Origin of the sequence: Nocardia sp. NPDC005998 (assembly GCF_040614395.1) — a bacterium.
Lineage (GTDB): Bacteria > Actinomycetota > Actinomycetes > Mycobacteriales > Mycobacteriaceae > Nocardia.
In genome coordinates this window covers 1-57,112 of the sequence record NZ_JBEXUI010000002.1, presented here as the reverse complement: position 1 = coordinate 57,112, position 57,112 = coordinate 1, and the positions used below count along the sequence as shown (strand labels likewise).

Genomic DNA, 57,112 nt, shown 5'->3' with positions numbered 1-57,112 from the left:
GTAGGAAGACATTTCATCGAAACCCACCGATGTCCACATCGCCGCCGCGAAGGCGATCAGCACCGCGGTCGCGAGGCGTGCGGTGGATTTCGCCGCGATGCCGAGGATCATCCCGATGGCGATCAGGGTTTCCAGCGCCGTCGCGACGGCGGCGAGGGTTGGTACCGACCAATCCAGTGCGCGGGGTACCAAGGTCCGGGTGTAGTCGACGAACGCCGAATAGCTGCCCCAGGAAACGTCTTTCGTGCCCGGCGCGCCGAGTAGTCCGAACCGGTCCGCGACCGATCCGGCGAACAAGGCGCCCAACAGGATTCGCACCGCGGTATCGATGGCCACGAATCGGGCCGCGCTCACGGTCAGCACCGCGACGCTCACCAGAACGCCGGCGGTGATCGATCCAACGGATCCGTCCGCGAATATCAGCCAGCCGGATTCGATCACCAGGGCCAGGGCCGAGAGCCCGACGACAGCCTGTCCAGTCATGTGCACCATCCAAAGTAGTAAGGTCCCTGACTAAAGGTACGAAGGAGTCGAAGAATGGTCAAGAGCCTGACTAATCCGCTGGCCGATCGACCGCCGCCACTCGGGAATCTGCTCAGCGCCGCGGCGAGAACGCTTGCGGCCGAACTGGATGCGGGTTTGGCCGCGGCCGGATTCACCGACCTGCGCGCCGCGCACACGCCGGTATTCCAGGTGATCGATCCCGAGGGCACCCGGCTGATCGACCTGGCGACGCGGGCGGGCATGACCAAACAGGCGATGGGCGAACTCGTGCGGCACCTGGAATCGCGCGGTTATGTCGAGGTGGCTCCCGACCCGACCGATCGGCGCGCACGGCTGGTGCGCCTGACTCCGCTGGGCCGGTCCGTGCTGGCGGCCGGACTCGATGTGGTCGCGCGATTCGACGCACATCTCGACGCGATAATCGGTGCGGCCGAAGTGGTTCGGCTGCGCGATGTGCTGATGAAGATCATCGGCGGTGCGGGTCTGACCTTCAGTGCGGGCGCGACAGAGGTGATTCGCACCGAATGAGCGCTGGACTCACACCTGACTCGGCGATTGCGGTACCGGCGTCGAAACCGGCTGCTCGACGGCGCGGGCGCGCGCGGTGCCGAGTATCGAGCCGAGGATGACCAGCGGGAATCCGATGCCCATGCCGATGGTCAGCGGCTCGTCCAGCAGGGTCACCCCGAGCAGGATGGCGACTGCCGGATTGATATAGGTGATGACGGTGGCGCGGGCCGGGCCGACCTCGCTGATCAGCGCGAAGAAGACCAGGAACGCCGCGGCCGTGCAGATGACGGCGAGGCCGAGCACCGACCACGACGCGTCGGCGGTGAAGTGTGCCGGCCAGCGCCATGCCGCGAACGGTGCGTAGATCACCGCCGCGAGGATCAGTGATCCGGTGACCACCCCGAGCGGCGGCAGGTCGGCGAGTGCGCGATTGATAATGATCGGGCCGACGGCATATCCGATGGTGGTCAGCCCGATCGCGCCGATGGCCGCGGGCTGGGTCAGGTCGATATCGAAGCCGACCAGCGCCGCCACCCCGGCGAAGCCGACGATCAGGCCGACGGTGCGGCGCGCGTCGAAGCGGTCGTGCCCGAGTTTGGTCACGATGACCACCGCGATCAGCGGTACCGCGGCGATCAGCAGGCCGACCGTCGAACTGTTCAATGTGGTCTCGGCGAAGCCGATGAGCAGCCACGGGCCGGTGATCTCGACCAGGGTGTACAGCAGCAGCGGACGCCAGCGGCGGAATACCGGTGCCAGCGCCTTGGTGTAGAGCGCAATCGGCAGCAGGATCAGCGCGCCGAGGAAGGTCCGGCCGAACGCCACCGCGATCGGGTCGAAATCCTCGACGGCGATCCGGATCATGGCGTAGGGCACGCCCCAGATGACGCCCATTGCCAAGAACAACACCCAGCCACGCCTGGTCATCGTGGGACCTCCGATCCATTTCTCGCACCGGAGCATATATGGGTTCATCCCATGATTCGAGGGCAAGTGTTGCCGGTCGAGCCAATGGAACCGGGGGCTCGACGGCAGCCCGCGGCATCGGGTTCAATCAGCCAGCCGCGCAACAGTTTCGGCCGTCCGACGACAGGTTGTCGTAACGAGGCTGGTCCGGTTCTCGATCAACTGGTCGGGCCGATGGGTATTCGGGTCCGGGCCCGAACGAAGGAATGGGTGTTGAACCGTCCAACGAAACGCGTGGTGCTGGCGGCGATTGCGGTATTGCTCGGTCTCGGTGCGATTCCCGCGCATGCGGAGCCGAATACGGGCTCCGGAACGGGATCGACGCAGCCCGCCATTGTGCTGCCGTCATCGGTGCAGTCGCCGGATGGTTCGTTCATCGAGAAGGTCGAGGCCAAGGACGCCCGCAACGTTCGGCTCTACATCCATTCCGCCGCGATGAATTCGACGATCCCGGTCGATGTGCTGCGACCGACCGATACCTCGGTGCCGCGCCCGACGCTCTATCTGCTGAACGGTGCTGGCGGCGGGCAGGACGATGCGTCGTGGAAGCGCAATACCGACGCAATGGAGTTCCTGTCGGACAAGAACGTCAATGTGGTCAATGTCATCGGCGGGCACTGGAGCTTCTACGCGGATTGGATCGCGCCGGATCCGGTGCTCGGCACCAATAAATGGGTGACCTTCTTCACCGAGGAGCTGCCGTCGTTGATCGATACCGCGCTCGGCACGAATGGTGTCAATGCCATTGCGGGACTGTCGATGGCGGGCACCTCGGTGCTCAATTTCGCAATTGCCAAGCCCGGCCTCTACCGGAGCGTCGCGGTCTACAGCGGGATCGCCCAGACCAGTGACCCGATCGGTCAGCGCATGGTCAAAGTGACCGTGGAGACCTACGGCGGTGGCGATACGCGAAACATGTGGGGTCCGTCCGATAGTCCGCTCTGGGCCGCGAACGATCCCATTCGCAATGCCGAAAAGCTGCGTGGACCAAACCTTTTCGTTTCCACCGGAAATGGCATCCCCGGTGTCTACGACCAGCCGGGCGGTAAATTCCGGCTGGAGAAGCCCGAGGACAATGCGCAGACGGTCGCGGTCGGCGCGGCGATCGAGGCCGGGGTCAACTGGTCGACGCACAATTTGCAGAACCGGCTCGACCAGCTCGGGATCCCCGCCACCTTCGTCTACCGGGACAGCGGCACCCATTCCTGGGGCTACTGGCAGGAGGATCTGCACACCTCATGGCCGGTTCTGGCGCAGGGACTGTACTCCGCTCCGTAGTTGGTTCGAGCCGGTTAACGGAATGTTCGCTTGGCGGGCATTCGACCGGCTGTCAGGCTGGAGCAATGTCTCAGTCTGAACAGCCGGATGCGACCGAACGCTCAATCGCCGCTGTGACGCCGCACTACCGCCTGCTCGAACTCGACGACGAGGCGGCCCTCGCGAGTGCCGAGGACCGGTTGCAGGGCGAGTTCGCGACCATGTTCGACTTCGAAACGGTGCACCGCTACCTCTACGACTCCTATGACGATTTTGTCGCTCGCTCCACGGTGAAGTTATATCTGCCGACGCTGGCCGAACGCTTCGGCCGGCAGCGGCTGTCCGCGCTGGCGAAGGTGCAGGGCAAGGTCGCCGAATCCAAGCCGACCGTGTTGTTCCTGTGCACCGATAATGCCGGACGTTCGCAGCTGGCACTGGGCATGTTCACCCAGCTGGCGCAGGGTCGAGCGATCGCCTGGTCCGGCGGTTCCGAATCGGGCGCGGCCCTGAACCCGGCCGCGGTCGAGGCGATGGCCGAAGTCGGCATCGATATCGCCGACGAATACCCCAAGCCCTGGACCGACGAAATCATCCGCGCCGCCGACGTCATTGTCAGCATGGGCTGCGGCGACATCTGCCCGCGCGTCCCCGGTCCCCGCTACGACGAATGGATCATCGAAGACCCGGCAGGCCTCGGTATCGACGAGGTCCGCCCCATTCGTGACGATATCGCCGCCCGCGTCGAGAACCTCCTCGCCGACCTGGGCCTCCCCCTGGTCGACCGCCTGCGCGGTTAGCGAATCCGCCGCGGTGTCAGCGCGGTGTCAGCGGCGGTCGGCACTGTTGCGCCCATGCCACGAAGGACGCGGCAGGCAACGATCACCGAGAGGTTCGACATGGAAACCAACACCGCCGAAATCCTGCACCGTCAACTGGTACTGCCGGTCCGAGCGGTCCGTGCGGGCCTCGGCGTATCCGGCGGCGATCTCAGCACTGTCGCGGGCCGCACCGATAAGGTCGTCCCCGCCCTAACTGCGGCCGCCGACCGCGTCACCGCGGCCCACCGCCGACTCGACCGATCCGCCACCGAACTGGAGCGCAAGGCCGCGGCGAAAAACTACACCCCGACCGCTCTCGCCGCCCGGCGCGAGGCCATCGCCGACGCCCGCGCCGCCGTCGATGGCCTCCACACGGACCTCAACCGAGCCATCCGATCCCTCGACCGCTGAAACCCACTGCGGCGCAGCGACATTCGACATCGACGGTTCGGTCCGCATCGATATCACCGCGGCAAATCCGCCCTCGGCACCGCCGTCGCGAATCTCACCGACGGCGGTACCGAGGCAAGAGCGTCATCCGGATCGGATAGGTGGCCCGCTCGCCAGTCTTCTGGCGAGCGAGAGCGGTCACCCGAGCCGAACTCCGTCCATCCGATCCCTTTGACCGCTGAAACCCGCTGCGCCGCAGCGACATTCGCCATCGCTGGTTCGGTCCGCATCGATATCACCGAGGCAAGAGCGTCATCCAGATCGGATAGGCGGCCCGCACGCCAGTCTTCTGGCGAGCGAGACGGGCCACCCGAGCCGAACGCCGCGGCCCGTATCGAAAACCGGCGGTGACTGCTAGCGCGTAGCGGTGGTGGTCGGTGTCGCGGATTGCGTTGTCGTGGTGGTGGTGGTGGTGGTGGTGGTGGTGGTCGGTTCGGTGGTGGTCGGCTTTGTCGTCTGGGCGGGGGTGGTGACCGAGGTCGGAGCCGGTGGTGTTGTCGTCACCTGCGGGGTGGTCGGCGCATTCGACGTCGTGGTGGGCGGCGTCGTGGTCGTCGGCTGTGCGCTGGCCGCGGGGGACTTCGCGGGCGAGGTGCTGGTGGTGGTCGTCGGCGACGTGGTCGTGGTCTTGGTCGGTTCGCTGGTCTTGGTCGTGGAGCTCGCCGCCTGGTATGCGGCGGCGAGATCCGCTGGCGTCGGCTTTGCGCTGGTATCGACCGTCTTACCCGCCTGCGCCTGCTGCGCCAGATGGGTGAGCCAGGCGGCCGCGTACTCGGCGGAGGTCAGCGGCTTGCCGTCGGCGGCGTCGCGCCAGTAGTCGAAGTGGTGACCGGTCGCGTTCGGCCCGAGTGTGAGCTGATACGGGTCGCTCATGATCACGGGGATGGTGTTCTGGTTCGTCACGATGAGACCGACGATCTCGTTGAACACCTTCTGCGGCAGATAGGCCAGTGGCGACATGTCGTTGGTCGCGATCGCCGTCGCCTGCGTGGTGGGCTTGGGTGTCTGACCCGGCTTGTACTCGGGATCGGAAACCCGCAGCAGCACCTGGAGGAAGGTTTCGTTGCTCTGCATCCAGTTCGGCTGCGACTGAATATCGGCGAAGGCCGCCAGCGCGATCCGGCCGAGGACAACCGCGACGTCCTGCCCGGTCGCCGGGGTGAGCCCATCACGTTCGAGTGCGTCGACATTCAACTGGCGACCCACATTGACCACCAACTGCAGCAGCGAAATATTCTGCGGTGCCGAGCAGGTGAGATCGCCATCGGAGCAGAACGAGGCGATCTTGCCGTTCAGCGCCCCGAAGTCGCCGCTGGTGCCGGGCAGTGCACCCTGACCCGCAACCGCTTTGGTGCCGCTCTGATATTTCTGGTCGAAGCCGTCGGGATTGCTGTACGGATCCTTCGCACCCGGGAACGGCCCGTCGCCCGCCGAGCGTCCGGCATCGGCGAGGATGACGACACCGACGACATCGGCCGGATCGACGACTCCGTAGGCACCGTTCTGGTCGGGCGTCTGATGTCCGACCGTCATGGCGACGCGGCGCACGACATCGGCGCCCTCGCTGTAGCCGACGATGGAGAACTTGGTGTCCGGGCAGGCCTGGCTGATCTCCCGCATCACCTGTTCGGTATTCGCGACACCGGCATTGACGGCGTCCTCGTAGGTGGCCATATTCGCCGGATACGCGATGTATACCGCGGCATATGAGCCGGGATCGACATTATCGGCGGGTGCGTTGACGACGGGGTCGACCCACTGACTGTGATAGTCATCCGACAGCGCGGCGGGCAATTCCTCGCCATTGGCGCCGACCAGCAGCTTCGTGGTGCCTTCGACCGGAGTGTCACGGCGTCCGGCCACCGAAATGGTCACCATGTCGTGGCACTCCGTCACCGAGGCCCTGAGCTGTGTATCCGCAGTTTGCGACGTCGATGTCAGCGCGAAGGAGGCGGCGACGATCGCCACCACCCCGAGCGTGGCGGGCGCAACAACGGCCGAGGCCAGCCGATGGCGCGCGATGAACTCCCGAAGAGCCATGTCCAGTTCCCCAATCCAAAATCCGACAAATGGGCGGACAGGCCCCCCGACAGGCCATATGTCACGAGGTGTGTCGGTGACCGGGACGTATTCGTTACCGCGGCGCCGCCGAGGCGAAAGAACTGTTGTAGGAATCGAACAGATTTCCGATCGGTGTTGCGGTTGCGTTGCCGACGCGATCGATCCACTGATCGGTGGTGCTGACGGCGGCGAACTGGGAGTGCATCACGACATTGAGGACGCGGTGGATCTGCCGCGTCGGCCTGACCAGCGGCATTCGTCAGCGGTACGGTGCCGGTCGCGTCGCTGAGATGTTCGGTGGCGAATCCGGCGTGGTGCGCGTGCGTGATCAGCGCGTTATTGCAGTGATGGGTCAGGTACCCGACGACGGCGATGGTGTCGACGCCGCGTTCCCGCAGCCACGATTCGAGGTCGTGCTCGGCGAAGACGCTCGGCACGGTCTTTTCCAGGGCGAGATCGTAATGCCGCTCGGCCACCGAGCGGTGCAGCTGCCATCCCGCGGTGCCGCGATCGAAGATCGGCGCGCCGGTGGGTGCGGTGTGCTGGACCACCACGATCGGCATCCCGTTGGGCCGATGTCTTCGCCCGCCGCTTCCCGGACGTGCGGCTGAATCAAGAGGCGCTCTACGTCGACGACGGCGATATCGTCACCTCCGCCGGCACCACCGCGGCCATCGACACCTGCCTACATCTGCTGCGCCGCCAGCACGGCGCCGAACTTGCCAACCGCGTCGCCCGCCGCATCGTCGCCCCACCACACCGTGCCGGCGGACAAGCGCAATTCATCGAACATCCCCTGCCGCCAACGGATTCGGGCAATCCGCTCGCCGAAACCCTGCAATGGACGATCGAAAACCTCGGCGAACACCTGACCGTCGATCGCCTCGCCGCCCACGCCCTGATGAGCCGCCGCACCTTTACCCGCACCTTCCGAAAGGTCATCGGCACCAGCGTCGCCCAATGGATCGCTACCCAACGCCTGGCCATGGCCCAACGCCTCCTCGAGACCACCGACCTCACCATCGACCACATAGCCACCCTCTGCGGCTACGGCAGCCCCGTAACCATGCGAGACCAATTCTGGAAATCCCTGACCACCACCCCCTCCACCTACCGCCGAACCTTCCAACCACCCCCCGGGTCCATTGGCCGCTGAAGTCACCGGATAGCCGATCCGCGGATCAGATAGCGGAACATGTTGCACCGCAATTGGATTCACTCGCTGAGGCGAGGCGGCTTCGCGATGGTGCGCTGGGCCTGTTTGCGCACTACGGGAGCTCGGTCGTGGACGAGCGGTTCGATCAGGTGCCGCACACCAGTGGCTTTCATCTGGACCAACGCCTTGATCGCTTTTCCGCGGGCGGGTCCGTCGAGTACTTCAACGCAATATCGTGAGATTCAGGTGTCTTGACCTTCCCGAGGTACTCGACCAGCGGGATCATGGCGGTCCCCTCCGGCAATTCGTAGCGGCCTAGTCGATGCCCCGGACCCGCTGGTCGTGGATGGCGTCGTGTGGGTCATGCTCTATCGCCGGAGGGAACCGGCGCTTGGTTCGGCGGAATCGGGCTGGCCGGTTCTGGTGTGGCGATCCGGCGCGGCAGCAGGAACGGCGTGCCGAGGAGCAGAATCCCGGCCAGCGCAATTGCTGTGCGCGGGCTGGTGAGTTGTGCGAGTAGGCCCCACAGCACGGTGATTGCGGCGATGCTGGTGCTGGTGGTGATCGACCAGGCGGTGAGTACCCGGGCGTGGCGGTCGGTGGCGGTGGTGTTCAATCGGTGGGCGGCGAAGACGGCGTTGAAAATGCTGGCGCAGATGATCAGGCCGAGTTCGGTGACCATCACGATCACGAGCCCAGTGAGGCCGGGCCGGATGAACGCCAGCCCGAGGGGCCAGCAGGCGCGTAGCGCGCCGAAGACGCGCAGCACCGTCTGTTCGCCGAGGCGGGCAGCGATGCGGCGGGCGAGTCGTGACCCGATCAGGCCACCGATGCACGGAACGGCGAACGCGAGCCCGTACTCCCAGACCGGGAATCCCAAGTGGGACAGCATCAGCACCGATAACAGCGGCTCCGTGGCCATGATCAGCCCGTTGACCAGCATGGCGTTGAAGAAGAATCGACGCAGCGTGTCGTGGGTGAGGATGTAGCGCCACCCCTCGGCGATATCGCTCCACCGGCGCGTTCGCGTGTGCTGCGGCTTCGGCGGCTGCTCGGGTTCGGTGATCGCGCTGATGCCGAGCGCCGAGAGGAGGTAGCTCACCGCATCGATGACAACGGTGGTCACCGGACCCAAGAGCCCGATTGCGGCGCCACCCAAGGGTGGTCCGATGACCGTGGCCGACCAGGTGGTCGACTCGAAACGACTGGTGGCCACCAGCAGTCCGTCGGCGGGGACGATGGTCTTGAGGTAGGCGCCGCTGGCGGCCGTGAACGCGATCTTCGCTGTCGCGGCGACCATGGAGACCAGCAAGAGCTGCGCAAACGACAACACACCGAGCCAATAGGCGAGCGGTACCGATGCCAATGCCGCGAAGCGGATCACGTCCATGGCGATCATGACCGGCCGCTTTGCGCGGAACTCCATCCACGGCCCGAGCGGGACCGCCAGCAGCGCCCCGAGCGCCAGCCCGGACGACGACAAGGCCGCCACTTCTGCCGCGCTCGCGTTCAGAACCGTAATGGCAACGACCGAGAATGCCCCGAACCCGAGCCCGGTTCCGTAGGCGCTGACCGCGTAGGCGGCCCACAACCATCCGAACGCCCGGCCCAGTCTCGTCCTCTGCCCGATATTCGGCACTCGCTCACTCCGCTTCACACCTCGTGGGACAACGCTCTGTTGCCACCGGGATTGAAGCCGGTTGAAGGACGCCGACACCAACAACGGATCGAGCGGCGTGCCACAACTCATCGTTGTGCGATTAGGTTCTCCCTCATGGATCTCGATGCGGTTCGTACCTTCGTCGCTGTCGCCGAGACGGGCCAGTTCCAAGCCGCTGCCGACGATTTGCGCATCACCCAGCAGGGGGCCTCGAAACGAGTAGCGAGCCTGGAGCGAGAGCTCGGCGTACAGCTCTTCGCGCGGACCGCCAGGGGCGTCCGGCTCACCGTCGACGGACAAGCACTGCTACCCCATGCCCGCGAACTGCTCCGCGCCGCCGAACGCGCCACCGCGGCCGTGACACCGGGACGCAGGGCGCTGCGGATCGACGTCGTCAGCCGCAGGATCGCACCGTCCAATGTCCTGCACGCCTTCTACCAGCAGCACCCCGATATCGAGCTCGATGTCGTCGCCCTGCCCAACGCCGACGCCGCAGCGGCGCTTGCCGAGATCAGCGCCGGTACCCTCGACGCCACCTTCAGATCCCTACGCGACTCCGCCCGCAAAGTCCCGACCGGACTCCGCTCATCGCGTGTCATCGACGACCGACACGAACTTATGGTCGGCCCGAAACACCCGTTGGCGAACGCCAAATCCGTGACGCTGGCCGAACTCACCGACCACCCCATCTGGATGCCGGGCATGTCCGATCCGGAGCCGATCGGCTACTACCGCGATCTCGCGGCCGCGTTCGGACTCACCATCGACACGATCGGCCCGATGTTCGGCATCGAAGCGCTCCTCGCCGAACTCGCCGACTCGCCCCAACTCGCCACCTTCGCCGGCGAAGGCTCCCGATACCTCTGGCCGGAAAGCTACGACCTGCGCCGAATCCCCGTCGTCAACCCGACCCCGGTCTACCCACTCTCGGTGATCTGGCGAGCAGACAATCCACACCCCGTCCTCGCAAACTTCCTCGACTACCTCCAGGCCAGATACCGAACGACATCCAGCGATGACATATGGACACCGGACTGGGCACGGTAAGACCCCAGGCCACCCGGAGCAGGAAAGCTGCTCTGTATTCGATGCCACATGGCCGGGAGAACTCTCAGCTGTCGAGCAACTCCGGGGCGAAAACGTCCTCGATCCTCCACCGTCGAGACGACAAGCCTTGTTCGAAGTGGTAGCGCAGGTAGGCGTCGAGGGCGGTGCGGTTGGCTGAGATGCCGTAGGGCCACCAGTTGTCGCCGAACTGTTCGCCGTTGCGTTCGACCAGTGCGTTCATCCACGGCACCATGGTTTGGACCTCGTACAGTCTGCGGTTGCGGCGATAGTATTCAGCGGCAGCGTCTTTCGCCTGGGAGAAGACCCGATAGACGTCCTGCGCGAGACCGGGGCGCTCGTGCAGCAGATCCCTGCGGACGACGATGGTGTGCATGATCGGGAAGATCGCGGTTCGCTGGTGATAGTCGCGTTCCAGTGGCTCGAAGTCGGGGAACAGCCGGGCGACGTTCGGAGATCCGTCGAGCACGCACTGCGGAACATTCGCCGAGAACAGGGCATCGATCTCGCCCGCATCCAGCATCGCGCTCAATGTCGTTCCCTCGGGCGCGGCGGTCACCTCGAGATCGGCCGGATGCGGGTGCGGGATGAAATCAAAAGGGGGTGTGGGAGATTCGAGGCCGCCGATCACCCAGCGGTTCTGTTCGGGCTCGAATCCGTACTCGTCGGTGAGGATCCCTTTGGCCCACACGCCGGAATCCTGGCCATACGTGCCGAATTCCCCGATGGTCCGTCCGGTGAGAGCGGCAGGGTGGGTGATGCCACTGTGGGTGTTGACGAAGATGCACGAGTGCCGGAACACCCGGTTCGGGAAGATCGGCAGCGCCACGTACGGCAATCCTGTTTCGAGCAGGCGCAGGTAGAACGTGAGCCCGAGTTCGGCGATGTCGAACTCGTTTCCGCGGATCAGCCGTTCGAAGATCTCCGGCAGGGTGGCCGCGGTTTCCATTGTGACAGTGCTGCCGTCCACGCTGGCGCTCTCGTCGAAAAGCGCCCGGGTGGTGTCGTATCGGAAGCATCCGATGCTGAGAGTGTGGTTGGTCATGAGCGTGGATCTCCTTGTCGGCCCTACGCTTTCAACAGTTCTCCGGGACCGGGCCGGCTGTCCAAGACCATCTCCGCATCCGCCATACCGCGTAGGTATCGTGTTGCGGTGGACCTTCGTTTGCTCCGGTACTTCGTAGCGGTGGCGGAGGAGCGCAATATCGGCCGGGCGGCGAACCGCCTACACATGACACAGCCGCCGCTGAGCCGGGCCATCCGGGAGCTAGAGGACGAATTCGGCGTCATCCTGCTCGAGCGCACCCCGAAGGGCGTCGTCCTGACTCCGGCCGGAGCAACGATGTACGACGAGGCGAGTGCGCTGCTGAAGCGAGCCGACCGGATCCGCGACCGGGTGACCGCCAGCGCAGGGTCAGCGACCCTCACCATCGGGACGCTGGCGGATACCGCCGCGCACGTCGACGGTCGGCTGGTGGCATTGTTCCGGGCACGTCATCCGCACGTCGACGTTCGCGTTCACGAAGCCGATCTCGGTGAACCGACGGCCGGGCTGCACGCCGGGCTCGTCGACGTGGCGCTCACTCGAACCCCCTTCGACGACAACGGAATCAGCATGCGCATCCTGCGCTCGGTGCCTGTCGGCGTCGTGCTGCGTGCGGACGACCCGCTCGCCCATCGCACTGCGGTGTCGCCGGTCGACCTGGTCGGCCGCCGATGGGTCCGGTTGCCATCCGGCGCAGATCCGGCATGGACCGCCTACTGGACCTGCGGCGCACACGACGACGCAGCACCGGCGATGCGGACGATCCAGGAATGCCTGCAAGCGGTCATATGGAACGGAACATCGGCGCTCGCCCCGATCGACCAGCCGCTGCCCTCCGGCCTCGTCATCGTCCCCTTCCCCGACCGCCCGCCGAGCCATCTCGTCATCGCGTGGCTGAAAACCGCTCACAGCCCGCTGATCCGCAGCTTCGTCCAGATCGCCGAGCGCAGCTACAGTTCCCGCCACGAAAGCGGCGTCTGAGCGCGACGTCCTGGGCGCCAGCAGCGGCGTAAGGGCCTGCTGGTCAAAGCGATCACGCGCGTCCCCCGCACGGCCGGTGGGTACCAGCTTGCAGATCTGTCAGCCGCGCGCCATATCCACGAACCGACTCAAATGCAGTTGGTGCGCAACGGTAATCGTGGCAGTCGGACCATTACGGTGTTTGCCCACGATAAGGTCGGCCTCACCACCGCGCGGGTCGTCCCGCTCGAACGCATCGGGTCGATGCAACAGGATGACCATGTCCGCATCCTGTTCCAGTGAGTTGTGTACCGAAATCCCTTGTGCCACAAAGTTATGCGTTCCCGGCACGGTGCCATCGTAGACGTCCTGTTCGCCCAGGCCGGTGATTTCGACGACCTTGTCCCAGAAGACGTCGTTGGTGGCCAGCATTTCGATGTCGGCATCGTCGAGGACGGCGGCGACGCGGGCGAGACGGGCGCGACTGGGGGAGCGCTTCCACATGGTGGAACCACAGAAGCGGGAGCCCATGGCGGCCGAGAACTCTCGGTGAGTCATGTGCTTGGTTGCCAGCAGAGTGCGGACTTGGGCCCAGACTTCCTTGGGGACGGTGTCGACATTCGTATTGCGCACCATCGGTTCCAGTTCGGCGAGGGCTGATTGCGCGGCCTGTCCGCGTGCGCCGTGAACACTGATGTCGCGTAGGAAGATCGTCTGATTATCCGCCCCATCGATGGTGAGGTGCCAGCAGTCGCGATAACCCGCCTTGCGGACATTCTTGATTCGTCCATGTACGCCGAGTCGTAGCAGTAGCTGTGCCACGTCATCGACCAGGCGGCGGCTCGTGGAGGCGTAGTAGACGCGAGCCTGGCCTCCCTTGGCATCCCAACGCACCGAGCCGTCGGTGGCCCACAAATGCTTCAGGAACAGTGCGATCTGATCGTTCGGCAGCGAGAACACCTGCTGCGGAACGAATTTTTCGTAGCTGCGCAATCCGAAGAGTCCCAGCTCGTCGAGCCAGGCGGCAATTGGATTGCGCTTGCCGTGGGTGAGTCGATAGGGCGCGGGCAGTCGCAGGGTTGTCACGCGGGCAGCCGCGTACTCGTCCCGTACCGCCGTCACGCCGAAGTGCCGGGCCGCGGTGGTTACCGCGTCGAGGTTCTCCTCGTCGATGCTGGCGTAGCGGATCGGCTGGCGCTTGACGCATGAGCCGTCACCGATCATGTGCGCCAACAGGATTATCTCGGAGTCCGCCATCCGCTCGGTGTGCACTGGTTCAGGCACCATACGCGGAGTGGCGAGGCGGTCGCCTACGGCCAGCTTTTCCAGTGGGATCCAACCATCGACCGTCAGGAACGGGTGGTTGCCAGTGGCCTCGACTTCTCGCCCCGAAGCCAGCCGCAGCCGGAACACTTCCTTGCGCCCGCTGGGAAAGACCTTCACCATCGGCCGCGCAACCATCCGCATGCGATCGTCCAGCGACCAGACCAGCGGTTGCTCCCCGCTTGTGAGCAACTCGCCGAGGGTGGTCTCACCACCGCTGTCCGCACGCAGGATGCGCGTCGAAGCCGGGAGGCAGCCCGATTCGCGCAGGTCGGACACCATGGGACGCTTATCTGTTCGCTGTTCGGGACCGCGGTTCAGCTGGCTGATCGCGATGACCGGAACTTCCAACTCCTTGGCCAGCAGCTTCAAATTTCGCGAGAAATCCGAGACTTCCTGCTGACGAGATTCGACCTTTTTTCCCGAAGTCATCAGCTGGAGGTAGTCCACCACAACGAGTTTCAGGTCGTGGCGCTGCTTCAGACGGCGCGCTTTGGCGCGGATCTCCATCATCGTCAGGTTCGGCGAATCGTCCACGAACAGTGGCGCCTCACTGATCTCGCTCATACGGCGAGCGAGTTTGGTCCAGTCGTCATCGCTCATCCGGCCCGAACGCATATCGCCCAGCTTGATCTTCGCCTCAGCCGAGAGCAGCCGCATCACGATTTCCGTGCGACTCATCTCGAGCGAGAAGATAACGCTGGCCAGACCGTGCTTGATCGAGCAGCTGCGCATGAAGTCCATGCCGAGGGTCGAGTTGTGCGTGGGCACCATCGACGCTCCGGCCAGGTACAGGTGATCCGCATTGCCCACTTCAACGCACCGCACCGGGACGGTGTCGATCTTGCGGACATCCACAATGTGGCGCGGAGCGGACCGTCGGGTGCCCGGAACGACATGGTTGAGGTCGCCGTCGATGTCACGCAGGGTGTGCACGATTTCGCTGGTGGTGCGCACGGCTCGGTTGCCGTTGTGCAGGCCGGATTCGGTGAGCCATTGGTGCTGCTCGTCGGCGACGATTACGGTGCCGTCGGAGAATTCGACCTCGTAGCACGGCCGGTCGGTCATGACCTCGGTGGCGGCCAGGACGCGGGTGGGGCGGCCTTGGGCGTCGAGGAGTTCGTCGCCGACGCGGACCTCGCCCATGGTGGTCCAGCCGGTGGGGGTGGGCAGGGGGGTGTCGAGGGCCAAGGCCTTGCCGACGCCGGGGCGGGCGGCGACGATGATCATTTGGCCGGGGTGTAGGCCGTTGGTGAGTTCGTCCAGTTCGGTGAAGCCGGTGGGGACGCCGAGGGAGATGCCGCCGCGGGAGGCGATGGAGTCGATTTCGTCCATCGTGGGCTGGAGCAGTTCCTCGAGGGGGAGGAAGTCTTCGGTGGTGCGGCGTTCGGTGACCTCGTAGACCTCGGCCTGGGCGCGGTCTACGACCTCGGCGATGTCCTGGCCGTCGGCACCCGCGTAGCCGTATTGCACGATGCGGGTGCCCGCTTCGACGAGGCGGCGCAGGATCGCCTTCTCCGCAACGATTTCGGCGTAGTAACCGGCGTTGGCAGCAGTGGGGACCGTCTGGGTGAGGGTGACGAGATAGGGCGGACCGCCGATGCGCTTGAGTTCGCCGCGGCGGTCGAGACCGGCGGCGACGGTGACCGGGTCGGCCGGTTCGCCGCGGCCGTAGAGATCGAGGATGGTGTCGTAGACCGCTTGGTGCGCCGGGCGGTAGAAATCGCCGGGGCGCAGCACCTCGACGACGTCGGCGATCGCATCCTTGCTCAGCAGCATGCCGCCCAATACGGACTGCTCGGCCGCCATATCGTGTGGCGGCTGCCTGCCGAAGTCCTCGCCGGGCGGTTCGGGCGGGTAGTCCGTATGCCCGCGGTCATCGGTGGTAGTCACCAGACTCGACCGTCCTCTCTCGCCGCTAGCGACATACATCAAAGGCCGCTCGGAAACGGCGACCGCGTGCACATCGCTCGAAACCGCCGCCTACCGGCTGACCCTATTGATCACTCGTTGTACTCCCGGGTACCGACACATCGGGACGTCGAACCATGGTGTGCGAGTTCCCCGTTGACAGGCTCACCCGCGGTTCCAGCAAACCGGTGTGACAGCTCCCGGATCATGACGATCCGGAGGTTCGTTCATGACAATGCGACGAACCTAGGCGACCCGATGGGGACTCGCCAAACCGGACTGTGCACACGCCTGTGGATAAGTTGGGGACTGTTTACCCAACGATGTGCACCCCCTGTGTACTACTTGGGGAAAACCCAGGTCACGCCGCTCAAACATGCAGATAGATATCGATTTCCAAATCTGTCCACGTGTGGATGAATGAAGTGTCGGCGTGTCGGTCCAGTTGAACAGCCGGGCGTGTTGGGTAAACAGAGTGTGTACTACGGGTATGTCCCGGATCACGTAGCGGCCGGTTGGTTTTCTCGACGATCCACAAGTCGAATAACAGGTGGTAGAGCCGATAGCCGAATTTGCCGAGGATGGTCCAGATCACCGTTCCGGCCTCTCGCAAATATTCGGCTATCTGCAGGATTACGCCCATGGCTCAGGCCGCGACCACACTCTGGCCCGAGGCGGCGCAGTCGAAGGCCACCCTTGTGTCGAAACACAAGAGTGGCCTTCGAATGAACTCAGTTCGCGGCGACCTGCAGGTCGAACTTCGCGACCACATCGGGGTGCAGATGCACCGCGACGTTGTGCTTGCCAACCGTCTTGATGTGCGACTTCGGCAGTTCGATGCTGCGCTTGTCGACGATCGGGCCACCGGCCGACTTGATGGCGGCGGCGATGTCGGACTGGGTCACCGAGCCGAACAGCTTGCCGGTGCCCGCGGTCTTGACCGACAGCGAAACCGACTCCAGGCCCTCGATGGCCTGCTTCAGCTCGTTGGCGTGGTCCAGGTCGCGCACCTTGCGCGCGTCCTGCGCCCGACGGATGCCCTCGACCTGCTTCTGAGCGCCACGGGTGGCGACAATGGCCAGGCCGCGCGGCAGCAGGTAGTTGCGGCCGTAGCCGTCCTTGACCTCCACGGTGTCACCGGGGGCACCGAGGTTGTCCACATCAGCAGTCAGAATCAACTTCATTGCGATGTCTCCCTTCTCAGCGAGCCGTCGACACGTACGGCAGCAGGGCTACCTCACGCGAGTTCTTGACGGCAACGGCGACGTCGCGCTGGTGCTGCACGCAGTTGCCGGTGACCCGGCGAGCGCGGATCTTGCCGCGATCACTGACGTACTTCCGCAGCAGGGCGGTGTCCTTGTAATCGATATTGACGGTGCCGGACTTGGCTTCTTTGCAGAAGGTGCAAGCCTTCTTCTTCAGCACCTTTTCGCGCGCGGGCGCTTTAGGCATGGTTACTCCGTAATAAATGATGGGCCGATCGTTTCGAGCGATCTGCGAGCAGTCGCTACCGAAAGCAATTCAGGCCGAGGTGAGCCGTTCTCAGAACGGCGGTTCGTCGTCTACGCGGCCGCCCCCGAAGGAGCCCGCCGCGGGTGCGCTGCCCCACGGGTCGTCGTCGGCGCCGCCGGAACGGCTGCCGCCACCACCACCGGCAGGAGCGAAATTGCCGCCGCCGCCGCCGGAACCGAAGCCGCCGCCCCCGCCGCCGCGGCTGGCCTTGGCGACCTTCGCGGTGGCGTAACGCAGCGAGGGACCGACCTCGTCGACCTCGAGCTCGACGACCGTGCGCTTCTCACCCTCGCGGGTTTCGTAGGAGCGCTGCTTCAGCCGTCCGCTCACGATCACGCGGGCGCCTCGGGTCAGGCTTTCAGCGACATTCTCCGCAGCTTCACGCCAGATGTTGCAGCGCAGGAACAGCGCTTCGCCGTCTTTCCATTCGTTCGAATTACGGTCGAACACGCGGGGAGTCGATGCGACGGTGAAATTCGCCACCGCAGCGCCCGCGGGCGTGAATCGAAGTTCGGGGTCGGCCGTCAGATTTCCGATGACGGTGATGACCGTGTCGCCTGCCATGTGGTTCCTCCTGCTCGGTATGCAGTCCGCAGTGCACCTGTTGCGCTAGAGCCTAGAGATAGGCACCGACGCAATCGAGGGTCACTTGCCGTGGCGCAGAACCTTGGTGCGCAGCACCGACTCGTTGAGACCCAGCTGGCGGTCGAGCTCGCTCACGGTGGCGGGCTCGGCGGTCAGATCGACCACCGCGTAGATGCCTTCGGCCTGCTTGGCGATCTCGTAGGCGAGACGGCGGCGGCCCCAGATGTCGACCTTGTCGACCTTGCCGCCATCGGTCTTGACGACGCTCAACATGTTGTCCAGCGACGGACCAACAGTGCGCTCGTCCAGGCTCGGGTCGAGGATAACCATCACTTCGTAATGACGCACGGACCAATCACCTCCTGTGGACTAGGAAACGGCCACGGACGGTCCGTGGCAGGAGGGTCGTTGCGTCAGCAACCCGACAAGGCTACATGAACCCCCGTTAACCAGCGAAAGCTCCCCCGCCTCCCCGGGCCTTTTGCCGGTCGTTGGAGCCTCGATAGTCGCGTCGCGGGCCGGAGGCCGGTCGTTGGGGCGAGTTCTGGGCGTACCCGATGAGTTACCCATGTGCGTACGAGATCAGATGTTGCGATGGCAACCGTGGGGGACGCGGGCGTGGTCTGCCCCGGCCACCTACTCTGGTCGTCATGTCGACCCGACCGGCCGCCAGCGACGTGATCGCGGGGCGCGTACAGCGCACCACAGTGCTGGCCGCAGCGGTGGTGCTGCTGTGCGGGTTGACGCTGGCGCTGGCCTATCTGAACAAGGCGCGTTGCGCGGGTGCGCCGTTCGGCGAGGATGGCCGCAGTGCGATCTTCGATGTGGTCAAGGATTCGGATGTCTGCTATTCCGATATCCAATTCCTTTGGCTGGGGCGCGATATCGACCAGCACGTCTTTCCCTATATTGACGGCGGAATCACCGATGACGGCATGCTGACCGGCGGCGCGGTCGAATATCCGGTGCTCAGCGGTGTATTGATGTGGCTCGGCGCGGTCGGCGCCGATAACGACGCGGAATTCCTGCTGCACTCGGCATTGTTGTTGGCGCCGTTCGCCTTGTTGACCGCCTGGCTGCTGGTCCGGCTGGCCGGTCGGGCGGCGCTGTTGTGGGCGGCGGGGCCGCCATTGGTGCTCTATGCATTCCACAACTGGGAACTACCCGTGGTCTGTATGGCCGTCGCCGCGGTGTACGTGGTGACCGCGCTGACTCGATATTCGTTGCGTACCAGGGGAATTCTGGCCGCCGTATTGCTCGGCATCGGATTCTGCCTCAAGCTGTATCCGGGTATTTTCGTACTGCCGCTGCTGGTGTATGTGTTGACGGGCGGCCAGCGCGATATGGATGGTCCAACGCCGTCCCGGCTGGATGTGCGCGGTGCGCTGATGACCGCGGGTGCCGCCATCGGCACGGTGGTCCTGGTGAATCTGCCTTTCGCGCTCGCGGGTTATGAGGGCTGGCGCGCATCGATCACCTTCCAGCAATTGCGGCAGGCCGATATCACCACAAATTCCATTTGGTACTGGGGACTTCGGCAGATGTTCGGTCAGGACGCCGATAGTGAGACCGCATTTCAGCATGCGGTGTCGATCGCCTCGCCGACGCTGGTGTTCACCTCGTTCGCGCTGGCGATGTGGTTGGGCTGGAAGCGATTCACCTCGACCGGCACCTTCCCGTGGATCGGGGTCAGCGGCGCGATGCTGTGCGGATTCCTGCTGTTCCACAAGGTGCATTCGCCGCAGTACACGCTGTGGCTGGTGCCGTTCCTGGTGCTGCTCGAGGTGCCGTGGCCGGTGATCGGGGCCTATCTGGTCGCCGATGCGACGATCGGGATCGGGGTGTTCCGGTACTTCTATTCGATCGGATCCGGTAGCTCGGTGGATTTGATGGAGAACGTAGTGCAGTTCGGCGTGTGGGGGCGTGCCGTACTCCTTGTGGTGTTCTTCTTCATATTCGTGCGGGCGGTGCCGCGCGGAACCCGGGTCGCGCCGCCGCCGATACCGCGGTTGGAAACCGGCGGCCTGGTACCCGTGGCCTAGTACCGGATTCCACCCACGGGTGGTACTGCGCCCGCCGCGATCCGCGCACCGTTGTGGGCATGACCTCGCAGAACACAGTGACCGCGGTGCTCGTGCTCGCCGTACTCGGCTGGATCATCTACCGGCAGAACCAGTGGCGGCTGTTCGATCCGGTTCGGATGTGGCGATTGCCGGTGATCCTCGGGCTCATCGGAGTGCTCGGTGCCTGCACATCGACCGATCTCGGTGCGCTGCGGACGCTGGATATCGCGCTGCTGGTATTCGAGGGGGTGTTATCGCTCGCGATCGGCGCCGTGATGGGTGTGATGTCGCGATTCCGGCGCGATGAGGTGGGTGCGCTGCTGGTCCGGACCGGTGCCGCGGCGTCGGCGCTGTGGCTGGTCTCGATCGCGGTGCGCGTTGGCGTCGACGTGATCGCCGTCGGGTACGGCGCGACCTCGTTGACATCATCGGGGCTGATTCTGCTGCTGCTCGGCCTGAACCGGGCCGGTCGGATCGCCGTTATCTCCGCTCGGGCCGAGAAGTCGACCGTTGCGTCGCCAATGAGTCGGGCACACTGAGGCAATGTTCGGCAGCGGGATCGCGGGATCGACACCCACGCTTCTGAGCAGGCTGCTCCGCCTGGTCGGGGCGGGCGCCCTGGCCGCGTTCCTGCCCACCTATCACCTCGCTGATCTGGGTGTGCCCGTATTACTCGCGGTCGGGCTCGCGGGTATCGGCATGTTGACCTGGGCGCTGGCCCCCGCCGACCGGCATCGGCTCAACCGGATCGCACTGGCGCTGATGGTGGTATTCGGCGGGCTCACCGTCGCGCAGTACGGCGGCAGTTCGGTGGCCATGCTCGCCGCGGTCTACGGCGGGTTCGCCGTGGTTCAGCATTCGACGCTGTTCGGTGCGCTGCTCACCGCGACGGCGGCACTGGCGGTGAGCATTTCGTATCCGGTGGCCCAGGCACCGGCGGGGGTATTCGCGGCAATGCTGGCGGCCATCGCGGTGGTGGCGCTGATGGGGGTGAACCGCAGGCAGTTTCGGGTGAGCGCCGAACAGAATCGACTGCTGGTCGAACAGAGCCGGGCGATTCGCGCCGAACGTGATCGGGCCGCCGCACTGGCCGAACGCGGCCGGATCGCCCGCGAGGTGCACGACGTATTAGCTCATACGCTCGGCGGACTCGTCCTGCAACTCGACGCCGCGGATGCGTTGCTGGAAGCGGGCGAGACCGAACAAGCCGGTGCTCGGGTACGGTCCTCGCGGGCGCTGGCCGCCTCCGGTCTGGCGGACGCGCGGCAGGTCGTCGGCGCACTGCGCGCCGAACGATTGGCGCTGCCAACCGAACTCGAACGGCTGGCGCGCGAACACCGGGACGCGGGCGGACAACTCCGACTCCACTGCGAGGGCAACACCGACCACCTCGACGAACAGGTGAGCACAGCGCTACTGCGCGCCGCACAGGAATCCTTGACCAATGCCCGCAAACACGCACCCGGTACGGAGGTCGAACTACGACTGCGCATCGAAGCCGACCAGGTCGAGCTGACCGCATCCAATCCCCTGCCCCGCCGAACCAGGCTGCTGTCGGCGAATGCGCGGTCGACAATGCAGGACGCGAGTGTGGCCATGCAGAGCGCGGCGACCCAGGGGGCAGTGGTGCAGGGCGTGGAGATGCAGGCCGTGGTGGTACAGGACGCGGCGGCGCCGGACGTGGGAGCGCAGGGCATGACGACCCGGGACGTGGTGATGCAGGGTGGGTCGGCACAGAATGTGGCGCCGCATGGCATGGCGACGCAGAGTGCGGCGATGCACAGCGTGGAGGTGCAGACCGGGGTGACACAGGGCACGGCGGCGCCGGACGCGGGAGCGCAGGGCATGACGACTCAGGATGTGGTGATGCAGGGCGTGGAGGTGCAGACCGTCGCGGCACAGGACGCGGCGGCGCGGGACGCAGGACCACGGGGAATGACGGCTCAGGACGCGGTGATGCAGGGTGGGTCGGCACAGAATGTGGCGACGCAGGGTGAAGCGACCCCGGGTGCAGTGGCGCAGGGCGTGGAGATGCAGGCGGTGGTGGCGCACGACGCGGCGGCGCCGGACGCGGGAGCGTGGGGCATGACGACTCAGGGTGCGGTGATGCAGGGTGGGTCGGCACAGAATGTGGCGACGCAGGGTGAAGCGACCCCGGGTGCGGTGACCCAGGGCGTGGAGATGCAGGCCGTGGTGGCGCACGACGCGGCGGCGCCGGACGCGGGAGCGTGGGGAATGACGGCTCAGGGTGCGGTGATGCAGGGTGGGTCGGCACAGAATGTGGCGACACAGGGCTTGGCGATACACAGTGCAGCGACCAAGGGGGTGGAGGCCCAGGGTGCGGCGGCGCAGACGGTGGCAACCCTGGACGCGGTGATGCAGGGTGAAGCGACCTCGGGTGCGGTGATGCAGGGGGCGACGGCTCACAGCTCAGGGGCTGGGGATTTGGTGGGGATGGGGGTGGGGGCCGGGTTGCTCGGGATGCGGGAGAGGATCGGGGGGCTGGGTGGGACGGTTGTGGCGGGAAAGGTGGGTGGGCGATGGGTGGTGCGAATGATGGTGCCGCGGAGGTGATCACGGTGGTTGTCGCCGATGACCAGACCATCGTGCGCGAAGGGTTGACCACGGTATTGTCGCTGCTGCCGGATATCGAGGTGGTGGGGGAGGCGCGCGATGGTGCCGAGGCGGTCGAATTGGTTGCGCGGTGTGCGCCCGATGTCGTGCTGATGGATCTGCGGATGCCGGTGCTGGACGGTGTGGCCGCGACGGCCGCGATTGCGGCGGACCATCCGGGTACCGCGGTGCTGGTCTTGACCACCTACGCCGATGACGAATCGATCGCGGGTGCGCTGCGCGCGGGTGCGCGCGGCTATCTGACCAAGGACGCGGGCCGACGCGAGATCGCCACGGCGGTACGGTCCGTCGCTGGTGGCCAGTCGACCTTCGCCGCCGAGGTCGGGCAGCGGCTCGTCGCTGCGCTCGCGGCGCAAACCGTCGGGCCGTCGTCGCCTCGGCGCAGTGGTCCGGAAATCGGCCTCAGCGCTCGTGAACTCGAAGTGCTCACCTTGATGGCCAAGGGCCACAACAACTCCGAGATCGCCAAGGAGTTGTTCATCGGCATCAGCACCGTCAAGACCCATATCGGTTCGCTGTTCGCGAAGCTCCAGGTCCGCGACCGCGCCAAGGCCATCGCCTACGCGCACCGCATCGGCCTCGGCGGCTGAGCGCATCGGGTCAGTCGGCGTGCCGGGCGCGGAACGCGGCGCTTTTGGCGCGATTGCCGCAAAGGGTCATATCGCACCAGCGGCGCGACTTTCCGCGTGAGGTGTCGAGGTACAGGCGGGTGCATTCGAGGCGCCCGCATTCCTTGACCAGACCGCGTTCGGGGCCGCCGAGCATTTCGACGGCGGAGCGGGCGATCGCGGCCAGTGCCGCGTCCGGATCGCCGTGCCGGGCGATCGTCGCATCGTCGCGCAACGTGACCTGGGGGAGTGCGCCGCGGGCGAACTCGTTGACGGTATCGCGGTCCGCATCGGCGAACGGTTCGTCGCGGGCGGCGGCCAGGGCCAGTCGGTAGCCCGCTTCGCGCAGGCGCACGGCACGGTCGAGTATCGCCGCATCGCAGTGCGGTGCGGTGTCGAGGAGGTCGGCGGCGAGCAGCCAGGTATCGAGATCCGCTGGCGTGCTGAGGAAGTCGTCGAAGGTCGAGGCACGGGCCTTGACCGTGCCTGCGAAATCCAAGGCGAGGTTACCGCTCACGAAGGCGAACACCCTCTCATAGTAACCACCTTGACAGGTTACGTGCGCAGGTGCGAGGTTAGTAACCGTCTTAGATGGTTATCCGGCCTGTCATGGTCGATCGAGGAGTGCACGTGAAGACGCAGCTCTTGGACCCGTTGTTCCGAGCGACCGGCAAGCCATCGCTCGCGGCGGGCATGCAACCACTGTTCGTCGTGCTGTGGAGCAGCGCATTCATCGCGGGAGTGGTCGGCGTCGGTGCCGCCCCGCCGATGATGGTGCTGTTCGCGCGGTTCGCCGTCGCCGCGGTGCTACTCGCGGTGTACGCCACCGTGATTCGGGCCAGCTGGCCGAGCGGTGGTCAGGTCAAACATGTCGTCATTGCGGGACTGCTGATGCAGATCGTGCAGTTCGGCGCCTTCTACACCGCGATGAGCCTGCACGTCTCGGCCGCGATCATCGCCCTGGTGCAGGGCCTGAATCCGGTGGTCATCGCATTGCTGGCCGGATTCATCGGCGAGACCGTCACCGCGCGCCAGTGGTTCGGCTTCGGTATCGGCGGTATCGGCGTCGGGCTGGCGGTGCTCGATCAATCGAGCATGTCGCTGGTCGGTCTGCTGCTGTGCGTGGTTGGCTTGCTCGGCCTCAGCGTCGGCACGATCTACCAGAAACGCTTCGTCCCGCAGGTCGATTCGCGCGCGGCGACCGCGATCCATATGGCCGCGAGCGCACCGGTTGCGGGCGTATTCGCTTGGGCGACCGGACAATTGCATATCTGGGATGCGACGCGATTCGCCGAGTCGCTCACCTGGATGGTGCTGGTGAATTCGATGGTCGCATTCCTGTTGTTGAATGCGATGCTGAAGCGTTGGGAGGCAACGCGGGTCGGCCGTTTGTTCTTCGCGACTCCGGCGGTCACCGCCATCCTGGCCTGGCTGTTCATCGATCAGCCGCTGCGTCCCTTGGCCGCCGCCGGACTCGGCGTCGGACTGATCGGCATGGTGTTCGCATCGCGACGCCCCACGCCCGTGGTCGCGCGACCCCAGCCCGTGCCGGCGCGGTGAACCACGGAGTTCAGCCCACCGGGGTGGGCTCTCGTTCGCTGTCGACTTCGTCGGCGTCTTCGCGCCGGTTCTTGATGATGCTGGTGATGAATGCCGCGCCGATGAACGCCACACCGACGAGACCGGTGAAGAGGTCGTTGATGTGCACACCGATCGAGACGAACAGGATGATCGCCAGCGCGCCGATCGCCCAGTGCGCACCGTGCTCCAGGAACACGTACTCCGACAGCGTGCCCTTGCGCACCAGGTACACCGTGATCGAGCGGACGAACATGGCGCCGATCAGACCGAGGCCGAGCGCGATGATGATCGGGTCGGAGGTGATGGCGAAGGCGCCGATGACACCGTCGAAGGAGAACGACGCGTCCAGCACCTCCAGGTACAGGAACAGGAAGAACGCGGCCTTGCCCGCGGCCTTGACCAGCTGCGACGGACCGCCGTCGGCGCCTTCTTCGAATTCTTCGGTGTGGAACAGCGAACCGAGCCCGTCGACCACGATGTAGGTGATCATGCCGAGCAGTCCGGCGATCAGCACCGTGGCGCGCTGCTCGTCGGTGGCGATGAACTCCGCGGTCAGCATCAATCCGGCGCTGGCGACCACCACCGAGAGCATGTCCAGCTTGCCGAGCTGGGCCAGCGGCTTCTCCAGCCAGGACAGCCAGGTGATCTCGCGCTCTTCGAAGATGAAGTTCAGGAACAGCAGCAGCAGGAACATGCCGCCGAATGCGGCGATCTGTGGGTGCGCGTCGGTCAGCAGCTTCTCATAGCTCGGGCTGCCGTCCGGAAATACCAGTGCGTCATCGGCGGGCGGGTTCAGTGCCAGGTCGAAGGCCTTCACCGGGTGCAGGCCCGCGGTGATCCACACGATCGCCAGCGGGAAGACCAGCCGCATACCGAATACCGCGATCACCACGCCGATGGTGAGGAAGATCTTCTGCCAGAACTCGTTCATGCGTTCCAGCACAGTGGCGTTGATGACGGCGTTGTCGAACGACAGTGAGACCTCGAGCACACCGAGGATCGCGGCCAGCGCCAGCGCGGTCGGCCCGCCGTAGAGGAATGCGACGATGAGCGATATCACCGTGACGCCGATGGACATCCCGAAAATTCGCAGAACCACGCGGAGACCCTTTCCGTGCGGCGGTCGAATGTTTGTCCGAGCGCGCCTGTAGCTGATGTAACCCGAGGGCCGTGCAACCCGCGGTGGCGATGATGGTTCCAGCGTGGACGCGGAACCGTCGATTGTCCAACGGTGCGCTGCGGCAAATCGTTCCGTGGACACGCGGACAGGGGGCCCGTTGCCGAGCCCCCTGTTACAGCTGGTGTCTTAGACGTTCACGCCGTAGTCGCGGGCGATACCGGCCAGACCCGAGGCGTAGCCCTGCCCGATGGCGCGGAACTTCCATTCGGCACCATTGCGGTACAGCTCACCGAAGACCATGGCGGTCTCGGTCGAGGCATCCTCGGACAGGTCGTAGCGGGCCAGTTCGGCGCCGTTGGCCTGGTCGACCACGCGGATGTAGGCGTTGCGCACCTGGCCGAACGACTGCTGGCGGGTGTCCGCGTCGTAGATCGAGACCGGGAAGAAGATGCTCTCGATGGTCGGCGGGGTGTTGGCCAGGTCGACCTTGATGACCTCGTCATCGCCTTCGCCCTCGCCGGTCAGGTTGTCGCCCGTGTGCTCGATGGAGCCTTCGGGCGACTTGAGGTTGTTGAAGAAGACGAAGTGCTTGTCGGACACAACCTTCTTGTCCGCACCGGTCGCGATCGCACTGGCATCCAGGTCGAAGTCGGTTCCGGTGGTCGTACGAATATCCCACCCGAGCCCGACGGAGACAGCGGTAAGGTTCGGCGCCGCTTTGGTCAGCGAGACATTGCCGCCCTTGGACAGACTGACACCCATTCGGGGATCCCTTTCAATAGACGTCTGTGGTTCCCAGCATGTCCGAATCGCCGGGTACGCCATACGACAGTAGTAGGTTTCCCCGGACTTGCGTAGGAACTGAGCTAAGCACGGCGGAGTGGTACACCGCCTAACATCGGGGCGTGACAGGCCGCAGGCGTGGATGGTTCCGGTCGTCCGGGAACACCGAATGGATTTCGCAAGCCCGGTCGACGCTGGCGGCCGCGTTTCTCGATATGGATCAGCGCCAGAGTGCGGCCGACGCCGCGGTGCACGCCAGTGCGCAGGTGTTCCCGGAGCGCCGGATGAGCGCGCAATGGGAACCCGTGCGCAGCCGGTGCTATGACGCCGCGGGCGCATATCTGGCATTCACCGAGGAATTGGACAATGCCGAGCGCGACGGCACTACCATGCCGCAGGGGCAGTTGCGGGTGGACACCCTGGTCCGGCAGCTGACCGATGCGGCCCGCGCGGTCGATGAGTTCTATCGCGGCAATCAATCGCAACTCGAGCACGCGGTCGCGGTGCTCGGCACGGTGCCGCAATTCGCTCAGCAGGTGAAGGTCGCGGCGGCGGGTGTCCGCGGGCAGGCGGCCGAATCCGAATACGCCGACTACCCCTCGGTGCGGCAATGTGCGGCGGCGGTGGATGAGTCGCTGCTCACACTGGAGGCCCTCGGCTCCGAGGTACCGGCGGCGACCGTCCGCGAGGCCGCCAGCCGCCTGGAATCGGCGACGAAGGCGCTGGCAGAAGCGTTGGCGCAGGCGCCATCCCGGGCTGGGGCCGCGGCCAATGCGATCACCTCGGTCGGCACCAGAATCGCCGCCGTGCGCACCCGCGGTGAACGGTTGGCGCCTGCCTACTCGGAGCTGCTCCGCGAGTTCAATGCTGCGAGTTCGGCGGATCTGGCTAACAATGGGCAGGACAGTCAACGGGCCATCGATGCCGCCGACGCTGCCCTGGTCCGGGCACGTGCGGCGGCGGCCGAGAACAATCCGGAGTTTGCACTTGAGCTGACCACATCTGCACGGGGCTACCTCGCCGAGGCCGAACAGAAGGTCGACGCCGTCACAAAGCGGCTGACACTGCTGCGCGAGGTCCGTGCGAATCCGCAAGAAAAGGCCAAGGCCGTACGATTTCGGCTGCGGGACGCGCAAATGCTCGCGGTGAGCCGCGGGCTCGTCGGCGAATGGGGATCTGTGCTCGATGCACAGGTGGACCGAATCGATCGAATCACCGAAAACCTGTCGGGACGTCATCCCGACTACTGGGCCTATGTGGCCGAATTGGATGCCGTCGCGGAGTTCGTAGCCGGGGTAGTGGATCGAATGAGAAAACAAGCAGGACCACGACGAGAATGAGGCCAGGGGTATGCGGCCACCGCCACAAGGGATGAGGACAGCGCAACGATGACCGCGGGCATCGCCGTCCAGCAACAGATCTCCCTGCGAAAGCAATTGCCACTACGCCATTTCCGGCAGCTGCACGGCCCGGAGGCACGGCGCCTTTTCCATCGACAACCGGAACCGTTCGGCGATCACGCCGATCGGGAACTTTTGGCGATCGCACTCGGCGCCACCCTGTACGCACCGGCGACCCGGGCGGATCTCGCCATGACCATCAGCAGACGGGCCGCGCGCGGGGTGTGCTCGATGGTCATCGATCTCGAGGACGCGGTCGCCGATCACGAGTTGGAGTTCGCCAAACACCAGACCGTCGCGACGCTGAATCTGCTTGCGGGCAACGATGATCCGAATCCGCTGCTGTTCGTGCGCGTTCGTGACGCGGATACCGTCTGCGAGATCGTCGAGCAGCTCGGCACCGGTGCGGCGGCATTGACCGGCTTCGTCTTCCCGAAGTTCGACAGTGCGAGCGGGCCGAAATATCTCGCGGCGCTCGAGGCCGCCGGGGAGCGGCTGGGCCGGCCGGTATACGGCATGCCGGTACTCGAATCGGCGGCGCTGGTGCACCGCCAGACCCGGGATCAGGAGCTGACGCAGATCGCGGCGCTACTCGCCGAGCACCGGGAGCGGATACTCGCGGTGCGCATCGGGGCCACGGATATGTGCTCGACCTTCGGCATTCGGCGCGATCGGGATCTGACGATCTACGACGTGCGGGTGGTCGCCGATGTCATCGCCGATATCGTGAATTACCTCGGCCGTTCGGACGGTTCGGGTTTCGTGATCACCGGGCCGGTCTGGGAGTACTTCGCCGACCATGAGCGGATGTTCCGGCCGCTGCTGCGGACCGCGCCGTTCGAGGAATCCGATGCGGTGCCGTTCCGGCGCTATCTGGTCAGCCGGGATCTGGACGGTCTACTACGTGAGATCACGTTGGATCGGGCCAATGGGATCCAGGGCAAAACGGTGATCCATCCGTCGCATGTGGCGGCGGTGCACGCGCTATCGGTGGTAACGCACGAAGAGTATTCCGATGCGCTCGACATTCTCCAGGTCGACGTCGGCGGGGTGGCGGCATCGGGCTATCGGAACAAGATGAACGAAATGCGGCCGCATCGCAGTTGGGCGCGCCAGACGCTATTGCGGGCCCGGGTTTTCGGTGTCGCGAACAAGGGTGTCTCCTTCGTCGATCTGCTGACGGCGTTGGTGACCGAATGAGCACCGATGCCTGGGCGACCGCGAATTTGGGCATCGAATTGCGGCATGAGCGCTCGCACGGCGCCGGTGTTCCGGTAGATGTGCTGCCCGCCGAACTGCCCATTGCGACGCTGATCCAGCCCGGCCTGCGCCGCAATCCACGCCGGGCGCATCTGCTGGTCTCCACCGTGCTCGGCAAACATCTGCCGACCGATCCCCGCGTGGTACTCGGCGCGGGCAACCGGCTCGGTGACCTGGTGCGTGACGTACTCGGTGCACGCGAGGCGGTGGTGCTCGGATTCGCCGAGACGGCAACGGGATTGGGGCATTGTGTGGCGGCCAGGATCGGAGCCGGGTGCTATCTGCACTCGACCCGTCGCGAGGTGCCCGACGCCAGCACATTGACCGGATTCGAGGAGGGGCATTCGCACGCCACCTCGCATATGCTCCAGCCCGCGCCCGCCGATATCTTCGTCAACGATCTGCCACTGGTGCTCGTCGACGACGAAATCTCCACCGGGGATACCGCGATCGATGCGGTGCGGGCACTGCACGCGTTCTCGCCGCGTTCGCATTATGTGCTCGCGTCGCTGGTTGATATGCGGACCGCGGACGATCGGGCACGCTTCGAGGCGGCGGCCGCGGAATTGGGTGCGCGGATCGACACCGTATGCCTGGCTTCGGGGCGCACCCTGCTGCCCGATGGTCTGGTCGAGACGGTATCCGCGATGCCGGATCCGGAATTGAATCCGACTGCGGCGCATCGTGGTTCGTTCGATCAGCTGGAATTGCCCTGGCCCGCTGCGGTGCCGGAGGGCGGCAGGCACGGGATGCTGCGATCGGATACCGATGCGTTCGAGGCGGCGCTCGCGAAGGCGGCCGAGGCACTGCGGGTTCGGCTCGCCGACGGTTTCGCCGGACGCCCCGTTATCGTGCTCGGGCACGAAGAGCTGATGTACCTGCCGCTGCGATTGGCGGCCGAACTCGCCGATGCCGGGATCGCGACGCGCTACCAGACGACCACCCGCTCGCCCGCGTATGTACTCGACGAACCCGGTTATCCACTGCGGCGCGGATTTCGGTTCATCGCACCCGAACCCGGTGAGGAGCAGCCGCGCTATCTGTACAACGCGCACTGGATCGAGGATGCGCTGTCCGAACTGGCGGCGCTCGGTGCGGACGATCCGGTGCTGGTCGTCGTCATAGACGCACCAGCGGATAGTGCCGAATTGCGTGCCGAGGGCGGTCTGATCGATGTGCTGACCGCATCCGGCGCCGATGTCGTATTGGCGGTGCTGCCAGGCGCGGATCCGCGCATGCTGCACGCCGAGCGCAGCGATGCCGTGCCGGTGGCCGCCGACGTATCCGAACCGAGAGTGCTGTGAGGTCGAACGCTGTGCCGGAATCGAATATCTCGCCCCGAACGGCATTGCCGGTACCGGAGCCACTGCACGGCCCGGCCTTCGGATCGTATGCGGCCCAAGAGGTTTCCTGGCTGCTGAAGGATCTGTCGGAGGTCGATCTGGAGGCCGATGTTGCCGAGCGCGAGCGCCGGATCCAGTCCGGTGCGGCGCATTACGCGGAATCGCTGCCGATCGAATATCAGCCGGACGCCGCGTACCGCTCGCTGTTCGACGAAGTGCTCGCCGACAGTGCCGAGCGGCTGGCGCTCGCCGTCGCGACGGTATCGGAACTCGTGGTCGCCGAACGCGGCCAGGACATCGTGCTGGTGTCATTGGCCAGGGCCGGGACGCCGATCGGGATTCTGATGCGGCGCTGGCTGCTCAGCGGGCGCGGGCCGGATCTGCCGAGCCTCGATGTGCCGCACTACGCGGTGTCGATCGTGCGCGATCGCGGCATCGATGCGGTAGCTCTGGACTACCTTGCGCGCCATTATGATCCGACGTCGGTGGTATTCGTCGACGGCTGGACCGGCAAGGGCGCGATCACTCGTGAACTCACCGAAGCGCTCGACGCCTATTACGCCGCGGGCGGCGCGCGATTCAATGACGAACTCGCCGTACTCGCCGATCCGGGACATTGTGTGCGCACCTATGGCACCCGCGACGACTTCCTCATCGCCTCCGCCTGCCTGAATTCGACGGTATCCGGACTGATTTCACGCACCGTGCTGAACGACACGCTGATCGGCCCCGGCGAGTTCCACGGCGCGAAGTTCTACCGCGACCTGGCCGACGATGACGTATCCGGCCGCCTGCTCGACACCGTGACCGCGGCCTTCGATACCGTCCGGGATCGGGTGCCCGCCGAACTGGCCACCGTGCGCGCGGGCGACCGCACGCCGACCTGGACCGGCTGGGCCTCGGTGGACCAGGTCCGCGCGGCGTACGGCGTGGCCAGCGTGAATTTCGTGAAACCCGGTGTCGGCGAAACGACTCGGGTGCTGCTGCGGCGACTGCCGTGGCGGGTGCTGGTGCGCGAGGCGGACGCGCCCGAGCACGCACATATCCGACTGCTCGCCGCGGCTCGCGGTGTTCCGGTCGAGGTCGTACCCGACCTTGCCTATTCGTGCATGGGATTGATCAAGGACGTGCAGCAATAATGCATTTACGACGACTACGAAGACATGCTCTGATCGCTACCGATCTCGACCGGACGATGATCTACTCGCGCAATGCTTTCCACTCCGCCACCAATGTGCCGACGGTCTGTGTGGAACATCTGGAGGGCGCACCCCTGTCGTTCATGACGACCACCGCCGCCCTGCGGATGCAGACCCTGACCGAACCCGCTGCCGTCATCCCGACCACCACTCGGACCATCAAGCAATTCGAGCGGATCCAACTACCGGGCGCCCCGTGGCGATACGCCATCACCAGCAATGGCGGCAATATTCTGGTCGACGGCATACCGGATATGCGCTGGCGCATTGATATCGACGCGCAGGTGCGGGCCGGCGGCGCGACGCTGTCGGAGGTGAATACCGAACTGCGCGCGCGCATCGACGACTCCTGGGTCACCAAATTCCGTATCGCCGACCATTTGTTCACCTATCTGGTGGTGAAGCCGAAGGAGGTGCCGGAGGGTTTCCTGGCCGAATGGGATGCGTGGTGTCGTCCGCGCGGCTGGTCCGCGTCCCAGCAGGGCCGCAAGATCTACACCATGCCCGTGGCCGTCTGCAAGAGCCACGCGGTCCGCGAGGTCCGCCGCCGCCTGCTCGACAATGGCGAACTCACCGATGCGGCAATGACTCTCGCCGCGGGCGACGGCGCGCTCGACGCCGAAATGCTGCGCACCGCCGACTCCGCCATTCGCCCCCGCCACGGCGAACTCGAACAACTCAACTGGACCCATCCCAACCTCACCGTTACCCGTGCGTCGGGAATTCTGGCGGGCGAGGAGATCATCAACTGGTTCATCAAGGCTGCGCCGGGATCCGCCGAATAGGGGCTTGCCTTGACACCGGCGGCAATCTTTAGCGTTGCCGTGATGGTTCGAAGGAGGTCGAATGCTGATCGGCATGCTGATGCTGGCTGAACGTGCCGCTCAGCTGGATCTTGCCCGTGCCACGGCCGTCGAGGCGGGACGGGATCCGTCCGCACTCGAGTACACCCGCTGGGGATCGATCGAGATGCCGGCGGAATGGGTGGATGGGTTTGCCGCACAAGGTGTCACCCGCATCGTGGTCGGGGCGATGGCGGCCGACCGTGCCGAGCAGTTCGACGAAATGTCGGCGTTCTCCGAACGTTTCGGGCTCGCCGCGACGCTCGGTTGGGCACGGCGTCAGCGGCGTCGCCAGCACTGGGCGCTATCGGCCAGGTTCCACCAGGCGACGTAGTCGGGGTCCTGATCGACCAATTCCCAATTCGCCTCCAGCGCATGGAAGAAGGCGGCGTCGGCGGTGCGGCCGCCAGGTGGTTCGCCGATGTAGATGAGCAGATCACCACCGACGCGCTGATAGGCGTCGAGGGCACCGGAGGCCATAGGGTTCGCCCAACCCGGTGGCCAGCAGAGCAGTAGGACGTCGGCGGCATCGGCAATGTCGCGGTAGGCATCGGCGTCTCGGAGTTCCTGGATCGGATGCCAAATATGCGGCTGCCCGGCTGCCGACGGAAAGGATGTGTTGTTCGAGCGGTCCGGCGGATGCGTATCGTAAGCCGTTACCGGCACGCCGGATTCGGCGAGCCGGCTGGCCCAGTAGCCGCGTCCCGCACCGATCTCGGCGACCGATCGCCCGCGCGTGATATCGGCGATCCAGGCAAGCGTCTCCGGTGCCGGCACGGCATAGGCGTAAGTCGCCTGCACGACGATCTGCGCATATCCCAGCCGCGCACTACCTTTCGCGCGGCCGCCGTTCACCTCGCGTCGCCCGCCGCGCTCCGGCGGCCCCGCCGCCACCGACGGCGCGACGATATCCCAATACGGATCGACACTCTCCCCACCGGTCATAAAGTGCAGCAACCGCAGATCGAAGGCCGCATCCGCCACCGCATCCCCGGTCCCCGCCAGCTGTTCGGCCATCGATAGGTAATCCGCCACCCGGGGGTAGGCCTGTTCGAACGCGGCCTCGTCTTGCACCAGGTTCGCCAGCGCCGCGAGTCGTGCATCCGACAATACGAAGGGTGGCATTCTGCAATTGTCCAGGGACTGACCGAAATCAACGGTCGAATCAACCGAGCTGAGGGCGTTGCCCCGGTGCTTGTGAGAACAGCGGCGAGAATGCCGAGGGGGTTGGTGGCGCGACGACCCGCGCCGCATCCTAGGTGGCTTGTCTGGGACTGCCCAACTGCCAGAACACGGATCTGGTTCCGAGGCGGCGATGTGCGCCTCAGCGGGTGCGCGCGAGCTATTCGAGGGTGGTCAGCGCTGCTACGACGCGCACCACATCCCAGGGCGGACCCGCTGGCACCGACCAACTCCCAGAACGCAATCGGTCCCGGCTTCGGCGCAGGCAATTTTCGCCTCAGCGGATGCGGGTGCGGTTGAGCCAGTCGAGGGCGTAGCGGGAGGAGTGGTCGAGGATGGGAGGCGGGGTGTAGGCGGGTGTCGAGTCGGTTGCGGGCTGCTGCGACCGGGGTTGGTAGTGCTCGGGGCGGGGGCGGTTCGGGCGGGGATAGGCGGGATCGGTCGGGAAAGGGAGCTTTGGGGTGGGGGATTGCGGCCGGATGGGTTGGAACCGCTTCACCACCACCGCGATGACCGCGATGACCGCGATGACTGCGATGACCGCGACGATCGCGACCACGAGTCCGATACTCATGAGTGCCTCCCAACACGATGCCTGCTGTTGGGAAAGTTAGTGATCGAGCGGGTGCCGCGTATCCGCCGAAGGTAGGACTACCGGGATGATCTGCAGGTCATCCGGTTCAATAGTCGCGCTGCTGTGCGCCCAACTGCTGGGTGATGACACCGTGCAGCCGCTGCAGACCGCCGACGGTCATACCGCTCTGGAGTTGGCCCTCGATGGTGCGCACCAGCGCCGAATCGCTGAGGATCTTCTCGCTGGATTGGATGAGAACCGTTCCCGCGCCGGTGAAGTCGAACTGGCGCTCCTCACCGGAATTCACGCCGAAGCGGGCGGCACCGGCGGCCAGGAAGTTGGAGACCCAGCGCTGGTCGTAGTGATGGCTGGGGGAGGGGCAATCCGCCCAGCCGACAAGGGCTTCCGGGTCGACGCGCAGCGGCGGTTCGGCGAACATGACCGGGCCATTGGAGGAGGCCAGGAACTTGCCGGTGCCGATGAGGGTGAGGAAGCCGGGGACGATCGACTGGTTCAGTGATAGGCCGGGTTCGAAGGCCAGCAGGTTGGCGGCGCGAATGGTGAGGTTGCCGTTGTCTTCGAGGTCATAGGAATTGATGTCGTAGCCGCGGTCGCCGATGATCAGCTTGCCGTGGCCCTCGGCGATCACATAGTCGCCGGTGAACAGCGGTGCCGAGAACTGCTGGGAGACCATGTGCAGCAGCCCACCCTGCAGCCCGTGGGTGAGCATCTGGAACCGCATGTCGCCGTAGTAGGCGATCATCGCGCCCTTGCGCATGAACCACGGCTTGTTCAGGTCGATGCAGTAGGCGTAGCTGTTGCCCGGAATATTGTCGCTTTCACCGAGATTCAGCGGATTCAAAATATCGGTCATGACTCACAACTTCTCTTCCGAGGCCTGCACATAGACCACACCCTGTCCGACGCAATGCAATTGCATGGCCTCCCCGGAACCGCGGCCGACCGCATCGCGCCAGCTCAGCGCCGTCTTCAACTCGGTCTGCACATTGCCGTAGGCGGCGACGAAGGCCTGCGGATCCACCACGATCGGATGCGGTCCGCCCACCGGAAGTTCCAGGAATCCGCCGTGCGCGAGCAGGACCGCCGCACCCTGTCCGGACAGCTGCGTGGTGAACATGCCCTGGCCGGTCAGCGCACCACTCGCCGCCCCGCGCAACGCGCCCATCAGCCCGCCGCCACCGCCGCCGCCCGAACTCATCACGGACACAACCGAACTCTGCAGTGCGGCGGTATTGGCCAGCAGCCGCGAGGCCTCCACGCGCAGCACCGCGCCCGGCTGCATCTGCACCACATGCACTTCCAGCCCGGCGAAACCGTAGTGCACCTGGCCATTGCCGGTCGCCAGCATGGTGCGCTCATGCTCACCGGCCATCATTTGCCCGGCCATTCGCATGATGCCGCCACCCCCCATGCCCGGGGCCATGCCCGGAATCTGGTGCGGCGCAAAGGAAATATCTCCGGTATAGAACAGCATCGCGCCATTGCGCGCGACCACACCGCCCGCCATGCCGACGTCGACCTTGACGACCTTGCCGTTGACCTTCTCGAACATCGCAGGCCCCCTTACCGTTCCGCGGGCTGGATCAATACCAGGCCCTGACCGTCGAAGCGCAATGAGAACGCCTCCCCGGCATCCTGGCCGACGAACGTGCGCCACGAAACATCGGTCACGAACGACTGATTGAGATTGCCGCGGCAGGCGACGAAGGCATCCGGATCCACGATCAACGGATATTGCGGCGAAACCTCCAGGTGGATCAGCGGCCCACCGGCCGAGAGCAATGCGACCTGACCCTGTCCGGTCACCGTGGTGGTGAACAGGCCAGCGCCCGACGACGCGCCGCGCAGACCGGCGAAACGTACGTCGGTGCGCAGGTTTCCGGCGAAGCAGAGCAGCTGCTGCGATTCGACCTGCAGCGTCTCGTTGTTCAGATTCACCACGGTGACGTGCTGGCCGTTCACCGCGAAGAAGACCCGACCATTGCCGCCGCATTCCATCAACGACAGTTTCTCGCCGGTGGCACGCCGCTTGAGTCCGGCGAGTACGCCGTCGCCACCGCCGAAACCGGCCGACTTGAACTGCACATTTCCTTCATAGGCGACCATCGAGCCGGAAATCGCGCGGATACTCGTTCCGGCGAGGTGTGCCTCGATCACCTTTTTCGACTGCTCGAACAGTTGCGCCATGGGGGAGTTTGCCTGCCGTCTCGTTCGGGAACATGGTGTTGATCGCCCATATTCCAACTGCGTTTCGTCACCCTAACCGATCTCCGGGCAACGATCCGGGCCATAGCGGCGGTTACTTCGGATCGCGTTCGGCACGTTTCTCGTAGAGTGGCACCGTACGCACCGACAAGCGAAGGGTCGAACTTGTCCGCAACACTCGCCAAGGGTCAGAATGGCCCGCTGGCCGTCAATGACGTGGTGATCTCCGTCCAGCTGACCGCACCGGCGGATCTGTCCGCACTGCTGGTCACCGACTCGGGGAAGGTCCGTTCCGATGCGGACTTCGTCTTCTTCAACCAGCCCAGTGGTCCAGGGGTGAATCTGCAGCCCGCACCGGCCGGGCAGCCGGCGTCCTTGGCGGTGTCGCTGAATGCGGTGCCAGCGGATATCGCGCAGATCCGTGCTGTTATCACCCTCGACGACGCGACCAGCAATTTCGGCCGCTCCGCCGCGCCGACCGCGGTCGTCTCGGATTCGGCGGGTAATCGGTTGTACGAGTACCGCATCGACGGTTTGAACACCGAGTCGATCGTGATCGCGCTCGAGCTGTACCGGCGCCAGAGTGAATGGAAGGTGCGTGCGGTCGGCCAGGGCTACGCGGGTGGTTTCGCGGCACTGGTCACCGATCACGGTGTGACCGTCGACGAATCTCCGGCCGCGACACAGGTTCCGCCGCCACCGACCTATCAGCCCGCGCAGCCCACTCAGGGTTACCCGCCGCCGGCCCCGCCCGCGTACCCGACGCAGCAGCAGCCGCAGTACCCGCCGCAGCAGACCCACCCGCAGGGTGCACCCGGCTACCCGCCGCCGCCCGGTGCCGGCTACCCGCCCCCGCCCGGCCCCGGTGGTTACCCGCCGCCGCCCGGCCAGCCCGCCCCCGGCCAGGGTTATCCGCCGCCCGCTCAGCCCGCGGCTCAGCAGCAGCCGCCCGCCGAGGTCAGCCTGAGCAAGGACCGTCCGGTCAGCCTGGTCAAGGGGCAGCGGGTCACCCTTCGCAAGGAGGGTGGCGCCGCGCTGACCTTCGTGAAGATGGGTCTCGGCTGGGATCCGGTGCGCAACCGCGGCATGTTCGGCAATCGGACCGTCGATGTCGACCTCGATGCGTCGGTCGTGATGTTCGCCGACATGAACGTGGTGGATGTCGCCTACTACGGTCAGCTGACCTCCAAGGACGGTTCGATCCGGCACCAGGGCGATAACCTCACCGGTGAGGGTGAGGGCGATGACGAGGTGATCCTGGTCGACCTGACCCGCATCCCGGCCCACGTCAGCTCGGTGCTGTTCATCGTGACCTCCTATAAGGGCCACACCTTCGAGCAGATCCAGAATGCGTTCTGCCGCTTGGTCGATGGCGCCAACAATGCCGAGCTGGCCAGGTACACCCTCGCCGGCGGTATGCCGTTCACCGCGATGGCGATGGCCAAGCTGTTCCGGGTCGGCGGTGACTGGAAGATGCAGGCCCTCGGCGAAGGCTTCCAGGCCAAACATCCGGGCGAAGCGGTTCCGCAGCTGGGCCGGTTCCTCACCAATTGACCAGTACGCGCAGCAACTGCGCTCGAACCGAACAGAACACGAAATAACGGGGCGGACAACGTGATTCAGCTGAAGGCCGGTCAGAATATAGTGCTGACCGGCGATATCGTTCGTTTCAGCGCGAAAGCCGGGGCTGCCCTGGATGTTTCCGCGCTCGTCGTCGCGCAGAACCTGCGGGTCTTCGATACGGGCGATTTCGTGTTCTACAACCAGACCGAGACGGCGGGGGTGACGCTATCCGAGGACGGCGTCACCATCCGGCTCGCCGAGGTGCGCGCCGACGCGCAGGCGGTGTTGCTGGTGGTCAGTGCCGATCCGGCCGCACCGGCACCATCGGGTGGGCTCGGTGCGGTCACCGCCGCACTCGCCGTAGCTGACATCGCGACAGCGGAATTCGCGATCAATCCGGCTGCCGGGGAGACCGCGCTGATCTGTCTGGAGGTATACCGGCGCGGGACCGACTGGAAGCTGCGCGCGGTCGGTCAGGGCTATGCGGGTGGACTGGCCGTACTGCTCACCGCGCACGGCGTCGAGGTGGATGAACCGGCGACGCCGCAGTCCGGCCAACCGGGTCAGCCCAGTGCGGCCGGTCTGCGCGATGCCGACCCGGTCAGCGCTCCGGGACGGGCCAGCGGTCAGGACACCATCAGTGGTCCCGGCACCGGCGACTCCCGCGCGAGCGGTCCGGCGCCGGTCGAGGTGGCGCACGGACTGGAGCGGCTGTGGATGATCTTCGAGGATGCCGCGCGTTCGGCCGCGGCGCTCATCTCATCGCGGGATTACGCCATGCAGCGGCTGGATCAGGAACTGTCCGCGGCGGTTTCGGATCCGGCCACCAGGAACACCCCGGCCGCCGAGGATGCGCGTCGGTCCGCACAGCGCCGCTGTGACGATCTGATCGCCACCGCCGAGGGCAACCATCTGCGCGATAGCGAACAGCTCATGCGTGAACTCGCCGATGCCGATCGGCAGCTGCCGCCGTCGCTGGCCACCTGGGATTCACCCGCTTGGGATCGGCCGCCCACGCCGAGCGACGGCATCCGGCTCGGCGAGCTCTACGCGATCGAACGTGGGCCGCTGCGCATTCCGTACTGCGTGCCGGTGCCGCTGACCCGCCCGCTGTGGATCGATACCGAAACCACGGCAGCGGCGACCCCGATCGTCGGCGCACTGCTGGCCCGGCTGCTCGCGGCCGATCCCGGTCGGCGCACCCTGGTCGACATGATCGATCTGACCGGCGCGTTCGCGCAGCTCGTCGGTCCGCTGACCCCGGTGCTGAACGGCCCGCCGATCACCGATTTCGGTGAGATCTCGGCGCGGCTGCAGGCCCTGGTCGACGCCGCCGAATTGGCCGAATTGGCGTATTCCAGTGGGAATTTCACCCCGCCGACCGAGCATCGGGTGCTGCTCGCGGCCGACTTCCCGCACGGCTACCAGACCTCGGACGCACAGCGCATCGCCGTCCTGCTGATGCGCGGCGATCTGATCGGGCTGTCCACGGTTATCGTCGGCACCGACGAATCCGATTCCAGTGACGGCACCTTGGCGATGCTCTCGCAGTCCTGTCGACATCTGCCGACAATGGACGGCACCCCGCTGTTCGATCCGTGGACCGGCAGCGCGTGGCAGCTGGATCTGGACCTGTTGCCGAGGGAACCGGCCAGGCAGGCGCGCTTCCTGCGCACCAGCTAGCACCCCGTCGCTGCTCGCCGTGCGTAGTCATACGGCGGTCGAACACGCCGTATTCGATCGCCATACGACTACCTTCGACCGCCCCCTGGAACCCAGGGGGCGGTACGGCGGGAGCCGTCTGGACGGGGGACTGGTGGGCTTTTCGGGCGGGTTCGCTAGCGCAGGGCCACCCGGGGCCGCAGCGCCTCGGGCAGCCACGGCAGCAGCGGGTCCGGCGCGCGATCGACGATGCCGCCGACCGGATCATCGACGAAATCGCGCCGGACCAGATCCTCCTCCGGCCGGTAGATCTGCCGGATGATCAACGCGCACAACCCGAGCACCGCGAGATCGCGCAGCACCACGGTGCCGGTGAACCACTGCTCGGGCAGGCCCTTGCGGTCCAAGCCGAGGTAGTAGAACATGCGCGGCACCCAGACCAGCGCGTCGATGGTCATCCACGCCAGCAGAATTCGGCGATGCGGCAGCGCGAGCACGGCCAGCGGCACCAGCCACAGCGAGTACTGCGGGCTCCACACCTTATTGGTGAGCAGGAAGGCGGCCACCACCAGGAAGCACAGCTGGGCCAGGCGCGGACGGCGCGGTGCGGTGAGCGCGATATAGGCGATCACCGCACAGGCCAGGACGAATACCAGCAGCGAAACCAGGTTCAGGATGGTCGGCTGATGGGTGTGGTCGATCTTGCCGTCGAATCCGTCCCAGCCGGTGAACGAGGTGATGACGTTGTAGATGGAGTCCGGATCGGCGTGCCGAGTGGTGTTGAGTCGGAAGAACTCCCGCCAGCCGTTCGGATACAGCAGCAGGATCGGCAGATTCACCACCAGCCAGGTGCTGGCCGCCGACGCAATGGTGAGCGCGGCCGCGCCGAGTGGGCGGGCGCTGAGAAATTGCAGGCGGTACGGGGTTTCGCGGAGCCAGGTCAGTGCGGTGTGCCATCCGGTGATATCGCTGAGGCGCAGGCCCAAGCGTGCGCTCGGCACCCGCTGCAGTGGGTCGGCGCGCAGGCACAGCACCAGGATCGGTCCGAGCAGCAGCAGCGGATATAGCTTGGCCGCGCCGCCGAGTCCGAGCAGCAGACCCGCGAGTACCGGTCGGCGGCGCGCCCAGGCGAGCAGGCCGGTGGCAGCGAAAGCCGTTGCGAGTGCATCGAAGTTGGTGAAAATGTGCACGATCACCAGCGGCGAGCAGGCGATCAGCGCGGCATCCCAGATCCGCCGCCCCGCGAGTTGCGCGGAGGCCCATACGGTGACCAGCCAGGCCATGGCCAGGCCGACCGCGACCACATTGAAGTAGATGACCACCTGCAACGCACCGGGCAGCGGTGACGCGTCCCAGGTCTTGGCGACCTGCATCGCCGCATACTGATAGAGCCCGGACAGCACCGGATACTCCATGTACCTGGTCTCCCGGCCGCCGTCCGGAGTCGACTCGGTCCACTGCTTCTTGTATGGGAACGCGCCCTCGTTCAAGCGTTCCGCGCCGTAGAGCGGCACCGTATCCGAGTAGCACATGGCCACGTACTGGCGGCCGTTGTTCCAGTCCAGGGTGAGCGAACCGTCCGAGGCGGTCGTCTGCTGGATGCAGCCCGCCTTACTCGCCCAGCCCAGCGCGAGGAAGACCAGCGCGAAGGCGAGCAATACCCGCATCGGGGTCCAGAACCGGACCCGGCCGATCAGCGCGTGGTCACCGACCGGCCCGCCGATGACGGTACTGAGCTGCGCGGTCAGGGAATCGTTGCGGCTGGGCCGATCCCGGCCGTCGCACGAGCGCAGATCGGGTGCGAGCGGCGCGGGCGCGACAGTGGGTACCTGGCTGGGCTGCCACCCTTTGGACCGCGGAGCACTCCCGTTGCTCTGCTCGTCCACCAGCTGCTGATCCTTCACGCCATCCGAGGCTACCGGCCGTTCAATGTCACGCGCGGATCGCGTCAGTGGGCGGTCGGCATTGCACACCGCATGGTGCCGATGGACCGCTCATACAAGCGAACTCATCGTGTTATCGTCGAATGGGATAGGCAGGATTCGCTGCCGACCATTCAAAGGGGGGTGGGGTATGTTCACGAGATTTGTGGCTACAGTGGCTTTTACCGGTGCCGCACTTGTCGGATTCGCGGGCAATGCTTCGGCGGGATATGGGTCGTACTCGGAATGTCTGACCTGGGCCGGAGTACGCGATAGGTGCGTTCAGATTTCGGATGGCTCCTATGTGGTGCTGAAGGGCTACGGCTCCTTCACCGAATGCCTCAGCTGGGCTGGGGTTCAGGACAAGTGCTACCAGGATCCGAATGGGTTCTGGTACATCACGAGTGTCTGATTCCGAGGATCTGGCAAAGGTCTGGTCAGCCGCAGTTTGCTGACCAGACCTTTGATCGTATGAGGCTACCGGGTGCGCGTCGGTTGGCCGCCGTTGCCGTTCCCATTACCGGCGCCGCCGGGTTGGGGTGACCCGGTGGTCGTCGACAGCGAGCCATCGGAGTTCACCGTCGGCTGCCCGGGTAGCGGCGTCGATTCCGGCTGCTGCTGCTGTTGCTGCGGCTGGCGCTGCTGCGTCTGCGGCTGCACGCCCGGAATCTGGATCGGCCCGAACGGGGTGTCGATGGTGTTCGGAACGATCTGGATCGGCGGTATCAGCGGTACCTCCGTGGTCGAGGGCGGGGTGAACGGCGCCGACCACTCGGGCACACCGGCCTGGCCCTTGATGGGTGCGGGCTTCGGGAAGGTTTGGTTGGGCGTGCCCTGCAGGGCGCCGTCCATGGTGGCCTTCCAGATATCCGCGGGCAGGCCGGAACCGTAGACCATGCCGCCGCTGTAGTTGCGCAGCGGCGAGTTATCGATCGAGCCGACCCACACCGCCGTGGACAGCGACGGGGTGTAGCCGACCATCCAGGCGTCCTTGTTCTCGCCGGTGTCGAGGAGCTGGGCGGTACCGGTCTTGGTCGCCGACTCGCGGCCGTTGGCCAGGTTGTGGTTGCGCGACCATGCGGCGATCGGCTTCATCGCGGCGCTTACGTTATCCGCCACCGCCTCCGAGACGCGACGTTCGCCAGCCACGTCACCGCGGTCGAGCAGCACCTGTCCGTCGGCGGTCACCACCTTCGTGACGAAGTGCGGTGCGTGGTAGATGCCGGAGGCGGCCAAGGTCGCGTAGGCGGAGGCCATATCGAGCACCCTGGCCTGGTACTGACCGAGCACGATGCCGTTGTTCGGCGGGGAACCGTCCGGCTCGACGAGGGACTTGCCGACGCCGGGGATGGTGTCCGGGATGCCGAGCTTGTGCGCCATATCGGCGATCTTCGCCGGACCGTTCTGCATATCCAGCTCCATGCGATAGAAGCTGGTGTTCAGCGAGCGCTTCAGCGCCTCGGCGATGGTGCAGGTACCACACTGCTCGCCTTCCACGTTGGTGATCTTGATGCCGTTCACGGTGATCGGCGAGCTGTCGTACATCTCCGACAGCGGCTTGCCCAGCTCCAGGTTCTCCGCCAGACCGAAGACCTTGAACGAGGAGCCCGGCTGCAGACCGGCATTGGCGAAGTCGTAGCCCTGGCCGTCGTCACCGCCGTAGTAGGCGCGCACCGCACCGGTCTTCGGATCCACCGACACCACTGCGGCGCGCAGCTTCTCCGGCTCGCCCTGCATCTTCTTCTGCGCGGCGTCGACGGCGGACTGCTGCGCCTTCGGATCGATCGTCGTGGTGATCGACAGACCAGCGGTATTGAGCTGCTGCTCGCTGATGCCCGCGGCCGACAGCTCCTTGAGCACCTGGGTCTTGATCAAGCCCTCGGGGCCGGAGTCCAGGCTCTTGTCCTTGGTGGTGGACAGCGGGACCACCTGCGGGAACTGCTGGGCCTGGCGCTCCTCGGCCTTCAGATTGCCGCCGGAGACCATGCCGTCGAGCACATAGTTCCAGCGGGTCTTCGCGCCCTCGGGATTCTTCTCCGGATCCAGGCCGGAGGGCTGCTGGATGGTGGCGGCGAGCACGGCGCCCTCGGCGATGGTCAGATCCTGGACCGGCTTGCCGAAGTAGGCCTTGGCCGCGGCGTCGATGCCGTACGCACCGCGACCGAAGTAGATGGTGTTGAGGTAGGCGGCGAGGATCTCGTCCTTGCTCCATTGGCGCGCCATCTTCGCCGAGATGACCAGCTCGTGCAGCTTGCGGGTCAGCGAGTGTTCGTCACCGACCAGTGCGTTCTTCACGTACTGCTGGGTAATGGTCGAGCCACCGCCCGCGCTCTCCTTGTTGAGCGCCTGGTCCCTGGCGGCACGCACGAAGCCGGAGACCGAGAAGCCCGGGTTGGTGTAGAAGTCCCGGTCCTCGGCCGCGATCACGGCATTGCGCACATGCGGCGGAATCTGCTCGATGGTCACATCGGTGCGGTTGCCGTCGGGCGGCACGACCTTGCTGATCACCGAGGTGCCATCGCTGGCGAGGATGGTCGCGACCTGGTTGGTTTTGAGGTCGCCCGGCTGGGGTACCGAAACCGTCGAATAGGCGATCAGGAAGACCACGCTCGGCAGCACGATGGACAGGGCTAGCAGCACATAGATGACCCGGCGCACGATCCTCCACGGCGACTTCTTCTTGGCACCGGGGCGACGCCCGCCCGGTCCGCCGGAGCCGCCGTCGGCGCCGTTGCGCCGCGGCGGTGGTCCCGATGGCGGGGCGCCAGCGGTCGCGCGGCGCTCACCGGTGGTACTTGCGCCATCGGTGCGGCGCGCGCCGGGGCGGTCCTGGCCGGGACGCGGGCTGGCGGGGCGGGGACCGCTGGGCGGGGCCGACCGCCGGTTGCGTTCGGCGACGGCCTCGGTCAGCGAACCGGCGCGCCCGTCCTGCGGACGCTCGATCTTCTGCGTGGACTGTGCGCCCGGAGGTGCGTTATTGGGTAGTGGGCGACCCTGCGGCGGGCGACCCTGCGGGGGCGGACCGGGGCGCCGGGGCGGCTGCGGTCCGCGCGGCTCGCCATAGCCGCCTTGCGGCGGCTGGCCGCCCTGCGGCGGGCGTGGGCCAGGGCCAGGCCGCTGTCCGGGTGGGGGACCGGGCGGGCGCTGGCCGGGATACGGGTTCGGAGGAGGTGAACTTCGCTGAGTTCGGCCGCCGTGCGGTTCATCGCCGTTGGGGGTCTCGTAGGGCGAATTCACTGACAAGATCTCCATAACTCGTATCGGTCTGCGGGGCGCGGTGCGGCGATCGTCGCCGCGGCGGACGCGTCGAGGCTCCGCGTGTCACCCGACGTGCAGATGACCTGGCACATCATTCGGCTGCGGTACGCCGGCTGGCCCTGGTGCCCGTGCGACGTCGCGTCGGCGACGGAGCGGTACCGAGCACATAGGACTGCACCAGATGATTCCAGCTGCAGCTCCGGCATACCTCGACGACATGGACCGAGAACTCCTCGCGAGTCTCGGCGAGGCGTATCAGTTCCTCTGGTGTGCGAGCCGAACCCGCCATCGGGCCGAGGCCGTCGCCGTAGACCCAGGATACGAGCGTCAACTGCTCTTTCCGGCAGATAGGGCATGTGACCTCGCTCCCCCGACCATGGAACTTCGCCGCACGCAAGAGATAGGGATTCGCATCACAAACCTCGGCGACATCGACACGGCCCGCATAGACGTCAGCCAGCAGCGACCGACGCCGGAGGGCGTAGTCGACCACCTGCCGCTGGATTCGCACGAGAACCAGAGTAGCGGTGCCGCGCGCGGGCCGCGCTGGCCTGTGCTGGATCGACCGACCAGTATCAGTTGCCGAACTGGGACAATCCGGGCGTCGGCCCATTACGATTTCCCTGTGTTTCCCGCTGCCTCCGGACGTATGCGCGCGCGTGACCTCGATCGCGCAAATGTGTCCGGTGTGCTGGATGCGGCGTATGCGGAAGGGCAGCTCGGCGCAGGTGAATTCGTGATCACACGGCCGAGACCGAGGTCGCCGAGACAATCGCCGACCTGGACCGGCTCACCAGCGATCTGCAGCTCCCTTCGGCCGTGCGCGATCTCGTCGCCGTTGCGCCGACGCCGACGCGAAACCCCTTGCGCCGCTCCGGAACTACGGCCGTTATCCCGATCACACCCGAGCCCGCGACGCCGATCGCGCCATAAGTTGCTCGACAGCGCCCGGAGTGACGGACAGCTCACCGAGGAGGAACATCAGACGCTCGGAATTGGCCGAATCCGCGCGGACGCTCGGCGACCTGGTCGACGATCTGCAGCGCCCCGATGACGCACCGGCGGCGCCGCGACCACCGCACTCCAATCGGCGGCGCTGGTATCAGGCCGCCGTGTCGTCCGCGGCGGTAAGCCTGGCCGCGAGCGCATCTGCACTCACCAGCGGCGTGTCGGATACCGAACCGGCACCGCGCGCCGCCGCACCGGCTGGCTGAACCTGCGAGACCGGACAGAACGCGAGTTCTCTCTACGAAACCTGCTGGTCGTGGGCCGCTGCGGTCTCGCGAACGGCCTCGGTGACGGCTCGGAAGTCCTTGTTCAGGATCTTGCTGTGGTTGCTCGTGACCTTCGCGCTGACCTTCAGGTTCGGGTTGCGAGCGAGGACCGGTTCGAGTGAGGCCCGCATCTCTTCCATTTCCTCCGCACCGCCGCCGAGGCTGGCGCCGGTCGCCTGGATATAGCGCACCGGGCAGGTCAGGCGGTCCAGGACCGGCGCGAGAACGGCGTAGAGCTCGATTACTCGAGCGAAATTCGTGGCTACGGATCAGCCACGTTTGAACCGACCAGGTGCGTCGGCAATCGCTCATACGGCGCCCCTCACCGCGCGCTGACGTCCTCGAGAATGCGCTCATGCATGGGCGCATTCGGGCTTGCCTGCGTGAGTGCATGGTGATCGCTGGTTCAGGACTGCGTCCTGGGTGCGGAGGGCGCAGGCGCCGTTGCACCTGCTCGGCAATCGCATGTTGGCGTCTTCGGGGAATGTGTCGGCGCAGCGGTGCTTTCGGTATTTGCCTGTATGGGCACATGATTGTCGGCGGTCCAGGATTGCATCCTTGATATGCAGGCGTGGGCGCGGTCGAGCACGCTGCCGTGGTTGGGGTTCGTCCCGGAAAAGGTGGCGTCTTCTCCGCCGGCGCGGTGGCGCGACCGGCAGATCGGCTGAAAGTAGATGCGGCACATACCCGGTCGTTGGGCAGGCGTGCCGAGCATCAGGGTCGGATCGTATTTGGGGCTTTGCTCCCCAGACAGCTCAGCGCCTGCATGGCTTCGCGCTCTATCCGTGAAAGATCACAGAGCATGGTGCCTGCCTGTACGAGGCACTGCGGATTGCCTGATTCACTGGCTGTCGTGATCAATGCGGCGACTTCCGTCCATAGGGTGGCTGCCTCGGTGTACAGCCCGTGGCCGATGCGCAGGTGGCTGCTGTCGATCAGTTGGGTGCACTCGGCGAGGAAGTCGCGGTAGAAGTTGCGAAACAAGGCGCCGCCGGTGCCGCCCTTCTCCATCAAGAGGGCAGCCTGCAGCAGGTCCTGCCGCGGATTGTCGGCCCGCTGAAACCATGTATGCACCAGCTTGCCAGCCTTCTCGATGCCTCGGTGGCCGAGGTTGGCGATGGGCGGGTTGAGGAAGGCGTCAGCGCAGGCGGTGATCGCGGGAATGATCTGACTCTGCGGGGAGAGTGGGTTCCTGTGCGTCGCGAGGGTGAAGGATCGGTGCTTGGCGGTCATCGGGCCGCGCGCAGCCCTGGCCTTGGCGAGAGAGGTCAGGCTGGTGGACACCGCCCCGCCTTGCTGGTCGGTGTCCACCAGATAGGCGTTGTGGTCGTCGTAACCGCGCATGGCGACGACATGACCGCCGAAGTGCACCTTCGACTTGAAGTAGTCCAGGTAGTAGCAGTCGAGCTGCAATCCGACGGGTCGGCCGGCGTCGATGGGGGTGACCACGTTCTCCCAAGCCCTGCGGGGGGAGGTGGTCTCCTGCACCAGCAGCTCCAGCCCGAGTCTGGTGGTCAGGTTTCTGGTGAGCTCGAGAGGTTTGACCCGTCCCCCGAGGAAGGGGAAGCCCATAGCTTTGCTATCCCAGTAGACGAAGGACAGACCGGAGCCGAGGCCGAAGAGCATGGGCTCGGACATATCGAGTCCATGCTGCCGCAACAGCACTCCAAGAGCGGTGGTCTCGCAGTGCTGCGTACCGCGGGTTTCAATGTCTATTACCGTGGTCATGCCATGCTTTCCTGGACGGGATGATCAGTCGGGTCATGAGTTCTTCTCGCGGTGCCGCTGCCGGGCTGGCGAGATAGGTCTCACGTACGGCGCTCACGAGCGCAGGCCACGCTGGTCGATGCGGCGAAGAGCCCTGTCATCATGTTGGACTCTCCTGTAGGGGCAGAGTCCACTGCTGTACCCACTGGCCCGAAGTCGACCTACTCCCCACTGTGTCGGGACCGCGCCAACATTCGTCAGCATCGGACATGTGTGCGCTGGCATTCATCCCGAAACCGCGCCGAGGTTCGCCCGTAGAGCCATGTGGGAGTTCTTGGTGGTTAGGGGTTTAGGGGCCGCTTTGGGTGTGGAGGGTTTGGCGGACTCGGGTGAGGTTTGTGTGGGGGCGGGTGTCGATGGTGCGCTGGCATTCATCCCGAAACCGCGCCGAGATTCGCCCGTAGAGCCATGTGGGAGTTCTTGGTGGTTAGGGGTTTAGGGGCCGCTTTGGGTGTGGAGGGTTTGGCGGACTCGGGTGAGGTTTGTGTGGGGGCGGGTGTCGATGGTGCGCCGGCATTCATTCGGAAACCGCGCCGAGGTTCGCCCGTAGAGCCACCTGGGAGTTCTTGGTGGTTAGGGGGTGCCTCGGGTGTGGAGGGCTTGGCGGACTCGGGTGAGGATCGTGTGCGGGCGGGTGCGGAGTTGGTGCGCGCTTACTCGGATTATCTGCCAGTTCTGGGCGGCGAGGTTGGCTAGGCGGTCGATGTCTTTGGAATGCTGTTTCGGGTCGGTCCAGTGTTGGGCGCCGTCGTATTCGACGGCTACTTTCCACTGTTTCCAGCCGAGATCTACTCGTGCGATGAAAGATCCGTAGTCGTCGCGGACCACGATCTGGGTTTCTGGGCGCGGTAGGCCGTCGTCTATCAGTAGTAGGCGGGTGCGGGTCTCTTGGGGAGATTCGGCTCCGCTGTCGACCAAGGGAAGTACTTCACGCAGTTTCGTGATGCCGCGTGCGCCGCTGTGGATATCGCACAGCTCGTTGACCTGCTGTGGGCGCAAACCGGTTGCAGCACAGAGGGCATCGAGTGCGATGAGTGCGTTCTCGCGCGGCAGCCGACGGCCGAGATCGAAGGCTGTCCGCGCGGGCGTCGTGACCCGAAAGCCTTCGATCTCACAACACTCCAGTTCGGGAATCACATCCTGCCGCAGGATAATTCCGCACGGCGCCCGCGTGCAGTCGCCCCGCGCGATCTCAGCAGGCTGTTTCGGATCCAGCCACCGCGTCCCATGCACCGCCGCAGCCGACCACCCAACCAACACCCCCTTCCCCTTAGCCCAACACCCAGCCGCCACCGCCCGCTCAACCGCCCCCAGCACACTCCCCCGCCGCGCATAAACATCCGGATGCAACCGCACAAACCCGCGACTCAACTCCCACCGCCCCACCAGCCCAGCCGCCACCGCCGAAGACCCACAAAACGGCCGCCCCAACAAATCCCCCATACCCCCATCCTCCCACCAACCACCGACAACCCAACGAGAATGCACTGGTGCAGGCCACTCTCGACGTTTACCTGCGCCAGCGCATGGTGATCACCGGTCCAAAACCGTGCCACGGAATCCGACGCTGCCGAGCATGCTCGGGCATCCTGCGGTACCTACTCGAGAATGCGCTGGTGCAGGCCACTCTCGACGTTTGCCTGCATCAGCGCATGGTGATCACCGGTCCAGGACTGGGGGTGGGGCGCGGCATGCTCGGGTGGCCGCTCGAGCATGCGCTGGTGTGGGTGTCGTTGGCCGCGGGTGGGGGCCAACGCGTTGCCGGTCGAGGGAGCGTCGACTGCCCGCGAAGATTGGAACAGGTTGCTCTGTCTCGTGGTTGAGGCTGTCGGCGTAAGGCGCCAAGGCGTACTGTGCCGTGGTGGATTGGGAGACGTTCTGGAAGTTGATCGGCACCCTCGACGGCGGAACCGAGATGGAACCGATCGGTCGGCTGACACACTTCCTCTCGTCTCGGCCGCTCTCGGAAATCACCGGGTTCGGCGAGCTGCTTGCCGAGGCGCTGTACCGGCTTGATCTCGAGAGTTTCGGCGCGAACATGTCTGGCGACCAGTTCCTCTATGTACGGGCGGCGGTGGTGGCCGCGGGCCGCGCTGCCTACCAGAGTGTTTTCGAGGACCCGGCCAATTTCGCGAACTTCGCTGACCGGTGGGGCGAGCCGCTGCTGTATGTCGCCCCGAGGGCCTACGAGCGGCAGACCGGCGAAGAATGGGACCGCGACACGCGCTATTCGTTCGAGTCCTACTCGAACCATGAGGGTTGGCGGCGCTAGGCGCGAGGGCTCCTGCTGGCGACACCTCCGCGGAATCGGAGCACAAGCAGGCAGATCGCATTGTGCGGGATCTGGAACATGTCGTCTCGACGGACCACGAAAGATCCAACACCGCCGAGCATCCTCAAGCAGCCACACCCCCCCGTGCCTACGCGAGAATGCGCTGGTGCAGGGGTCTTCTCGACGTTTGCCTGCACCAGCGCATGGTGATCATCCGTCCAGAACTCCGCCAGCGTTGACCTGTCCGGCGCGAACTGGTTCAAGAGCAGCCACAGCGGTGGGGGACAAGAATGTGTGGAGGTCGCGCATCTGGACGGCATGGTCGGCGTTCGTGACTCCAAAAATCCGACCGGCTCGACGCTGAACTTCACGCCCGGCGAGTGGGAGGCCTTCACCGCTGGGGTGGCGGACGGGGAGTTCGACCGGTCCTAACTGGGCGCTGAGAAGCCCCGTCCCTCGTGCGTATGACGAGGTGGCGGGGCTTCTTTCATGTCGTATCGGTATGGCCTAGCAGCTTCTACCTGCGAGAACAGCGATATGTATCGCCAACGACTATGCACGTTTATATCGCTCCGATATAGTGAGAAGTCGCATCCATCGGTTAGGTCTGCACACACAGTCAGGGGGTGAAGCCCGATGCTCGAGTTGGCAATTCTCGGGCTGCTCCTCGAAGCGCCCATGCACGGGTACGAGCTGCGCAAGCGGCTGACCGGGTTGCTCGGGCCGTTTCGGGCCTTCTCCTACGGGTCGCTCTATCCGACGCTGCGTCGCATGCAGACGGATGGGCTGATCGCGGAGGAGAACGTCGCGGGCGTCACCCGTCGCGCGCGGCGGGTCTATCAACTGACTCCGGCCGGGCGTGAGCGTTTCACCGAACTGCTCGCCGATACCGGACCGCAGAACTACACCGACGACGGCTTCGGCGTTCACCTGGCGTTTTTCAGCCGTACCCCCGCGGAAGCGCGGATGCGGATTCTGGAGGGCAGGCGACGGCAGGTCGAGGAGCGCCGAGAGGGTCTGCGGGAGGCGATCAAGAAGGCCAGTGGCTCGCTGGATCGCTATACCCGCCAACTCCACCAGCTCGGTCTGGAATCAAGCGAGCGCGAAGTGCGCTGGCTCAACGAGTTGATTGCGGCGGAGCAATCGACGAAGGCGGCACCACAGAAAGAGGGAAATATCGGCCATGAGTGAAGTCAATAAGGCTGAAAACGCCACCGAAGTCCGCGTCGCCATCGTCGGCGTGGGTAACTGCGCTTCCTCGCTGGTCCAGGGCGTGCAGTACTACAAGGACGCGGACGAGACCGCGACCGTGCCGGGTCTGATGCACGTCAAGTTCGGCCGGTACCACGTTCGCGACGTCAAGTTCGTCGCCGCGTTCGACGTCGACGCCAAGAAGGTCGGCTTCGACCTGGCCGAGGCGATCTTCGCCAGCGAGAACAACACCATCAAGATCTCCGACGTGCCGCCGAGCGACGTTGTCGTGCAGCGTGGTCCGACGTTGGACGGTATCGGCAAGTACTACGCCGAGACCATCGAGCTGTCCGAGGCCGCGCCGGTCGACGTGGTAAAGGTGCTGAAGGACAACAAGGTCGACGTCCTGGTCTCCTACCTGCCCGTCGGCTCGGAAGAGGCGGACAAGTTCTACGCCCAGTGCGCCATCGATGCCAACGTGGCCTTCGTCAACGCGCTGCCGGTATTCATCGCCTCCGACCCCGTGTGGGCCGAAAAGTTCACCAAGGCAGGCGTTCCCATCGTCGGTGACGACATCAAGAGCCAGGTCGGCGCGACCATCACCCACCGCGTGATGGCCAAGCTGTTCGAAGACCGCGGCGTGCAGCTCGACCGCACCATGCAGCTCAATGTCGGCGGCAACATGGACTTCAAGAACATGCTCGAGCGCGAGCGGCTGGAGTCGAAGAAGATCTCCAAGACCCAGGCCGTCACCAGCAACCTCAAGAAGGAGCTGGGCGCCAACGATGTGCACATCGGCCCGTCCGATCACGTCGGCTGGCTCGACGACCGCAAGTGGGCCTACGTCCGGCTCGAGGGTCGCGCCTTCGGCGATGTGCCGCTGAACCTGGAGTACAAGCTCGAGGTCTGGGATTCGCCGAACTCGGCGGGCATCATCATCGACGCGGTGCGCGCCGCGAAGATCGCCAAGGACCGCGGCATCGGCGGCCCCGTCCTCCCGGCCTCGGCGTACCTGATGAAGTCCCCGCCCAAGCAGCTGGCCGACGATATCGCTCGTGCCCAGTTGGAAGCGTTCATCATCGGGGCTGAGTAGTCACCTCACACGAAAGGCCGGGCCGGAGCAACTCTTCGGCCCGGCTTTGCGGTATCCAGGGCCTGGTAGCAGATCACCCCAAATGGTGGCTCGACAGACCCGACTTCTGAACGCACGTTACGTCGGGGATAGGGCAAGCCGAACTTGTGTCCGGCAGAGTGGTGTAGCAGCTCGCTGATCTGTAGTGAGTGGGAATGTCCGAGGGCCGAGCCGCGGAATTCCGTCAGCCCGGCCCTCTTTCGATTCCGTCGCTCGACTGGTTCGGATTTCGTGCTCGGCCGTTCCGAACTCGGTCGCTCGGCTCGCCTGGACTTGCTCGGCCCGTCCGGACTCCGTACTTCGGCCCGCCCAGACGAACCTGCGCCCCGAATCAGCCTCGAAAACTCAGTCCAGCGAGACGTACACCTCGACCGACGTCGGCCCCGTGTAGCGCTCGAGTTCGGCGGTATGCGAGCGGGTGATGGTGCCCGCGCTCTCCGCCTTGCGGACCTGCGCCCATGCGGTGCGCAGCAGGTCGTAGGGCTTATCGGAGACAACGAATTTCGCGTAGCGGCCGGACGGAATGCGGGTCAGCACGTCACCGGCGTCCATATCGTCCATTTCGGCGACCTCGTAGCCCAGGACGGCGACGGCGTGGTCGTTCTGTCCGATATAGGCCGCCACTCGCGGTACATTCTTCTCGCGCGCCAGGTACCGGTCCCAGGTGAAATTCACCAGGTCCAGGTCGCGGGCGGTCACCTCGCGCCCGGCCAGTGGGACGGTCAGTCCGGCGACCAGGCTTTCGTCCAATGTGACAATTTCGAAATCCACAGCTGTTCCTACCCGTCGACCGGTTCTTCTGCCAGCGCCACGAACACCTCGGCGGTGCGCGCGTCCGGATAATGCTCCACGTCACCGGTATACGAGCGCACGAAGCGTCCGGCGGCCTCGGCATCCCACACCGCGCGCCAGATGGTCACGATGGTGTCGCCGAGGTTGTCGCCGCTGAGGGTGAACCGCGCGAACCGGCCAGCGGGCACCCGGGCCAGCACGTCACCGGGGAGCAGGTCCGCGAGGGTGTGGCAGCGGTAGCCGACGATATGGGTCAGGTACGAGTTGATCTCCGGAGCGTGGTCGACGTATGCGGTCGTCGGCGGCCCGGGCAGGGTGCGTGCCAGATTGCGTTTCCACGCCTCCTCCACCTTCGCGCGCCGCGGCCCCTCGACCGCGAGCGCCGGGCTGCGAAGCACTGTGCCCGCCACGAGCGTCTCGGGACGGTCAACGACATTGAAATCCACCGGCGTTGCCCCTATGTCTAGTCTGTCTCCATCTGGCGGCGCTCCGGGCCCATCGCGCGCCGCTGTATTCGATCGGCGGCGTTCGCGTTGCCCGATCGCGCACGCTGCCTCGTGCGGGCCCGCCGCTCACGCCGCCGTGTCGTCGCTTGTGCGCATATCCTCTCTCATCGATCTTGCGGCGTCGGCGTCGGCCTGGTTTCGGTCCTCGCCACGCTGCGCTCTCGAGTGGCGCCGTTGCCCATCGTCTGCACTATGGGCAACGATGTTGCCACGTCATGCGTTCCCGTGGCCCCGGTAAACGAACATTCATAGCGAATCGGTCAACCCGGGACCGGAATGCTCAATCCGGGGAAGATTTCGACTTCCTTAGGCTGCTGGGGCGCGGGCGGGATCACGAGGACCGGTGCGGTCGAGGTGGTCGACGGCGGGATCAGGACGTCGTAGCTGCCGCTGGAGGGTTTGCTCGGGATCGGCTGGCTGCTGAGCGGCGCGGACACCGCGAATTGCTCGTTCGGCGTGCCCTCCAGTGCGCCGTCCATCACCTGCTTCCAGATATCGGAGGGCAGGCCGGAGCCGTAGATATCCGCGCCCCGCGCGGTGCGGATCGGCTCGGACTGTTCGGTGCCGATCCAGACCGCGGTGGACAGCGACGGCGTGAAGCCGATCATCCACGCATCCTTGTTCTGGTCGGTCGCGCCGAGCTGGGTGGTGCCGGTTTTGGCGGCGGAGGGCCGACCGCCGGACAGGCCGTGCCCATTCGAATACGCGGCGATCGGGATCATCGCCCCGGCGGTGTTGTCGGCGATACCGCGCGGGATGCGCTGCTGACCCGCCGAGAGCTGCTTGCCGACCTGCTGATCGGGTGCGCCTCGATCGAGCAGCACCCGGCCGTCGCCCGCGACCACCCGCTGCACGAAGTACGGCTGGTGGTAGACACCGGAATTCGCGATCGTGGCATAGGCCGAGGCCATATCGATGGGGCGAACCAGGTACTGGCCCAGCACGATTCCATTGAGCGGCCGCCCGCCTTCCTCGGTCAGCGTCTTACCGGCAACGCCGGGAATCTCCTCCGGAATCCCGGCCTCGTGTGCGGCGTCGGCGATCGCCTTCGGTCCGTCGAACATCGACATGGTCAGCCGGTAGAAGCTGGTGTTCAGTGAGCGCTTCAGCGCCTCGGACATCGAGCACCTACCGCACGATTCGCCCTCCACGTTGGTGATCCTGGTGTCGCGATCGGTCACCGGTGAACTGTCGAGCACGCGGGTGAGCGGAATGTTCTGCTGCAGCGCCGCGATCACCGCGAACACCTTGAACGCGGAGCCGGTTTGCAGCGGTGCCTGCGCGAAATCGAAGCCGATGCCATCTGATCCGCCGTAGTAGGCGCGCACCGCGCCGGAGCGTGGGTCGATCGAAACCACCGCGCCGCGCAATTCGGGCGGCTGCGGGTCGAGCCGATCGTGGATCGCGCCGAGCGCGGCCTGCTGGGCCTTGGCGTCGATGGTGGTGGTTATCCGCAATGCGCCGGTATTCAGTTCCCGCTCGCTGATGCCGGAGGCGCGCAATTCCCGCAGCACCTGGGTGCGGATCAGCCCCTCCGGGCCGCGGGCCTCATTGACATCCGGGATCTCGTTCATCGAGACGATCTGCGGGAACACCGTTGCATCGCGGTCACCCGGCGCCAGCACACCCATCTCGACCATGCCGTCGAGCACGTACTTCCAGCGCGCCGTCAGATCGGCCAGATGGGTTTCCGGATCCAGGATCGACGGGGTGCGGATGACCGCGGCGAGCACCGCGCCCTCGGCGCGGGTCAGTTCCGGCGCTGGCTTGTTGAAGTACGCCTTCGCGGCCGCTGAGATGCCGTAGGAGCCGCGGCCGTAGTAGATGGTGTTGAGGTAGGCGGCGAGGATATCGTCCTTGCTCCACTGCCGCGCCATCTTCGCGGCGATGATCAGCTCGCGCATCTTCCTGGTTACGGTGCGTTCGGAGCCGAGGAAGGCATTCTTCACATACTGCTGGGTAATGGTGGAGCCGCCGCCCGCATCCTCCTTGCCGAGAATGTTGTCGCGGGCGGCGCGGAGGAAGGCGGAGGTCGAGTAGCCGGGATTGCTGTAGAAATTGCGGTCTTCGGCCGAGAGCACCGCCTCGCGCACCGGTTTCGGAACATCGGACAGCGGTATCGGAACCCGATTGCCGTCGGGCGGAACGACCTTCGCGATCACGGTGGTCTCGTCGGCGGCGAGGATGGTGGCGATCTGGTTGGTCTGCACCGAATCGGGATCCGGAATCTCGGCGCTCCAGTAGACGAGCACGAACAGCAGTGACGGCACCGCGACGAAGGTGATGAACAGGGCGAGCAGCAGCCGTCTGAAGCGTTCGGCGCGGGTGCGCCGAGGTCTATCGGTCGGTGTGGGCGACGGTGCGCGCAGCGACTTCTCGGGTCTGTTCCTGCCCTTTCGCCCTGCCGTGCCGGTGCGGTGCTCGTTGAACCCGGCAACGGATGCGTACGGTACCGACACTGATTTGCCCCGGCGCCCGCTGCCACGTTGTCGCCGCCTGCCGAACGAGCTCACGATCATCTCCTCCCGGAGCGTCGGTAAAACTCACCTGCACGATACGATCGGAAACCGGGACTTCGGCGGGTACATGCCTTTTCACGCCGAGGTGACCCGGGATGCTACCACTCGAGGTTCCGTCATCGAGCGGGTTCATATCGCAGTTTCGACGTAATCCATTGCCGCTCGGAGCAACCACATCGGAGCGAGTCTTACGAGCGAGGAGTTCGCAGCCGTCTCGCGTCCGCGCGAATGCGCGGCCATCGAACTCAGCCGCGCGAAGGCGTGGCCATCGAACTCAGCCGCGCGAAGGCGTGGCCATCGAACTCAGCCGAGTCGTCGAAGCACAGCTGCAGGCGCGAGTCTCGACGGCCCGGACGCAAGCCCCATCCGTCGCCCGACCGCCACCCCTCATCGAATCGCTACGCGATCCTGAATATTCGGGCCTGCGAACAACCAGCGTCATATGCGCCGCAAATGAGCCAGCTAGTGCCGTGTCCAGCTACCTCCTGCCGTATCCAGCCTGAGCCGGGTCTGTCGAAAAGTAGCCGAATGGTGGTCGCACAGGCGCGTATTCGACCGCCTTATGACAGAGAGGATGTGGGTGAGCACCTCCCGCCGAGGTTTGACCCTCCTTATGACTGACTTCGGGTCTTGAACTAGATCTGTCGGCCTGGGCG

General features: G+C 65.5%; 54 protein-coding genes and 1 pseudogene (1 of these 55 cut by a window edge). 26 read left to right on the top strand and 29 right to left on the bottom strand.

Annotated features, from left to right (window positions below):
• Positions 1-483, bottom strand: partial view of a hypothetical protein gene (locus ABZ293_RS03890; protein ID WP_355177200.1) — the 5' portion only. 111 nt of this gene lie to the left of the window's left edge; the window shows 483 of its 594 coding nt (coding positions 1-483); the start codon lies at positions 481-483; its stop codon lies off the left edge, out of view.
• A 54-nt stretch (positions 484-537) separates the two neighbouring features.
• Here ABZ293_RS03890 and ABZ293_RS03885 point away from each other — a divergent pair, with 54 nt between their 5' ends.
• Positions 538-1,032: a MarR family transcriptional regulator gene (locus ABZ293_RS03885; protein ID WP_355177199.1), complete on the top strand. Its 495-nt coding sequence runs from the start codon at positions 538-540 to the stop codon at positions 1,030-1,032.
• A gap of 9 nt (positions 1,033-1,041) precedes the next feature.
• Here the strand turns inward: ABZ293_RS03885 and ABZ293_RS03880 are convergent, their stop codons facing one another.
• Positions 1,042-1,941 carry a DMT family transporter gene (locus ABZ293_RS03880; protein ID WP_355177198.1) on the bottom strand — a complete coding sequence of 300 codons (900 nt, stop codon included), beginning with the start codon at positions 1,939-1,941 and terminating at the stop codon, positions 1,042-1,044.
• 372 nt (positions 1,942-2,313) lie between these two features.
• Between ABZ293_RS03880 and ABZ293_RS03875 the strand changes: the two genes are divergently transcribed.
• From ABZ293_RS03875 to ABZ293_RS03865, 3 genes are all read left to right on the top strand, one after another.
• On the top strand, positions 2,314-3,258 hold the full coding sequence (locus tag ABZ293_RS03875) for an alpha/beta hydrolase family protein (RefSeq protein ID WP_355177825.1): 945 nt from the start codon (positions 2,314-2,316) through the stop codon (positions 3,256-3,258).
• A 65-nt stretch (positions 3,259-3,323) separates the two neighbouring features.
• Entirely contained in the window at positions 3,324-4,034 is a 711-nt protein-coding gene (locus ABZ293_RS03870; protein WP_355177197.1) for an arsenate reductase ArsC, read from the top strand.
• A gap of 99 nt (positions 4,035-4,133) precedes the next feature.
• Positions 4,134-4,466, top strand: coding sequence for a hypothetical protein (locus ABZ293_RS03865; RefSeq protein ID WP_355177196.1), 333 nt, complete (start codon positions 4,134-4,136; stop codon positions 4,464-4,466).
• A 393-nt stretch (positions 4,467-4,859) separates the two neighbouring features.
• On the opposite strand, the gene ABZ293_RS03860 is transcribed toward ABZ293_RS03865, so the two are convergent.
• The 3 genes and pseudogenes from ABZ293_RS03860 to ABZ293_RS03850 all read right to left on the bottom strand — a co-directional run.
• Positions 4,860-6,545: a cutinase family protein gene (locus ABZ293_RS03860; protein ID WP_355177195.1), complete on the bottom strand. Its 1,686-nt coding sequence runs from the start codon at positions 6,543-6,545 to the stop codon at positions 4,860-4,862.
• 94 nt (positions 6,546-6,639) lie between these two features.
• A complete protein-coding gene (locus ABZ293_RS03855; protein ID WP_355177897.1) occupies positions 6,640-6,822 on the bottom strand; it encodes a hypothetical protein in 183 nt (60 codons plus the stop codon).
• A gap of 64 nt (positions 6,823-6,886) precedes the next feature.
• A pseudogene (locus tag ABZ293_RS03850) lies at positions 6,887-7,129 on the bottom strand (isochorismatase family protein); the annotation flags it as partial.
• 38 nt (positions 7,130-7,167) lie between these two features.
• On the opposite strand from ABZ293_RS03850, the gene ABZ293_RS03845 reads away from it, so the two are divergent.
• Positions 7,168-7,722, top strand: a complete 555-nt coding sequence (locus ABZ293_RS03845; protein WP_355177194.1) for a helix-turn-helix domain-containing protein — start codon at positions 7,168-7,170, stop codon at positions 7,720-7,722.
• Between the two features lie 361 nt (positions 7,723-8,083).
• Here ABZ293_RS03845 and ABZ293_RS03840 read toward each other — a convergent pair whose 3' ends face one another.
• On the bottom strand, positions 8,084-9,361 hold the full coding sequence (locus ABZ293_RS03840; protein WP_355177193.1) for an MFS transporter: 1,278 nt from the start codon (positions 9,359-9,361) through the stop codon (positions 8,084-8,086).
• 135 nt (positions 9,362-9,496) lie between these two features.
• On the opposite strand from ABZ293_RS03840, the gene ABZ293_RS03835 reads away from it, so the two are divergent.
• Entirely contained in the window at positions 9,497-10,429 is a 933-nt protein-coding gene (locus ABZ293_RS03835; RefSeq protein ID WP_355177192.1) for a LysR family transcriptional regulator, read from the top strand.
• Positions 10,430-10,493: 64 nt separating this feature from the next.
• Here ABZ293_RS03835 and ABZ293_RS03830 read toward each other — a convergent pair whose 3' ends face one another.
• Entirely contained in the window at positions 10,494-11,492 is a 999-nt protein-coding gene (locus tag ABZ293_RS03830) for a 4,5-dihydroxyphthalate decarboxylase (RefSeq protein ID WP_355177191.1), read from the bottom strand.
• A gap of 108 nt (positions 11,493-11,600) precedes the next feature.
• Between ABZ293_RS03830 and ABZ293_RS03825 the strand changes: the two genes are divergently transcribed.
• Entirely contained in the window at positions 11,601-12,473 is an 873-nt protein-coding gene (locus ABZ293_RS03825; protein ID WP_355177190.1) for a LysR family transcriptional regulator, read from the top strand.
• Between the two features lie 99 nt (positions 12,474-12,572).
• Here ABZ293_RS03825 and ABZ293_RS03820 read toward each other — a convergent pair whose 3' ends face one another.
• The 5 genes from ABZ293_RS03820 to rpsF all read right to left on the bottom strand — a co-directional run bounded on the left by ABZ293_RS03820 (position 12,573) and on the right by rpsF (position 18,131).
• Positions 12,573-15,668: a replicative DNA helicase gene (locus ABZ293_RS03820; RefSeq protein ID WP_355177189.1), complete on the bottom strand. Its 3,096-nt coding sequence runs from the start codon at positions 15,666-15,668 to the stop codon at positions 12,573-12,575.
• 749 nt (positions 15,669-16,417) lie between these two features.
• Positions 16,418-16,870 carry a 50S ribosomal protein L9 gene (rplI, locus tag ABZ293_RS03815; protein WP_355177188.1) on the bottom strand — a complete coding sequence of 151 codons (453 nt, stop codon included), beginning with the start codon at positions 16,868-16,870 and terminating at the stop codon, positions 16,418-16,420.
• Between the two features lie 16 nt (positions 16,871-16,886).
• Positions 16,887-17,138 carry a 30S ribosomal protein S18 gene (gene rpsR, locus ABZ293_RS03810; protein ID WP_040697505.1) on the bottom strand — a complete coding sequence of 84 codons (252 nt, stop codon included), beginning with the start codon at positions 17,136-17,138 and terminating at the stop codon, positions 16,887-16,889.
• Positions 17,139-17,228: 90 nt separating this feature from the next.
• On the bottom strand, positions 17,229-17,762 hold the full coding sequence (locus tag ABZ293_RS03805) for a single-stranded DNA-binding protein (RefSeq protein WP_355177187.1): 534 nt from the start codon (positions 17,760-17,762) through the stop codon (positions 17,229-17,231).
• 81 nt (positions 17,763-17,843) lie between these two features.
• Complete coding sequence (gene rpsF / locus ABZ293_RS03800; RefSeq protein ID WP_040697500.1) at positions 17,844-18,131, bottom strand: 30S ribosomal protein S6; 288 nt, start codon at positions 18,129-18,131, stop codon at positions 17,844-17,846.
• A 302-nt stretch (positions 18,132-18,433) separates the two neighbouring features.
• Here rpsF and ABZ293_RS03795 point away from each other — a divergent pair, with 302 nt between their 5' ends.
• The 4 genes from ABZ293_RS03795 to ABZ293_RS03780 are packed head-to-tail and all read left to right on the top strand — an operon-like array spanning position 18,434 to position 23,070.
• On the top strand, positions 18,434-19,825 hold the full coding sequence (locus ABZ293_RS03795; protein ID WP_355177186.1) for a hypothetical protein: 1,392 nt from the start codon (positions 18,434-18,436) through the stop codon (positions 19,823-19,825).
• A 59-nt stretch (positions 19,826-19,884) separates the two neighbouring features.
• Positions 19,885-20,385, top strand: a complete 501-nt coding sequence (locus tag ABZ293_RS03790; protein WP_355177185.1) for a hypothetical protein — start codon at positions 19,885-19,887, stop codon at positions 20,383-20,385.
• Between the two features lie 4 nt (positions 20,386-20,389).
• Positions 20,390-22,420, top strand: a complete 2,031-nt coding sequence (locus ABZ293_RS03785) for a histidine kinase (protein WP_355177184.1) — start codon at positions 20,390-20,392, stop codon at positions 22,418-22,420.
• On the top strand, positions 22,387-23,070 hold the full coding sequence (locus tag ABZ293_RS03780; protein ID WP_355177183.1) for a response regulator transcription factor: 684 nt from the start codon (positions 22,387-22,389) through the stop codon (positions 23,068-23,070). Before ABZ293_RS03785 ends, ABZ293_RS03780 begins: the two co-directional genes overlap by 34 nt.
• 10 nt (positions 23,071-23,080) lie before the next feature.
• On the opposite strand, the gene ABZ293_RS03775 is transcribed toward ABZ293_RS03780, so the two are convergent.
• Positions 23,081-23,617 carry an ABATE domain-containing protein gene (locus ABZ293_RS03775; RefSeq protein WP_355177182.1) on the bottom strand — a complete coding sequence of 179 codons (537 nt, stop codon included), beginning with the start codon at positions 23,615-23,617 and terminating at the stop codon, positions 23,081-23,083.
• A 101-nt stretch (positions 23,618-23,718) separates the two neighbouring features.
• Between ABZ293_RS03775 and ABZ293_RS03770 the strand changes: the two genes are divergently transcribed.
• A complete protein-coding gene (locus tag ABZ293_RS03770) occupies positions 23,719-24,648 on the top strand; it encodes a DMT family transporter (protein ID WP_355177181.1) in 930 nt (309 codons plus the stop codon).
• Positions 24,649-24,658: 10 nt separating this feature from the next.
• On the opposite strand, the gene ABZ293_RS03765 is transcribed toward ABZ293_RS03770, so the two are convergent.
• Together ABZ293_RS03765 and ABZ293_RS03760 are read right to left on the bottom strand one after the other, a co-directional pair.
• Entirely contained in the window at positions 24,659-25,768 is a 1,110-nt protein-coding gene (locus ABZ293_RS03765; RefSeq protein WP_355177180.1) for a DUF475 domain-containing protein, read from the bottom strand.
• 207 nt (positions 25,769-25,975) lie between these two features.
• Entirely contained in the window at positions 25,976-26,551 is a 576-nt protein-coding gene (locus ABZ293_RS03760) for a TerD family protein (RefSeq protein ID WP_354961413.1), read from the bottom strand.
• A 143-nt stretch (positions 26,552-26,694) separates the two neighbouring features.
• On the opposite strand from ABZ293_RS03760, the gene ABZ293_RS03755 reads away from it, so the two are divergent.
• The 6 genes from ABZ293_RS03755 (at position 26,695) to ABZ293_RS03730 (ending at position 32,950) form a co-directional block, all read left to right on the top strand.
• On the top strand, positions 26,695-27,912 hold the full coding sequence (locus ABZ293_RS03755; RefSeq protein WP_355177179.1) for a hypothetical protein: 1,218 nt from the start codon (positions 26,695-26,697) through the stop codon (positions 27,910-27,912).
• A gap of 48 nt (positions 27,913-27,960) precedes the next feature.
• Positions 27,961-29,172, top strand: a complete 1,212-nt coding sequence (locus ABZ293_RS03750; protein ID WP_355177178.1) for an HpcH/HpaI aldolase/citrate lyase family protein — start codon at positions 27,961-27,963, stop codon at positions 29,170-29,172.
• Positions 29,169-30,536, top strand: coding sequence for a phosphoribosyltransferase family protein (locus tag ABZ293_RS03745; RefSeq protein ID WP_355177177.1), 1,368 nt, complete (start codon positions 29,169-29,171; stop codon positions 30,534-30,536). The genes ABZ293_RS03750 and ABZ293_RS03745 overlap by 4 nt, the downstream gene beginning before the upstream one ends.
• An 11-nt stretch (positions 30,537-30,547) precedes the next feature.
• Positions 30,548-31,714 (top strand): cysteine protease StiP family protein, encoded by a 1,167-nt coding sequence (locus tag ABZ293_RS03740; protein WP_355177176.1) that lies wholly within the window; start codon positions 30,548-30,550, stop codon positions 31,712-31,714.
• A gap of 56 nt (positions 31,715-31,770) precedes the next feature.
• Positions 31,771-32,559: an HAD family hydrolase gene (locus ABZ293_RS03735; protein WP_355177175.1), complete on the top strand. Its 789-nt coding sequence runs from the start codon at positions 31,771-31,773 to the stop codon at positions 32,557-32,559.
• 61 nt (positions 32,560-32,620) lie between these two features.
• Positions 32,621-32,950, top strand: coding sequence for a hypothetical protein (locus tag ABZ293_RS03730; protein ID WP_355177174.1), 330 nt, complete (start codon positions 32,621-32,623; stop codon positions 32,948-32,950).
• Here ABZ293_RS03730 and ABZ293_RS03725 read toward each other — a convergent pair.
• The 5 genes from ABZ293_RS03725 to ABZ293_RS03705 all read right to left on the bottom strand — a co-directional run bounded on the left by ABZ293_RS03725 (position 32,896) and on the right by ABZ293_RS03705 (position 36,580).
• On the bottom strand, positions 32,896-33,741 hold the full coding sequence (locus tag ABZ293_RS03725; RefSeq protein WP_355177173.1) for a hypothetical protein: 846 nt from the start codon (positions 33,739-33,741) through the stop codon (positions 32,896-32,898). The genes ABZ293_RS03730 and ABZ293_RS03725 overlap by 55 nt on opposite strands.
• A gap of 334 nt (positions 33,742-34,075) precedes the next feature.
• Positions 34,076-34,372 (bottom strand): hypothetical protein, encoded by a 297-nt coding sequence (locus ABZ293_RS03720; protein ID WP_355177172.1) that lies wholly within the window; start codon positions 34,370-34,372, stop codon positions 34,076-34,078.
• Between the two features lie 106 nt (positions 34,373-34,478).
• Complete coding sequence (locus tag ABZ293_RS03715) at positions 34,479-35,246, bottom strand: AIM24 family protein (RefSeq protein ID WP_355177171.1); 768 nt, start codon at positions 35,244-35,246, stop codon at positions 34,479-34,481.
• A 3-nt stretch (positions 35,247-35,249) separates the two neighbouring features.
• Positions 35,250-35,945 (bottom strand): AIM24 family protein, encoded by a 696-nt coding sequence (locus ABZ293_RS03710; protein ID WP_355177170.1) that lies wholly within the window; start codon positions 35,943-35,945, stop codon positions 35,250-35,252.
• A gap of 11 nt (positions 35,946-35,956) precedes the next feature.
• A complete protein-coding gene (locus tag ABZ293_RS03705) occupies positions 35,957-36,580 on the bottom strand; it encodes an AIM24 family protein (protein ID WP_355177169.1) in 624 nt (207 codons plus the stop codon).
• Positions 36,581-36,763: 183 nt separating this feature from the next.
• Between ABZ293_RS03705 and ABZ293_RS03700 the strand changes: the two genes are divergently transcribed.
• Both ABZ293_RS03700 and ABZ293_RS03695 read left to right on the top strand, forming a co-directional pair.
• Entirely contained in the window at positions 36,764-38,152 is a 1,389-nt protein-coding gene (locus tag ABZ293_RS03700; RefSeq protein WP_355177168.1) for a TerD family protein, read from the top strand.
• Positions 38,153-38,212: 60 nt separating this feature from the next.
• Positions 38,213-39,844, top strand: coding sequence for a TerD family protein (locus ABZ293_RS03695; RefSeq protein WP_355177167.1), 1,632 nt, complete (start codon positions 38,213-38,215; stop codon positions 39,842-39,844).
• A 155-nt stretch (positions 39,845-39,999) separates the two neighbouring features.
• Here the strand turns inward: ABZ293_RS03695 and ABZ293_RS03690 are convergent, their stop codons facing one another.
• Entirely contained in the window at positions 40,000-41,727 is a 1,728-nt protein-coding gene (locus ABZ293_RS03690) for a glycosyltransferase 87 family protein (RefSeq protein WP_355177166.1), read from the bottom strand.
• 169 nt (positions 41,728-41,896) lie between these two features.
• Between ABZ293_RS03690 and ABZ293_RS03685 the strand changes: the two genes are divergently transcribed.
• On the top strand, positions 41,897-42,157 hold the full coding sequence (locus ABZ293_RS03685; protein WP_355177165.1) for a hypothetical protein: 261 nt from the start codon (positions 41,897-41,899) through the stop codon (positions 42,155-42,157).
• A 65-nt stretch (positions 42,158-42,222) separates the two neighbouring features.
• Here ABZ293_RS03685 and ABZ293_RS03680 read toward each other — a convergent pair whose 3' ends face one another.
• Both ABZ293_RS03680 and ABZ293_RS03675 read right to left on the bottom strand, forming a co-directional pair.
• Positions 42,223-44,406, bottom strand: coding sequence for a transglycosylase domain-containing protein (locus ABZ293_RS03680; protein WP_355177823.1), 2,184 nt, complete (start codon positions 44,404-44,406; stop codon positions 42,223-42,225).
• A gap of 688 nt (positions 44,407-45,094) precedes the next feature.
• On the bottom strand, positions 45,095-45,514 hold the full coding sequence (locus tag ABZ293_RS03675; protein WP_354959328.1) for a DUF5318 domain-containing protein: 420 nt from the start codon (positions 45,512-45,514) through the stop codon (positions 45,095-45,097).
• Between the two features lie 484 nt (positions 45,515-45,998).
• Between ABZ293_RS03675 and ABZ293_RS03670 the strand changes: the two genes are divergently transcribed.
• Positions 45,999-46,217 (top strand): hypothetical protein, encoded by a 219-nt coding sequence (locus tag ABZ293_RS03670; RefSeq protein WP_355177164.1) that lies wholly within the window; start codon positions 45,999-46,001, stop codon positions 46,215-46,217.
• A gap of 32 nt (positions 46,218-46,249) precedes the next feature.
• Here the strand turns inward: ABZ293_RS03670 and ABZ293_RS03665 are convergent, their stop codons facing one another.
• The 3 genes from ABZ293_RS03665 to ABZ293_RS03655 all read right to left on the bottom strand — a co-directional run bounded on the left by ABZ293_RS03665 (position 46,250) and on the right by ABZ293_RS03655 (position 49,181).
• Positions 46,250-46,468, bottom strand: a complete 219-nt coding sequence (locus ABZ293_RS03665; RefSeq protein ID WP_355177163.1) for a hypothetical protein — start codon at positions 46,466-46,468, stop codon at positions 46,250-46,252.
• 523 nt (positions 46,469-46,991) lie between these two features.
• On the bottom strand, positions 46,992-48,005 hold the full coding sequence (locus tag ABZ293_RS03660) for a BtrH N-terminal domain-containing protein (protein WP_355177162.1): 1,014 nt from the start codon (positions 48,003-48,005) through the stop codon (positions 46,992-46,994).
• 612 nt (positions 48,006-48,617) lie between these two features.
• On the bottom strand, positions 48,618-49,181 hold the full coding sequence (locus tag ABZ293_RS03655) for a DUF559 domain-containing protein (RefSeq protein WP_355177161.1): 564 nt from the start codon (positions 49,179-49,181) through the stop codon (positions 48,618-48,620).
• Positions 49,182-49,905: 724 nt separating this feature from the next.
• Here ABZ293_RS03655 and ABZ293_RS03650 point away from each other — a divergent pair.
• The 4 genes from ABZ293_RS03650 (at position 49,906) to ABZ293_RS03635 (ending at position 52,600) form a co-directional block, all read left to right on the top strand.
• The gene (locus tag ABZ293_RS03650) at positions 49,906-50,316 is read left to right on the top strand and encodes a DUF4240 domain-containing protein (RefSeq protein ID WP_355177160.1); all 411 of its coding nucleotides are present in this window, start codon (positions 49,906-49,908) and stop codon (positions 50,314-50,316) included.
• A 240-nt stretch (positions 50,317-50,556) separates the two neighbouring features.
• Entirely contained in the window at positions 50,557-50,748 is a 192-nt protein-coding gene (locus ABZ293_RS03645; protein ID WP_355177821.1) for a DUF397 domain-containing protein, read from the top strand.
• Between the two features lie 204 nt (positions 50,749-50,952).
• Positions 50,953-51,507 (top strand): PadR family transcriptional regulator, encoded by a 555-nt coding sequence (locus ABZ293_RS03640; protein ID WP_040697429.1) that lies wholly within the window; start codon positions 50,953-50,955, stop codon positions 51,505-51,507.
• On the top strand, positions 51,500-52,600 hold the full coding sequence (locus ABZ293_RS03635) for an inositol-3-phosphate synthase (protein WP_355177159.1): 1,101 nt from the start codon (positions 51,500-51,502) through the stop codon (positions 52,598-52,600). The genes ABZ293_RS03640 and ABZ293_RS03635 overlap by 8 nt, the downstream gene beginning before the upstream one ends.
• 384 nt (positions 52,601-52,984) lie before the next feature.
• Here the strand turns inward: ABZ293_RS03635 and ABZ293_RS03630 are convergent, their stop codons facing one another.
• The 3 genes from ABZ293_RS03630 to ABZ293_RS03620 all read right to left on the bottom strand — a co-directional run bounded on the left by ABZ293_RS03630 (position 52,985) and on the right by ABZ293_RS03620 (position 56,456).
• The gene (locus ABZ293_RS03630) at positions 52,985-53,410 is read right to left on the bottom strand and encodes a GyrI-like domain-containing protein (RefSeq protein WP_354959338.1); all 426 of its coding nucleotides are present in this window, start codon (positions 53,408-53,410) and stop codon (positions 52,985-52,987) included.
• 8 nt (positions 53,411-53,418) lie between these two features.
• Positions 53,419-53,877, bottom strand: a complete 459-nt coding sequence (locus tag ABZ293_RS03625; RefSeq protein WP_355177158.1) for an effector binding domain-containing protein — start codon at positions 53,875-53,877, stop codon at positions 53,419-53,421.
• A gap of 320 nt (positions 53,878-54,197) precedes the next feature.
• On the bottom strand, positions 54,198-56,456 hold the full coding sequence (locus tag ABZ293_RS03620) for a transglycosylase domain-containing protein (protein WP_355177157.1): 2,259 nt from the start codon (positions 56,454-56,456) through the stop codon (positions 54,198-54,200).
• Positions 56,457-57,112: the final 656 nt, after the last annotated feature.

Excerpts from the sequence above, each read along its gene's own strand:
- ABZ293_RS03870 (WP_355177197.1), top strand. The coding sequence starts at position 3,324 with ATGTCTCAGTCTGAACAGCCGGATGCGACCGAACGCTCAATCGCCGCT.
- ABZ293_RS03885 (WP_355177199.1), top strand. The coding sequence starts at position 538 with ATGGTCAAGAGCCTGACTAATCCGCTGGCCGATCGACCGCCGCCACTC.
- ABZ293_RS03745 (WP_355177177.1), top strand. The coding sequence starts at position 29,169 with ATGAGCACCGATGCCTGGGCGACCGCGAATTTGGGCATCGAATTGCGG.
- ABZ293_RS03705 (WP_355177169.1), bottom strand. The coding sequence starts at position 36,580 with ATGGCGCAACTGTTCGAGCAGTCGAAAAAGGTGATCGAGGCACACCTC.
- rplI (WP_355177188.1), bottom strand. The coding sequence starts at position 16,870 with ATGAAGTTGATTCTGACTGCTGATGTGGACAACCTCGGTGCCCCCGGT.
- ABZ293_RS03880 (WP_355177198.1), bottom strand. The coding sequence starts at position 1,941 with ATGACCAGGCGTGGCTGGGTGTTGTTCTTGGCAATGGGCGTCATCTGG.
- rpsR (WP_040697505.1), bottom strand. The coding sequence starts at position 17,138 with ATGCCTAAAGCGCCCGCGCGCGAAAAGGTGCTGAAGAAGAAGGCTTGC.
- ABZ293_RS03790 (WP_355177185.1), top strand. The coding sequence starts at position 19,885 with ATGACCTCGCAGAACACAGTGACCGCGGTGCTCGTGCTCGCCGTACTC.
- ABZ293_RS03730 (WP_355177174.1), top strand. The coding sequence starts at position 32,621 with ATGCTGATCGGCATGCTGATGCTGGCTGAACGTGCCGCTCAGCTGGAT.
- ABZ293_RS03760 (WP_354961413.1), bottom strand. The coding sequence starts at position 26,551 with ATGGGTGTCAGTCTGTCCAAGGGCGGCAATGTCTCGCTGACCAAAGCG.
- ABZ293_RS03725 (WP_355177173.1), bottom strand. The coding sequence starts at position 33,741 with ATGCCACCCTTCGTATTGTCGGATGCACGACTCGCGGCGCTGGCGAAC.
- ABZ293_RS03860 (WP_355177195.1), bottom strand. The coding sequence starts at position 6,545 with ATGGCTCTTCGGGAGTTCATCGCGCGCCATCGGCTGGCCTCGGCCGTT.
- ABZ293_RS03635 (WP_355177159.1), top strand. The coding sequence starts at position 51,500 with ATGAGTGAAGTCAATAAGGCTGAAAACGCCACCGAAGTCCGCGTCGCC.
- ABZ293_RS03620 (WP_355177157.1), bottom strand. The coding sequence starts at position 56,456 with ATGATCGTGAGCTCGTTCGGCAGGCGGCGACAACGTGGCAGCGGGCGC.
- ABZ293_RS03710 (WP_355177170.1), bottom strand. The coding sequence starts at position 35,945 with ATGTTCGAGAAGGTCAACGGCAAGGTCGTCAAGGTCGACGTCGGCATG.
- ABZ293_RS03805 (WP_355177187.1), bottom strand. The coding sequence starts at position 17,762 with ATGGCAGGCGACACGGTCATCACCGTCATCGGAAATCTGACGGCCGAC.
- ABZ293_RS03785 (WP_355177184.1), top strand. The coding sequence starts at position 20,390 with ATGTTCGGCAGCGGGATCGCGGGATCGACACCCACGCTTCTGAGCAGG.
- ABZ293_RS03750 (WP_355177178.1), top strand. The coding sequence starts at position 27,961 with ATGACCGCGGGCATCGCCGTCCAGCAACAGATCTCCCTGCGAAAGCAA.
- ABZ293_RS03855 (WP_355177897.1), bottom strand. The coding sequence starts at position 6,822 with ATGCCGCTGGTCAGGCCGACGCGGCAGATCCACCGCGTCCTCAATGTC.
- ABZ293_RS03720 (WP_355177172.1), bottom strand. The coding sequence starts at position 34,372 with ATGAGTATCGGACTCGTGGTCGCGATCGTCGCGGTCATCGCAGTCATC.
- ABZ293_RS03660 (WP_355177162.1), bottom strand. The coding sequence starts at position 48,005 with ATGACCACGGTAATAGACATTGAAACCCGCGGTACGCAGCACTGCGAG.
- ABZ293_RS03795 (WP_355177186.1), top strand. The coding sequence starts at position 18,434 with ATGTCGACCCGACCGGCCGCCAGCGACGTGATCGCGGGGCGCGTACAG.
- ABZ293_RS03715 (WP_355177171.1), bottom strand. The coding sequence starts at position 35,246 with ATGACCGATATTTTGAATCCGCTGAATCTCGGTGAAAGCGACAATATT.
- ABZ293_RS03685 (WP_355177165.1), top strand. The coding sequence starts at position 41,897 with ATGTTCACGAGATTTGTGGCTACAGTGGCTTTTACCGGTGCCGCACTT.
- ABZ293_RS03780 (WP_355177183.1), top strand. The coding sequence starts at position 22,387 with ATGGGTGGTGCGAATGATGGTGCCGCGGAGGTGATCACGGTGGTTGTC.
- ABZ293_RS03835 (WP_355177192.1), top strand. The coding sequence starts at position 9,497 with ATGGATCTCGATGCGGTTCGTACCTTCGTCGCTGTCGCCGAGACGGGC.
- ABZ293_RS03830 (WP_355177191.1), bottom strand. The coding sequence starts at position 11,492 with ATGACCAACCACACTCTCAGCATCGGATGCTTCCGATACGACACCACC.
- ABZ293_RS03865 (WP_355177196.1), top strand. The coding sequence starts at position 4,134 with ATGGAAACCAACACCGCCGAAATCCTGCACCGTCAACTGGTACTGCCG.
- ABZ293_RS03640 (WP_040697429.1), top strand. The coding sequence starts at position 50,953 with ATGCTCGAGTTGGCAATTCTCGGGCTGCTCCTCGAAGCGCCCATGCAC.
- ABZ293_RS03735 (WP_355177175.1), top strand. The coding sequence starts at position 31,771 with ATGATCTACTCGCGCAATGCTTTCCACTCCGCCACCAATGTGCCGACG.